This is a genomic window from Streptomyces sp. STAM6, assembly GCF_054963715.1.
Genome location: NZ_JBUEFZ010000012.1, coordinates 1 through 56957, shown reverse-complemented (window position 1 = coordinate 56957; position 56957 = coordinate 1). Strand labels below are relative to the sequence as shown.

48 protein-coding genes, 2 pseudogenes and 1 riboswitch (1 of these 51 running past the window's edge) are annotated in these 56957 nt (G+C 72.0%); of the genes and pseudogenes, 30 read left to right on the top strand and 20 right to left on the bottom strand.

The genetic code is table 11. The annotated features are described in order from the left end of the window. The 3 genes from ACY34K_RS16755 to ACY34K_RS16745 form a co-directional block, all read left to right on the top strand. Positions 1-760, top strand: the 3' portion of a protein-coding gene (locus ACY34K_RS16755) for a cytochrome P450 family protein (protein WP_462747670.1). The gene continues 425 nt to the left of window position 1, outside the view; the window shows 760 of its 1185 coding nt (coding positions 426-1185); its start codon lies beyond the left edge, outside the window; its stop codon occupies positions 758-760. 710 nt (positions 761-1470) lie between these two features. Then, positions 1471-1962 (top strand): cupin domain-containing protein, encoded by a 492-nt coding sequence (locus ACY34K_RS16750; protein WP_462747668.1) that lies wholly within the window; start codon positions 1471-1473, stop codon positions 1960-1962. Positions 1963-2077: 115 nt separating this feature from the next. After that, on the top strand, positions 2078-2512 hold the full coding sequence (locus tag ACY34K_RS16745; protein ID WP_462747666.1) for an SMI1/KNR4 family protein: 435 nt from the start codon (positions 2078-2080) through the stop codon (positions 2510-2512). A gap of 350 nt (positions 2513-2862) precedes the next feature. On the opposite strand, the gene puuE is transcribed toward ACY34K_RS16745, so the two are convergent. Next, on the bottom strand, positions 2863-3771 hold the full coding sequence (gene puuE / locus ACY34K_RS16740) for an allantoinase PuuE (protein ID WP_462747663.1): 909 nt from the start codon (positions 3769-3771) through the stop codon (positions 2863-2865). 131 nt (positions 3772-3902) lie between these two features. On the opposite strand from puuE, the gene ACY34K_RS16735 reads away from it, so the two are divergent. Beyond that, on the top strand, positions 3903-4505 hold the full coding sequence (locus tag ACY34K_RS16735) for an HD domain-containing protein (RefSeq protein ID WP_462747661.1): 603 nt from the start codon (positions 3903-3905) through the stop codon (positions 4503-4505). Positions 4506-4759: 254 nt separating this feature from the next. Beyond that, positions 4760-5758, top strand: a complete 999-nt coding sequence (locus ACY34K_RS16730; protein WP_462747659.1) for a PI-PLC domain-containing protein — start codon at positions 4760-4762, stop codon at positions 5756-5758. Positions 5759-5905: 147 nt separating this feature from the next. Here the strand turns inward: ACY34K_RS16730 and ACY34K_RS16725 are convergent, their stop codons facing one another. The 3 genes from ACY34K_RS16725 to ACY34K_RS16715 form a co-directional block, all read right to left on the bottom strand. Then, positions 5906-6079, bottom strand: a complete 174-nt coding sequence (locus tag ACY34K_RS16725) for a TetR-like C-terminal domain-containing protein (RefSeq protein WP_462747657.1) — start codon at positions 6077-6079, stop codon at positions 5906-5908. A 181-nt stretch (positions 6080-6260) separates the two neighbouring features. After that, positions 6261-7232, bottom strand: coding sequence for a helix-turn-helix transcriptional regulator (locus ACY34K_RS16720; protein WP_462747655.1), 972 nt, complete (start codon positions 7230-7232; stop codon positions 6261-6263). Between the two features lie 37 nt (positions 7233-7269). Beyond that, a complete protein-coding gene (locus ACY34K_RS16715; RefSeq protein WP_462747653.1) occupies positions 7270-7551 on the bottom strand; it encodes a hypothetical protein in 282 nt (93 codons plus the stop codon). 376 nt (positions 7552-7927) lie between these two features. Here ACY34K_RS16715 and ACY34K_RS16710 point away from each other — a divergent pair. Further along, positions 7928-8424 (top strand): annotated as a pseudogene (locus tag ACY34K_RS16710) (transposase); the annotation flags it as partial. Positions 8425-8507: 83 nt separating this feature from the next. Here ACY34K_RS16710 and ACY34K_RS16705 read toward each other — a convergent pair. From ACY34K_RS16705 to ACY34K_RS16680, 6 genes are all read right to left on the bottom strand, one after another. Beyond that, the gene (locus tag ACY34K_RS16705) at positions 8508-8861 is read right to left on the bottom strand and encodes a hypothetical protein (protein ID WP_462747651.1); all 354 of its coding nucleotides are present in this window, start codon (positions 8859-8861) and stop codon (positions 8508-8510) included. Positions 8862-9076: 215 nt separating this feature from the next. Then, positions 9077-11944 carry a helix-turn-helix transcriptional regulator gene (locus ACY34K_RS16700; RefSeq protein ID WP_462747649.1) on the bottom strand — a complete coding sequence of 956 codons (2868 nt, stop codon included), beginning with the start codon at positions 11942-11944 and terminating at the stop codon, positions 9077-9079. A gap of 94 nt (positions 11945-12038) precedes the next feature. Next, entirely contained in the window at positions 12039-12851 is an 813-nt protein-coding gene (locus tag ACY34K_RS16695) for an amidohydrolase family protein (RefSeq protein ID WP_462747647.1), read from the bottom strand. Beyond that, positions 12848-14809: a hypothetical protein gene (locus ACY34K_RS16690; protein ID WP_462747646.1), complete on the bottom strand. Its 1962-nt coding sequence runs from the start codon at positions 14807-14809 to the stop codon at positions 12848-12850. Before ACY34K_RS16690 ends, ACY34K_RS16695 begins: the two co-directional genes overlap by 4 nt. An 11-nt stretch (positions 14810-14820) precedes the next feature. Then, positions 14821-16089 (bottom strand): hypothetical protein, encoded by a 1269-nt coding sequence (locus ACY34K_RS16685; protein WP_462747644.1) that lies wholly within the window; start codon positions 16087-16089, stop codon positions 14821-14823. 2 nt (positions 16090-16091) lie between these two features. Next, positions 16092-17024, bottom strand: a complete 933-nt coding sequence (locus ACY34K_RS16680) for a hypothetical protein (RefSeq protein WP_462747642.1) — start codon at positions 17022-17024, stop codon at positions 16092-16094. 239 nt (positions 17025-17263) lie between these two features. On the opposite strand from ACY34K_RS16680, the gene ACY34K_RS16675 reads away from it, so the two are divergent. Beyond that, positions 17264-18040, top strand: a complete 777-nt coding sequence (locus ACY34K_RS16675; protein ID WP_462747640.1) for a class I SAM-dependent methyltransferase — start codon at positions 17264-17266, stop codon at positions 18038-18040. A gap of 141 nt (positions 18041-18181) precedes the next feature. After that, on the top strand, positions 18182-19084 hold the full coding sequence (locus ACY34K_RS16670; RefSeq protein WP_462747942.1) for a glycoside hydrolase family 43 protein: 903 nt from the start codon (positions 18182-18184) through the stop codon (positions 19082-19084). 87 nt (positions 19085-19171) lie between these two features. Here ACY34K_RS16670 and ACY34K_RS16665 read toward each other — a convergent pair whose 3' ends face one another. After that, positions 19172-20077 carry a helix-turn-helix domain-containing protein gene (locus ACY34K_RS16665; RefSeq protein ID WP_462747638.1) on the bottom strand — a complete coding sequence of 302 codons (906 nt, stop codon included), beginning with the start codon at positions 20075-20077 and terminating at the stop codon, positions 19172-19174. Positions 20078-20385: 308 nt separating this feature from the next. On the opposite strand from ACY34K_RS16665, the gene ACY34K_RS16660 reads away from it, so the two are divergent. Both ACY34K_RS16660 and ACY34K_RS16655 read left to right on the top strand, forming a co-directional pair. Continuing rightward, positions 20386-20673 carry a hypothetical protein gene (locus ACY34K_RS16660; RefSeq protein ID WP_462747636.1) on the top strand — a complete coding sequence of 96 codons (288 nt, stop codon included), beginning with the start codon at positions 20386-20388 and terminating at the stop codon, positions 20671-20673. A 169-nt stretch (positions 20674-20842) separates the two neighbouring features. Then, complete coding sequence (locus ACY34K_RS16655) at positions 20843-21298, top strand: phospholipase A2 (protein WP_462747633.1); 456 nt, start codon at positions 20843-20845, stop codon at positions 21296-21298. 107 nt (positions 21299-21405) lie between these two features. Here the strand turns inward: ACY34K_RS16655 and ACY34K_RS16650 are convergent, their stop codons facing one another. From ACY34K_RS16650 to ACY34K_RS16640, 3 genes and pseudogenes are all read right to left on the bottom strand, one after another. After that, entirely contained in the window at positions 21406-22224 is an 819-nt protein-coding gene (locus ACY34K_RS16650) for an ABC transporter ATP-binding protein (protein ID WP_462747631.1), read from the bottom strand. After that, positions 22221-23233, bottom strand: a pseudogene (locus ACY34K_RS16645) (FecCD family ABC transporter permease). Before ACY34K_RS16645 ends, ACY34K_RS16650 begins: the two are co-directional and overlap by 4 nt. Next, a complete protein-coding gene (locus ACY34K_RS16640) occupies positions 23230-24243 on the bottom strand; it encodes an ABC transporter substrate-binding protein (protein WP_462747940.1) in 1014 nt (337 codons plus the stop codon). Before ACY34K_RS16640 ends, ACY34K_RS16645 begins: the two are co-directional and overlap by 4 nt. A 57-nt stretch (positions 24244-24300) precedes the next feature. Further along, positions 24301-24498, bottom strand: a riboswitch (cobalamin riboswitch). A gap of 152 nt (positions 24499-24650) precedes the next feature. Here ACY34K_RS16640 and ACY34K_RS16635 point away from each other — a divergent pair. The 9 genes from ACY34K_RS16635 (at position 24651) to ACY34K_RS16595 (ending at position 34619) form a co-directional block, all read left to right on the top strand. After that, positions 24651-26213, top strand: a complete 1563-nt coding sequence (locus ACY34K_RS16635) for an ABC transporter substrate-binding protein (protein ID WP_462747629.1) — start codon at positions 24651-24653, stop codon at positions 26211-26213. A gap of 2 nt (positions 26214-26215) precedes the next feature. Beyond that, entirely contained in the window at positions 26216-27163 is a 948-nt protein-coding gene (locus tag ACY34K_RS16630; RefSeq protein WP_462747626.1) for an ABC transporter permease, read from the top strand. A gap of 5 nt (positions 27164-27168) precedes the next feature. Further along, a complete protein-coding gene (locus ACY34K_RS16625) occupies positions 27169-27978 on the top strand; it encodes an ABC transporter permease (RefSeq protein ID WP_462747623.1) in 810 nt (269 codons plus the stop codon). After that, positions 27975-29549, top strand: a complete 1575-nt coding sequence (locus tag ACY34K_RS16620; protein ID WP_462747621.1) for an ABC transporter ATP-binding protein — start codon at positions 27975-27977, stop codon at positions 29547-29549. The genes ACY34K_RS16625 and ACY34K_RS16620 overlap by 4 nt, the downstream gene beginning before the upstream one ends. 40 nt (positions 29550-29589) lie before the next feature. Continuing rightward, a complete protein-coding gene (locus ACY34K_RS16615; protein ID WP_462747619.1) occupies positions 29590-30360 on the top strand; it encodes a class I SAM-dependent methyltransferase in 771 nt (256 codons plus the stop codon). A gap of 24 nt (positions 30361-30384) precedes the next feature. After that, positions 30385-31419 (top strand): pyridoxal-phosphate dependent enzyme, encoded by a 1035-nt coding sequence (locus ACY34K_RS16610; protein WP_462747617.1) that lies wholly within the window; start codon positions 30385-30387, stop codon positions 31417-31419. 159 nt (positions 31420-31578) lie between these two features. After that, positions 31579-32358: a phytanoyl-CoA dioxygenase family protein gene (locus tag ACY34K_RS16605; protein ID WP_462747615.1), complete on the top strand. Its 780-nt coding sequence runs from the start codon at positions 31579-31581 to the stop codon at positions 32356-32358. 45 nt (positions 32359-32403) lie between these two features. Further along, positions 32404-33225: a Rossmann-like domain-containing protein gene (locus ACY34K_RS16600; protein WP_462747613.1), complete on the top strand. Its 822-nt coding sequence runs from the start codon at positions 32404-32406 to the stop codon at positions 33223-33225. Then, a complete protein-coding gene (locus ACY34K_RS16595) occupies positions 33222-34619 on the top strand; it encodes an MFS transporter (protein WP_462747611.1) in 1398 nt (465 codons plus the stop codon). The genes ACY34K_RS16600 and ACY34K_RS16595 overlap by 4 nt, the downstream gene beginning before the upstream one ends. Before the next feature lie 181 nt (positions 34620-34800). Here the strand turns inward: ACY34K_RS16595 and ACY34K_RS16590 are convergent, their stop codons facing one another. Beyond that, positions 34801-35991, bottom strand: a complete 1191-nt coding sequence (locus tag ACY34K_RS16590) for a cytochrome P450 (protein WP_462747609.1) — start codon at positions 35989-35991, stop codon at positions 34801-34803. 183 nt (positions 35992-36174) lie between these two features. Between ACY34K_RS16590 and ACY34K_RS16585 the strand changes: the two genes are divergently transcribed. Then, on the top strand, positions 36175-36849 hold the full coding sequence (locus ACY34K_RS16585) for a helix-turn-helix domain-containing protein (RefSeq protein WP_462747607.1): 675 nt from the start codon (positions 36175-36177) through the stop codon (positions 36847-36849). A gap of 286 nt (positions 36850-37135) precedes the next feature. Here the strand turns inward: ACY34K_RS16585 and ACY34K_RS16580 are convergent, their stop codons facing one another. After that, on the bottom strand, positions 37136-38311 hold the full coding sequence (locus tag ACY34K_RS16580) for an RNA polymerase sigma factor (RefSeq protein WP_462747938.1): 1176 nt from the start codon (positions 38309-38311) through the stop codon (positions 37136-37138). 8 nt (positions 38312-38319) lie between these two features. Beyond that, positions 38320-38727 carry a YciI family protein gene (locus tag ACY34K_RS16575; protein WP_462747605.1) on the bottom strand — a complete coding sequence of 136 codons (408 nt, stop codon included), beginning with the start codon at positions 38725-38727 and terminating at the stop codon, positions 38320-38322. A gap of 298 nt (positions 38728-39025) precedes the next feature. On the opposite strand from ACY34K_RS16575, the gene ACY34K_RS16570 reads away from it, so the two are divergent. From ACY34K_RS16570 to ACY34K_RS16535, 8 genes are all read left to right on the top strand, one after another. Further along, positions 39026-40054 carry a 3-oxoacyl-ACP synthase III family protein gene (locus ACY34K_RS16570; protein WP_462747603.1) on the top strand — a complete coding sequence of 343 codons (1029 nt, stop codon included), beginning with the start codon at positions 39026-39028 and terminating at the stop codon, positions 40052-40054. Next, the gene (locus tag ACY34K_RS16565; RefSeq protein ID WP_462747600.1) at positions 40051-40791 is read left to right on the top strand and encodes a glycosyltransferase family 2 protein; all 741 of its coding nucleotides are present in this window, start codon (positions 40051-40053) and stop codon (positions 40789-40791) included. The genes ACY34K_RS16570 and ACY34K_RS16565 overlap by 4 nt, the downstream gene beginning before the upstream one ends. After that, on the top strand, positions 40791-42290 hold the full coding sequence (locus ACY34K_RS16560) for a class I adenylate-forming enzyme family protein (protein ID WP_462747598.1): 1500 nt from the start codon (positions 40791-40793) through the stop codon (positions 42288-42290). Before ACY34K_RS16565 ends, ACY34K_RS16560 begins: the two co-directional genes overlap by 1 nt. After that, positions 42287-43063, top strand: coding sequence for a glycosyltransferase family 2 protein (locus ACY34K_RS16555; RefSeq protein ID WP_462747597.1), 777 nt, complete (start codon positions 42287-42289; stop codon positions 43061-43063). The genes ACY34K_RS16560 and ACY34K_RS16555 overlap by 4 nt, the downstream gene beginning before the upstream one ends. Continuing rightward, entirely contained in the window at positions 43060-44211 is a 1152-nt protein-coding gene (locus ACY34K_RS16550) for a cytochrome P450 (RefSeq protein WP_462747594.1), read from the top strand. The genes ACY34K_RS16555 and ACY34K_RS16550 overlap by 4 nt, the downstream gene beginning before the upstream one ends. Continuing rightward, positions 44208-45155, top strand: a complete 948-nt coding sequence (locus ACY34K_RS16545) for an NAD-dependent epimerase/dehydratase family protein (RefSeq protein WP_462747592.1) — start codon at positions 44208-44210, stop codon at positions 45153-45155. Before ACY34K_RS16550 ends, ACY34K_RS16545 begins: the two co-directional genes overlap by 4 nt. Positions 45156-45727: 572 nt before the next feature. Beyond that, complete coding sequence (locus tag ACY34K_RS16540; protein ID WP_462747590.1) at positions 45728-50140, top strand: HEAT repeat domain-containing protein; 4413 nt, start codon at positions 45728-45730, stop codon at positions 50138-50140. 197 nt (positions 50141-50337) lie between these two features. Further along, positions 50338-50649 carry a hypothetical protein gene (locus ACY34K_RS16535; protein ID WP_462747589.1) on the top strand — a complete coding sequence of 104 codons (312 nt, stop codon included), beginning with the start codon at positions 50338-50340 and terminating at the stop codon, positions 50647-50649. 97 nt (positions 50650-50746) lie between these two features. Here ACY34K_RS16535 and ACY34K_RS16530 read toward each other — a convergent pair whose 3' ends face one another. Both ACY34K_RS16530 and ACY34K_RS16525 read right to left on the bottom strand, forming a co-directional pair. Then, entirely contained in the window at positions 50747-51073 is a 327-nt protein-coding gene (locus ACY34K_RS16530) for a hypothetical protein (RefSeq protein WP_462747588.1), read from the bottom strand. A gap of 61 nt (positions 51074-51134) precedes the next feature. Beyond that, positions 51135-52220 carry a DUF5937 family protein gene (locus ACY34K_RS16525; RefSeq protein ID WP_462747585.1) on the bottom strand — a complete coding sequence of 362 codons (1086 nt, stop codon included), beginning with the start codon at positions 52218-52220 and terminating at the stop codon, positions 51135-51137. Between the two features lie 99 nt (positions 52221-52319). Here ACY34K_RS16525 and ACY34K_RS16520 point away from each other — a divergent pair, with 99 nt between their 5' ends. Further along, positions 52320-53504 carry an MFS transporter gene (locus tag ACY34K_RS16520; RefSeq protein WP_462747584.1) on the top strand — a complete coding sequence of 395 codons (1185 nt, stop codon included), beginning with the start codon at positions 52320-52322 and terminating at the stop codon, positions 53502-53504. A 97-nt stretch (positions 53505-53601) separates the two neighbouring features. Next, positions 53602-53865: a hypothetical protein gene (locus ACY34K_RS16515; protein WP_462747582.1), complete on the top strand. Its 264-nt coding sequence runs from the start codon at positions 53602-53604 to the stop codon at positions 53863-53865. A 285-nt stretch (positions 53866-54150) separates the two neighbouring features. Here the strand turns inward: ACY34K_RS16515 and ACY34K_RS16510 are convergent, their stop codons facing one another. Further along, positions 54151-56565 carry a UvrD-helicase domain-containing protein gene (locus ACY34K_RS16510; RefSeq protein ID WP_462747580.1) on the bottom strand — a complete coding sequence of 805 codons (2415 nt, stop codon included), beginning with the start codon at positions 56563-56565 and terminating at the stop codon, positions 54151-54153. Positions 56566-56957 lie beyond the last annotated feature (392 nt).

Sequence of the window (56957 nt, the reverse complement as noted above, 5' to 3'; positions counted from 1 at the left end):
CACCGTCATCTGCGACCTGCTGGGTGTGCCGCACGGCTCCCGCCGTGACTTCCGGGCGTGGACCGATGCGCTGGTCGCCCCGGACCCCCAGGATCCCGGTGCGACGAAGCGGGCCGTTCCCGCCATGATGGCGTACTTCCCCCAACTCATCGCCGAGAAAAGGCGCACGCCGGGCAACGACCTGCTGACTGACCTGATCGACGTGCACGACGAGGGGGACAAGCTCACCGAGGACGAGCTGACGTCGCTGGCGTTTCTCATTCTGTTCGCCGGCTACGAGAACACGGTGCAGCTCATCGGCACCGCCGTGCTGTCGCTCCTGGACCACCCGGATCAACTGGCCGCTCTCCGTGACAACCCGGACAGGATCGCAGACGCCATCGAGGAGTTCGCTCGCTACGACGGGCCGGCGCTTCTGGCGATCCGTCGCTTCCCCACCGAAGACGTGGAGATCGACGGCGTGACGATCCCGGCCGGAGAGACGGTGATGCTGTCACTGGCGTCCGCCAACCGTGACCCCGAGCGATTCCCCGACCCCCACCGTTTCGACCCGGACAGACGGGACGGAGGCCACCTGGCTCTCGGCCACGGAATCCACTACTGCGTGGGCGCCCCTCTGGCGCGGCTCGAAACACAGATCGCCGTCAGCACGCTGCTACGCCGCTTCCCTGCCCTGGAGTTGGACGTGCCTCGTGACACGCTGCGGTGGCGACCGTCGATGCGGGCCCGCGGACTGGTCGCGCTGCCCGTGCGCTTCTGACCCGACCAGGAGGTACCGTCATCGCGTTCCCGGCGCGGGGCACCGCCGTGCTCCGATCGCGCCGTCGACCAGTCGGCGCCCGACCCTGGTCCGGCCCGCCGACGTCCTGTGCCGACGGCCCGTGCCACACCCGTCGTCCCGACCGGCTCGGCCGTGCCCCGGCGATCAACCGCACCCTGAACACGGTGCTGAAGAGGCCGGGCCAGAACTCGCGCCAGACCATGGACAACAGCAGGAGGAGCAGGCCGGACAGGCACATGAGTGCTCCGACGATCCGGAAGGCGGTCGCCGTGATCCAGCGGTCGGGTGGAGCGAGGTTTCCCCGCGCCTGAGCGCGCAAGGCGACATTCCTCTCCTGCCACCGCTCAAGGGACTGTGCGACGCCCCGAAGATCGAACGCGACGACGCCGCCACCGATTGTGCCGGCCAGTCCGAGAACCAACAGCAAGACCATGCCCGCCCCCAGGATGGGGAAGCACCTCCACACCTGGCGCTTCGCCGTGTCCGGGCGTGATCAGCGAACCGGTCCAAGCGTGCGGCGGTCGGGACGAGCCGCACCCGGGTTCCCAGGTGGGCACGCGCGAAGCCAGGCACAGGTATGTCAGGGGCCGCGGCCACCCCGGCGCCCCCGGCGGAATGCGCCGGCGCGTCCTGTGGTTGATCTTGGAGAGAGGACAGAGCCTTCGGGCAGCGTCGACAAGGGGGAACCGATGTCGTATCCGGAGTATCCGGAGCAGGTCTACCACCGTGAGGAAGGCGAGGTCAGTGCTGTCTTCCGAACCGTGGACACCCCGCCCGAGCTGGGCGTGGCGGGCGGGGACGCGATCCACTACCTGGCCACCAAGGCCACCACGAAGGGAGAGTTCGGCCTCTACCGGGTGGAGATGAGCCCGAAGGCGGGCGGGCCCAAGACACACTTCCACAAGACGATCTCAGAGTCGTTCTTCATCCTCGACGGCACGGTCCGGCTGTTCAACGGTGTCGACTGGGTCGACGCGAAGAAGGGTGACTTCCTGTACGTGCCGCAGGGCGGTCTGCACGCTTTCCGCAACGACTCCGACGCCCCCGCCGAGATGCTGATGATCTTCGCTCCGGGTGCGCCGCGTGAGGAGTATTTCGAGGGGCTGTCGGCCCTCGCGGACGCGACGGACGAGGAGCGCACGGAGTTCTTCGTGCGCCACGACTCCTACTTCGTGGAGTGACGGAGCCGCCTCGCCGGCATCGACGGCGACCGCTCTCCGGCGGGTGACGGAGGGCGGTCGCCGCCGCGGGTCGCGCTGTCGGAGGCGAAACAGCGAGTTGTCTATGATGCGCCCCATGTGGAGAGAAGCGGCCGGTCAGGCCTTTCCCGGGGCCGAGTTCAGGGAACCGGTCGGCGCGGCCGAAGTCGCGGACGCGGAGCAACGTCTGGGCTGCCCCCTGCCGCCCGATCTGGTCAGCCTCCTTCGGGAGACGGACGGCATCATCGGGCGCTACGGGGTGGACACCGTCTGGCCCTTGGAGCGGATCGTCCAGGCCAACCTCCTCTTCCGGGCGGACAGCGACTTCCAGGCCCTCTACATGCCGTTCGATCCTCTGCTCTTCTTCGGGGACAACGGAGGGGGCGACCAATTCGCCTTCGTCCGGACACCTCCTCGAGCCGACATATTCGTGTGGGAACACGAGGACGACAGTCGGCGGTGGGTGGCCCGGGACCTGCGGGACTACCTCGGCCGTTGTCTCACGACCGGCGGAGACGAGTGGTACGCGTAGCCGTGGGGTCACGTCGTACGTGTACTTTCCCGAGTGCGGAGGGGCGCTCAAGAGCGCGTCGGTGACGGTGTACGTGTCGTTGGGCTCGCCGAACACCGCCGGAGGCCTCGTCTCGGGAAACGGCCGGGTGATGGCGGCCCGCATTCGTCCCTACCTCAGAGCTGCCTCACATAGCTCCGCGCGGGTGGACTCGTCGAGGACCTTGCAGCCGGCTTCGCTCTCGAGAACGCGGAATGAGACACATCCGGCACCAGGCACCCGGCCTCGTCCCTGAAGAGGGAGCGTACTCACCGTGGGCGCCGGAAGACGCGCGGCCTTGACCGACGGTGTTCGGCGACGCCGGGCAGGACTCAGCGGGGTGGCGGATGCGTGGCGAGCCAGTGTCGCGCGATCTGTTCGCGCGTGGCGACCCATGCGCCTCCGCGTTGCGCGATGTACTGGAGGAAGCGGTCGAGGGCGCGGATGCGGCCGGGCCTGCCGATGATCCGGCAGTGCAGGCCCAGGCTCATCATGCGCGGGAGGACGGCTCCTTCGGCGTGGAGTGTGTCGAAGGTGTCGATGAGATAGGTGAGCATGTCGTCCGCGGTGATGAAGCCGTGGACGATGAGGAACTTGAAGTCGTTCGCGTCGAGACTGTAGGGCAGTACGAGGTGCGGCCGGCCCGCCTCCCGGACGTAGAACGGCAGGTCGTCGGAGTAGTCGTCGGAGTCGTAGAGGAACCCACCCTCCTCGACGACCAGGCGACGCGTGTGGGGGCTGGTCCGGCCGGTGTACCAGCCGACGGGCCGGCGCCCGACGAGCCGCTCGATCGTCGCGACGGAGCGCGTGATGCCGGCGCGCTCGGTGCTTTCGGGTACATGGCGGTGGTCGATCCAGCGCCAGCCGTGTCCTGCCACCTCCCAGCCGGCGTCCCCCATCGCCCGCGCCGCGTCCGGGTTCCGCTCGAGCGCCTGCCCGACGGCGTGGACGGTGAGGGGCACACCGTGCGCCGTGATCGTGCGATGGATGCGCCAGAAACCGGCGCGCGAGCCGTAGGCGAACATCGACTCGACGTTCAGTTCGCGCCCGCCCACCACGGGCGGTGCGCCGACAATCTCGTGGAGGTAGCCCTCGGAGGCGGGGTCGCCTTCGAGGACGCTCTGCTCGCCGCCTTCCTCGTAGTTGAGAACGAGGCTGACGGCGACGCGGGCGCCGCCGGGCCAGGCGGCGTGCGGCGGCTCGGCGCCGTAGCCGGCGAGGTCCCGCTGATGCTCGGACACGGGCGGCACCCTACCGCCGATCGCTCGCCGCGTCGGAGAGGCGAGGCCACTCCGCGCCGGCCGGCCCCGGACCTGCCGCAGGGTTGGACCCGGCCTGCTCAGCAGCGCCTGCCTCCGGTAGCGTCGCCGGGATGACCGCGACGCCTTCGGATCTCCTGTCCCGTGCCCTCAGTACCCCCGGCGAGCCGTCCCTGCCGCTGCTTCCACCGGTGGTGGCGGAACTGCTGCTTTCCCTGGGTGCCCCGCCCCGTTTGGCGGCGCACCTGCGCCTGGTTCACGAGGTCGCGGTGGAACTGGTCGACTGGGTGGGGGACCGTTGTCCGGATCCGGCGGTCGACCGTGAGGCCGTGCTCCTCGGTGCGGCGACTCATGACGTGGGCAAGAACTTGTATCCCGAGGAGCTCACCGGGCGCGGCTCGGCGCATGAGAATGCCGGCCACGACCTGCTCGTCAGCCATGGCTTCGAGCCGGCAGTCGCCCGCTTTGCCGCGACCCACGCGAGCTGGGACTGCCCTGCCGTGACGATCGAGGACCTCCTTGTCAGCACCGCCGACAAGGTGTGGAAGGACAAGCGTGTTCCCGGTCTCGAGGACAGGCTCGTGCGGTCCCTGGCCGGGGCGACAGGGCGGGAACCATGGGAGGAGTACCTCGCCCTCGATGACGTGCTCGGCCGCCTCGGCGCGGACGCCGGCCGTCGCCTGGCGTTCCAGTCGGCGTTCCCGGTCCACCAGTAAACCGGTCGGCGAGTGTGTCGGTATGAGTCCCTGACCGTCCCCGGCACGGCAGGGACGCCAACGCGGCAGGGACGCCAGCGCGGCAGGGACGCCAGCGCGGCACGGCCGGCGAGCGCTGGGGTGGCTCGCTCCGTCGGATACCGGCCTTGCGCGTCCGAGGGGGAGCGTGTCGACGGGCCGCGCGCTACCCTCCCTCCATGACTGGCATGGGCATGCTAAGTACCTCCTTGCGGCGAGTCGGCCGACATGCGTTCGTGTGCCTCGTCCTCCTGGCGCTCCTGGGCACGGTAACCGCCGCGACGGCCTCGCCCCCGGTCGGGAACACCGCGGCCGGCTCCGAGGGCCCGCGCTCGGCCGATGCCGCCGCGGCCCGCTGGGGCGACCGCCGCCTCGACGAGGTCGCCTTCCTGACCACCCACAACGCCTTCACCAACTACGAGGACGCCCGGTGGACTTCGGTGAACCAGGCCGAGTCGGTGCGTGCACAGCTCGCGGCCGGCGTCCGTGGCCTGAGCCTGGACACCCACTGGTACGAGCGCAGCAACTGGCTGTGCGTCATCAGCTTCGGCAGCGACTGTTACCCCAGTGACGTCTACCTGTGCCACGGCGGCTGCAAGACCTTCGCCGGTGCCACATACGCCCTGCCGCGCCAGTCTTTCCACGGCACGATGCAGACCGTGGTGGACTTCCTCGCGGCCCACCCGCAAGAGGTCGTGACGGTCTTCCTCGAGGACTACGTCAGCGCCGAGCAGTTGCGGCATTCCCTCGCCAGGGTCAGAGGGCTGTCCGGGCTGCTGTTCCGTCCCGACGAGTGGGGCGTACGGCAGCACGGGTGGCCGAAGGTCGCCGATCTCGCACTCGCCGGGAAGCGTCTGCTGATCTTCTCCGACCGGCCGGACCGTGAGCATCTGGGCGTCATGTACGACAGGTCCTGGACGGTGAGCAACTACTGGAGCCTCGGGGACCTGGGCAACGACCTGGCGTGCGTCAGTCGCTGGTCCGACGTCCCCCTGGATCGCCAGGAGCCCGGATTCAGGCGCCTGTTCACGATGAGCCATCACCGCAATGTGCCCACTGTCCTCACGGCGGCCCTGGACAACGGCGCCAAGCTGAGGAGCCGCGTCGCCGACAAGTGCCGGCCCGCAGCCGGGGGCCGCAACCCCAACTTCGTCTCCGTCGACTTCCACCGGGTGTCGGACGGCAGCGGCCACACCCCGGCTTCGATCGTCGCGGAGCTCAACGCGGGCTCATGAGATCCGCCCCGGGATGTCGCCGTCCCCGCAGGCCGGCCGGCCCCAGGGGGCGTGCCTGGCCGATGCCCACCGCTTGGGGGCATCCTCCGACGGAGCAGTGCCCTCCGCCGTGACCGCCAGTGGCGGCTCCGGGCGTGCCCGGGCGCGTCACTGGCCGGTCTGGCCGAGCGCCGCTCCCACGAGCCGGCGCGCGTGGGTGGTGTCGAGCCCTTGTAGGCGGAACAGGATGCGGTACATCAAGGCCGCGACGACGTGGTCCACGACCGTTTCGACGCCGGGTGTCTTCTCCCCGCGCTCGGCCGCGCGGGTGAGGATGCGCACATCAACGGGCGTCGATGTCCTGCCACGTGATGCCGGTTCGGACGCGGAACCGTATGCCGTCGGTCAGCTGACGCCGACTCCGGGCCGGCGGCCGTCCAGGCTCCACTGGCCTTGTCGTTCGACCCCAGGTGTGGTCACCGACGCGTGTAACAGTCCCCAGCCTCGACGCATCCCGGTGAACTCACGTAGCACATTTGAGTCCTTCGTCGATGCGGGTGCGCAGGGAGCGCAGCGCCTGCCTGAGCTCTGCCGGTTCGATGTCTGTGACGTCAGCGTCGAAAGTCAGGAGCAGTCCTGCCAGCCCTGCCCATGACCACGCACCGAGCGTGAGTCGGCAGCTGGAGTCGGTGTCGTGCTCGACCGTCGAGCCGCCGGGGGCGAACCGGGCGACGATGGGCGCAGGTAGAGCGACGCGTGCAGACCCGCAACATGGCCATTCCGCCAGGGTGTCGCCTCGGTCGTGCGTGCTCATGACGAATGCGACCGGATCGCCGTGCGGGACGTCGCGGCGGTCGAAGGTTCTCCCCGTGGGCATGCGTGGTTCGAGGCGGTCGACGCGCATCGCGCGCCATCGGTCCGCGTCCGGTTCGAACGCGACGAGGTACCACCGCGCCGCCCACACGACGAGGTCGTGCGGTTCCAGCGTGAGCATCGCCGGTTCGTCCTCGCCGGTGTGGTTCACGCAAACGACGTGCTGTCGGTTGATCGCGCCGCCGATGACGCGGATGATCTCGACATCGATGGGTGCTGCGGGGAATTCCCAGTAGTTGCGCGCTGCGGAGACGCTGAACGACTCGGTGCGGATGCGGCTGCGGGCGGGCATCGCTTGCTGCAACGTGGCGAGGGCGCGTGCCGCGTTCTCACGGATGCCGGAGAGGATCGTTGGGACGGTCTGGAGCGCGACGGCCGCGGCGACTGCTTGGTCCTCGTCGAAGACGACCGGCGGCAAGCGGGTGGCGCGGCCGAGCCGGTAGCCTCCGCCCACCCCGCGCACGGCCTCGATCTCGTAACCAAGCCCTCTGAGCGTGTCGATGTCGCGTCGCACGGTCCGAAGGGAGACTCCGAGCCTTTCGGCGAGCTCCTCGGCGGTCAGGGTGGCGCCGATACCGAGGATCGACAGCAGCCGGAGCGTCCGCGCGGAGGTCACAGCCATGATCCCCCCCCCCGGGAAAGCGGTCATTCGATGGCAACTATAACTGTGAGCCTGGCCGGCATGACCACTTCACAGGGGCGCGGCGGGCGGCGTCCTCTCCACCGTCAACCAGATCGTCGGATCCATCGGCATCGCCGTTCTCGGAACGATCTTCTTCGCCGCCGTCACCGGATCGACGACCGATGTACCAGGACCGGCCGACTACGGTCACGCGCTCAGCATCGTCCTCGTCGTCACCGCGGTGCTCTACCTCGTGGCGGGACTCGTGATGCTCGCGCTCCCGAAGGCCGAGGCCGAGCACGTCGACCAGTAAACGCATGCGGGAGGGAAGCACACCGCCTGTCCGGTGAGCTCGGCCTGCAAGCCGGTCAACTCCAGCTCGTGCGCCGATGTGTCCCACACTGGACCCCGTGGCGCTTCCGCTGCGGCACGTGCGGCCACGTTCAGTCCCCGACCGACCTCATCAGCGCCGGTCGAGGCGCGTCTCCGGAGCTTGGCCACAACCCCACCGGCACTTACCCCGGCGCCCCTGCCGCCGGGGTAGGTGCCGCGGCCAGGACCGCGCGGCGTGCTCGGAGCCGAGACCCAGCGTGCCGGAACCGTGAAACGCCCGGAGAGCGGCCGGGGCATACTCGCGCAGGTGGGAGCGGAGTCCGTTGACCATCCGAGTCTTGTCCCAGACCGAGTAGTTCTTGGGACGGATCGGCCGGACCCCGTTCGTCCGGGTTCGCGGCCGGGCTCCGGACGGGTGCGATGGCGGGTATGACCTGCTACGAGCCGGCGAGCGGTTCCGGCTGATCTACGCCATCCGTGAGTACCGAGGGCGCAAGGGCGAGCGGAGGGCTTCGGCTGGCGGGACTTCCGCGACCTCTTGATGCGTGCCCGCCTCCCATTCGGCGGACCGATCGTGCTGGTCTGGGAGAACGTCCGCATCCACCCGACCGCCGGGATGCGGGAGTTCATCGCCGCGAATGCCGCCTGGCTCCCCTTGTTCCAGCTGACCACCTGCGCGCCCGACCTGAACCCGCAGCAGGGCATCTGCTCGCTGGTCAAGCGCGACATCGGCAACCGCGCCGCAGCCGACCTGGGCCAGATCACCGGGGCCGTGAAGCGCAGGCTCAAGCAGATCCAGTACCGCCCGGATTTCGTCGACGGCTGCCTCGCGGGCACCGGCCTCATCACGGACGACTGAGCGGCGCTGCGCTGCCGATTCGTCAGTCGCCGTAGTACCGGTCGTAGGAAGCGGAGCGCTCCTCCACTGAGAAGCCCTCGAATTCACCGTCCGCCTCCAGCTCGCGCAGTCGATCCAGCGCCGCCTGCAGCAGAAGGTGCACGGCTGGCCGAGAGGTGGGCCTTCGTCGCGTCGAGCCCGTGCCCAAGCAGGAATTCGATGTCGATCGAGCACGCTGCGTCGAAGCTGGCTTGCTTCGCACTCCAGATCAGGAGCACGTCGTCGAGGTCGCCGCTGTTGAACAGCTGGAAGCAGCAGAGCCTCATCAGCTCAGTGTCGCCTTCGCCCTGGGCGCGTCGCTCACGCGCCGTGTGCTCTATGAGGAGTGCACGGATCTCGTCGAGGTCCGCGTCGACGGGGCGAAGCCCGTAGCGGCGCCAGCATTCCTCGACATCCATCGCTGGTCTCCTTGATCGTCCGGCCCGGCCCGTGGCCCATCGGCCCCACCCATCGCCGTTCGGTCGGACGACGGCCCCCCCTGCCGGTCATAGTATGCACACCGAAGGCCGACCCATATGGGTCGGCGGCCACCGGTCTTCGACCAGGACGCGAACCGGCCCGGCGGTGGGCTCGGGGGAGGGCCACGGGGAACGCGGGCGGGCTCTCGACAGGGTTATACCGTCCTCGGCGTCGCGGCGGCGCCCGCCTTCAGGGCGGCAGGAGCGGGGCCGGCGACGGGGGAGAGGGCGGCCAGTCGGTCCATCAGGCCCATGCGGGAGGAGATTCCCAGCTTCGCGTAGATATTGCTGAGGTGGTACTCGACCGTCTTGATACTGAGGATGAGCTCGTTGGCGATCTGGCGATTCGTGTAGCCGGTGGTGGCCAGCCGGGCGACGGTGAATTCCTGGGCCGTGAGCGGGACGTTCTGTGGCCGGGCGCCGACCGGCCGGCCGCAGGCGGCGAGCTCCCGCTCGCACTGCAGGAGGAACGGCGCGCTGCCGAGAGCGGCGAAGGTGCCGTGGGCGGCGCGAAGGTGTCCGGCCGCGCGTGCGCGGTGTCCGGCGCGGCGCAGGAAGACGCCGAAGTCCAGGTCCACCCGTGCGCGTTCGAACGGATCGCGTACGCGTGACAGAGCAGCCAGGGCGGCGGTGAAAGCCCGTTCCGCCGCGTCCGGCTCCCGTCGCGCCGCCATGAGGTTGCCCCGGGCGCGTCTCGCGGCGGCCTGGACACTGGGGCGTCTTTGGTCGCCGGTGGCTTGTTCCAGCGGGACCAGGGCCTGATGGGCCTCGTCGTATTCGCCGAGTGTGGTGAGCGCGTCGGCCAGCATGTGCCGCCACGGGTGGACGACCGCATGGCCGTGGGGCCGGCGCTTGAGCAGCGGGGACAGCGCGGCCACCGCGCCCTGCGGCGCACCGCCCGCGACGGCGAGGCAGGCGCGGGCCCGGGCGAGGTGCACATGGAGCGAAGGATCGTCGCTGTGGTTCCCGGACGCACTGCGCAGGTGCTCGGCGGCCTCGCTCAGTTCGCCGCGCAAGGCGCGGATCGTGCAGGCGCGGGCATGGCAGAGGGGCGCGAGCCAGTGCTGTCCGGTGTCGGCGGCGAGGGACGCGGCCGCTTCGAGGTGGTCGAGCGCCGCGTCCCAGTGACCCAGCCGGAATTCGGCCCAGCCGAGGAACAGGCCCGCGAGGATCCGCAGGGGCGCCGGCCCACCGGAGCAGAGACGGCTGGCGGTCCGCAGGTCGAGGTGGGCGGCGTCGACGTCGTCGGTCCACAGGTGCAGGACCCCACGGCCCAGAAGGAGGTCGGTGTGACGGCGATCGACGAGTGACGCCTCCGGGAGCCAGGCCACCTGGGCTTTGGCTTCCTGTACCGCGCCCTGGGCGCCCATGGCCGTCAGGTGCGCGAAGCGCAGCATCCCGGGGTCGAACGGTGCGGCGGGCAGGTCCTGGGCGCGGCGCGCCCAGCTTACGGCGGCGTCGGCTTGCCCGATGGCGAGGTGCGCGCAGGTGAGCTGTTCGGCGATGCGGCGGGCGAGCTGCGGTTGCGTGTGGGTGTCGCACTGCCGCCACGCGTGCTCCAGGAGGACACGGGCATCGCCGGTGTCCCCGCTCACAAGAGAGAGGTGGCCTCGTGTGGAGCGGTGACGCGCGGATTCGGGGTCGCCGGGGAGCGTGGCGGCGAGGGCGGCGGCCTCGTCGGTGCGGCCGTCGAGGATGAGGACGTCGACCGCGTCGGCGCCCACGCGTTCGCGCTCCGCGGGAGTTGCGCAGAGCCGGGCGGAGTGGCGGATGAGGGAGGTGGCGTTGGACCAGTGGCCCCCGTCGGCCTCACGGCGGGCCTGCACGGCGAGATCCCGGGCGAGGGCATCGTCGACGTCGTCGGCGGCGCGCAGTCTGTGGTGCAGGCCGGCGAAGGCGTCGCCGACGAGTCGGGAGGCCGCGGCGTGCAGGGCGGTGCGGCGGGCGAGCCCCAGCGAGTGGTAGACCGCCGCCCGGACAAGGGGGTGCGGGAAGGCGACGGACGGTGGTCCCGCGGTGGGCTGCTCGCACAGCAGGCCGTGTGCCACGGCTTGCTCGATGGCGGACAGCGGCGCGGCGACGCGGGCCAGACGGGCGGCCAGCGGGACGGGACAGGACATGCCGAGCACGCTTGCCGCTTCGACGAGCGCACGGGTGGGAGGGGCGCACCGCCCCAGGTCGGCGAGGACGAGCAGGGCGTACGGGCGCGGGGCGGGCAGGGAGGCGTCGGGCGCGGCCAGGTCCTCGGCGGACACCTGACGCAACAGGGCACAGGCATGCAGCGGGTTGCCCCCGGTGTGTTCGCGCAGGCGCCGAATGGCACGGCGGGGCAGACGTTCGGGCACGACGGCGTCGCTGAGCTCGCCGAGTTCACTGTCGGTCAGTCCCCGCAGGGTCATGAGCCCGGTGCCGCCGTCGGCGACGAGCCGACGCAGACCGTCGGGCAATCGGTGGTCGGTCGCTTCGCGGGTGGCCAGCACCGTGAGCACCCGCTCGCCGCGCAGGCGTCTGAGGGCGAAGGTGAGGGCTTGCAGGGAGGGCGTGTCCGCCCAGTGGGCGTCGTCGATGACGACGGCAACGGGCTCCGCGGCCCTGCCGTACCGGACGAGGACGTCGAGCAGGAACGCTCCCGCCGCGAACGGATCGCGGAAGAACTGCGCCCCGCCCTTTCCGCGCACCGCCTCCCCGGCCGGCAGAGCCACCGAACCCACGGGGTGCCCGGGATCGGCCGGGGTCATGGCGTGCGGTGTCCGGGCGAGGAGTTGGGCCAGTACCCCGAACGGCAAGGCCGACTCGGTCTCGTCACCGCCGGCGGCCAGGAGCCGCACCGGGGCCGCCTCCCGCACGAACTGCCGGATCAGCGCTGTCTTGCCGATGCCGGCCGGGCCGTCGACCACGATCAGGTGGGCGGCGCCGCTGTCGGCCCGGCGCAGGCCGTCCCGAAGGCGGGCGAGTTCGTTTCCGCGACCGCGGAAGAGGGTTTCGGTGGTGGGCGGGGGCACGTCTCGTGGGGCTGCTGGCATCGCGACCCTTTCCCCGGCGGGGCGTGGGCGCGCCATGGTCGGATCGCCATGGCGCCGTGGTGCACGTCCACGATGACGATGCGGTGAGGGCGTTTCAATCCGTACGGGAATTTTGTCCACTGGTCGCCGTCGTGGTTCGGACCGGATGCGTCCCGCGTGCGGTCTCGCGGCGTGCCCCGCGGTCGAGGAGACGCAGCAGGTTCCCCCCGGTGATCAGCGCCTCGGCGGCCGGCGGCAGCCCCAGGGCGCGGACCTTCGCCAATTCGAGGCCGGGGTGCAGGAAGGGTCCGTCCGACCCGAAGAGCAGCTTGCCGGGCCCTGCTCGCCGTACCGCCTGGATCAGCAGGTCGAACCGGCGCACCCCGGAGGTGTCGGCGTGGATGTTGGGATGACGCTCCAGATGGTCGATCAGGGCGAGCTGGGCGCCCCAGTCGTCGGCGAAGCTGCCGAGGTGGGGGATGACGAAGTCGACGTCCGCGTACTCGGTGCCGAGCAGTTCCACGGGCGCGATGTCGCCCATGGGGTCGTAGAGGACGGGCAGCCGGTGCCGGCGGGCCGCCTCGCACACCTCCCGCGTGATGGGCGCGTCCCGACGGTGGACCTTGATGCCCCGGAAGTCCCAGCGCTGGACGGCCTGGGTCACCATGGCGTGCACGCGTCCGGCGTCCCGTCGTGGATGGACCATCGCGAACGGTACGAAGCGGCCCGGCCGGGCGGCCGCGATCCGCGCCAACTGGTGGTTGGCCACCGTGTAGTCGTCGTGGAAGACGGGAAGCAGCACGGTGCGGCGGACCCCGGCGGCCCGGGCCCGCCGCAGATAGCCGCCGAGCGGCGCCGAGTCCCACGGGCCGCCGAGGGCGGATCCCGTCCCCGCGTGGCAGTGACAGTCGATGATCAACGCAGTCACCCGCCGAGTCGGGGGTCCCCGGGCGGCAGTTGCGCGGGACGGGGCCCGGGCCGGCGCAGTGCCGGGTACTGCGGACCGTACCGGGGAGCGCCCTCACGCGGCGGCAACGGGCGCGCCGTCCGCCGGCCGACGGCATACGGGCCGGCCCCGGTCCCCGGCCCCCCGAGGTATGCCGCACCGCCGGCACCCTGTCGCCCGCCGGGCCGTTCGAGCAGCCGCCGGTAGAGCAGGATCGCCGGCGGCGTCGACTCCACGCGGGCGTCGCTCATTCGCTCGACGCTGAGATCGACACCGGTGACGGCCCGGTAGGAGTGCAGATAACCCTGGATCTCGGTGCGCCAGTACCGGGCCCAGTTGGCCGCCTGGTTCCGGTTGTGCACGTCGGTCCAGTTGCCGAAGCGCACCCCCAGCAGAATCTGCTCCCCGAAGCGCCCCAGATCGCGGAAGTGGATGACGGTGTCCGGCGACCAGCCCTGCAGCCGCTTCATGGTGTCCACCCGCTCCATCCACGGCTCCGGGTAGGCGACCATCGTGCGGCCCGGCAGGAACTCCCGCATCTCGGGGCGGGCCAGCAGCCACTGCTGCATGAGCATTTCCTGACGGGCCGTCCACGGCAGGTCGCCGTACTGATTGTGCTGTCCCTCGGTGAGCAGCAGGTGGACGTCCTTCAACGCGTTGAGCACCGGGAAACCGTCGGCGACGACCGTGGTGTCGTCGTCCTCCTTGTAGAAGACCGAGGTCAGGTTGAGCAGGGTGTGGAACGCTTCGAGGAACCGCGGCCGGCTGTCGGCCGGGCGCAGCGCGGGTACGGCGGAGGCGAGCGCCGTGACACCGTAGTGGTGGTCGTACTCGTAGGCCCGGCGCAGTGCCGTGAGCCGGTGCTGTTCGTCCTGGATGTAGCCCCACAGCAGGGGGTTGATCGCCCGGAGGGGGTCGATCTCCATGTGCGCCAGCGGATCCTGGGCACCGGGTCCGTGGATGTTCTGGAAGCGGCGGGCGACGGCGTCGATGGACTGGACGAGCATGCCTTCCTCGTGCCAGTAGCTCCAGATCAGCTCCAGGAGGAAGGGGAAGGTGAGCTTGTCGCGCAGGATGCCGTAGCACTGCCGGCCGAACCCCTCGCCGACGTCGATGGCCTGCTCGCCCAGCTTGAGCCGAATGACACCGAGGTACGGCAGCAGGGCGGGGTCCGCGGTGGGATCCCCGCCCGGATCCGGGTTCGGGTCGGCCGAGATGTAGCGGCTCCACCGGCTCTCGATGGCCCGCCGGAACGCCTCGCCGCCCGCCTCCTGACTTCCGTACCGCTCCCGCTCGTTCTCCAGGTCGAGATCGGTGAAGAGCCGGCGCAGGTCCCGCGAGGAGATGTGGACACCGCAGTTGGCCAGCAGGAAGACCTCGGTGGCGACCTTCAGGAGCCGGTAGCCGTCGACACCGGGGAAAGGCAGGGCCCGGGGACCGGGGACGCTCCTGGGCCAGGGGATCACCGATGATTCGCGGCCGGAGCACAACATGCCGTCGATCCACCGGGCGTAGGCGTTGAAGGAGATCCGCTCGGTGCTCTGCCGGATGATCGTCCACAGCGCCTGGTCGTCGGTGGGCTCGGTGTGCGAACGGCCCATGTGGACCTGCACGCTGTCACGCGCGCCGAAGGGGCGGGCGGTGACGACGACCACGTCCGTGCCGCCGTCCCGCACGGGTTCTCCCCCCTCGCCCGGGTCGAGGAACGCGCCGCGCACCGTATAGGCGGCCGGTTGCTGGTCCTCGGGCACATCCCAGTACGCCTGGGTGGGGTCGGACTGGCTTACGGTGTGCAGCCGGCCCACACCGTCGACGCTCCATTCGACCGGCGCGTCCTGCTCCACCCCCGGGTCCCCCGCGTGGGGGGAACTCCGGGCGATGGTCAACTGGACCCGCCCGCCCTGCGGGATCCGTTCGGGATGGGCATGGACGATGGCCATGACTGACCTCCTCAACTCAATGGGGTGAGCGTGCTGGACACTGCCCAGCCGGTGATCAGCGAGCCGAGGAGCCCGCTCTCCGTCTCGGGGCTGATGCGGGAGGCGGCCCTCGCCTGGCCGAGCACCGCGAAGACCAGCGTGGGGGGCGCGTCCCGCATGAGGGCGGGCCGCCGCGACCACCCGCGGTGGAGGGCGAGCAGCGACTCGGGGGTGCGGGACGACAACGGCAGCGCCTGCCCCAGCGTCGCGCCGCGGAGGGCGGGCGGGCGGTGGTCGCGCAGCAGCAGGGCAAGGGTCGGCATGGTGGCCTCCAGCGCGGCGATCAGGCGGCGCAGCGGCGCCGGGGCGCGCTCGGGGGGATAGCAGGAGGACCACAGGGCCGCCAGCCGGGCCCATTGCGGATGCGGGTACAGGCCGTTGCCCAGGGCGCAGGAGAGCCGGACCCGGATGTAGGGGAAGGGATGAGGGTCCCCGGGGACGGGCGTGAGCACGAAAGCGCGGGGGAGGCTCACCACGGCCATGAGGCCGAGCGTGCCGGCGATGCCGAGCTTCCCCACGCACCACAGGTCGGCGGCGATCTCCGAGATCCACCGCCCCCAGCAGGCGAAGGCCGCTCGGTCCGCCGGGCCGCGGCTGCGCCGCTCGATGTCGTGGAGCCGCTCGCGCAGGGGCCGCACCAGGTCGAGCAGCGCGGCCACTTGGTGGCCCGCCTCGTGGACGAGCGAGGCACCGATGCCGTACCCGACCATGCGTTCGCGGGGGATGCGGATGAGGGCGACGGGAGTGCGGCCATTGCCGGGGATCCGGGTGTTGGCCCGGCGGATCGCGCCGCCGGGCCCCCGGTCGAGATAGCAGACCACGGGCGGCACCGCCACGGCCGTTCCGGGCACGCGCAGCGCGTCGGCCGCCGCCACGTCCAGTCCGGAGAGCCATACGCCGACACTGTTCTCGCTGCGCTGGGTGAGCGCGTCGTGGAACACGTCGAGCTGGGCGAGTACGTCGTTGAAGCGCCACCGCACAGCGACGTAACGGCGCTGCATCTCCTCGGCCGGAGCGGCCCGTCCCGGGCCGGCCAGCCAGGCCAGGAAGTCCCCGGCCCGGCCGCGCAGTTCGGCGCGCCCCCGCGCCAGGTAGGCCTCGATCGCGGTCTGCGCGGCGGGCGCCGGCGCGGCGGCGAGCACCATCGTCTCGTGCAGCACGAACGGCTTGACCCGGTCGAGGCGGGTGAGGAGCGCCCGTGTCTCACCTTCGAGCAGCGCGGCCACCGACCGGGCCGACACGGTCAGATCCCCAGCAGTACGATTTTGTGGCCCTGACGCACCCACCGCCCGGACCTGGCCCGCGACGTCGGCACGGGGCCTGCGGGGACCGCCCTCGGGACACCGCCCGGCGAGCCTCCCTGGAGCACCCCCGGAACACCGCCCTGGGCCGACCCGGGCCCGCAGCAGCGGTGCGCGCCACCGCCTGCGGCAGGTGCCCGCAGCAGGCCGCCGCCCGGCACGGGAGCGGGCCAACTCCACGGCGCGGGCTGGGCGAAGGACCGGAACCGGCGGGCCACGCCCGGGGCGTACCGCCTGGCGGCCGACAGCACCGCGTCACCGGCGAGGGTCTGCGGCGGCCCCTGCCGGCGGTCGAGCGCCGCGTTGCCCGCCGCCGTCGCGGCCAGCCGGACGACCCGCCGGGCGACCTCGAACTCGTACTCCTCCTGGTCCGCGCCCTCGGCCTCGACCTCGAACAACCTGCCCGCCATGGTGCCGAGCCGGGTCCCGATGGTCGTGCCGATGCCGGGCGCGACCATGGATCCCAGGGCTCCGCCGACGGCGGGCAGCGCGGCCCGCGCCACGTTCTTCAGAATGCCGCCGAGGCTACGGCCGACCGGCGAGCGCAGGAATCCGCGTACGCCGCGCGACACGTTCCGGACGAGCCTGCCGAGGAACTGTTCGAGCTCGGCTTCGCTGCCGATCTCCAGGAGTTCGGCGGCCAGTTGCTCCTCCTCGGCCTCGGACAGGGGGCTCTCCATCGAGAGGGGCACGACCTCCTGGAGGGCATGCGCCTCGCCCGTCCCGAACTCCTCCCAGGCCGCCTCGTGCTCGGCCTCGGCCCCGAACTCCGCCTCGCCCTCCGCGAACTCGTGCAGGCCTTCGGCTCCGAACTCGGGATCCCCCTCGTAGGTTTCACTCGCTCCGAAAGGGGCGAGACCGTACTGCTGCTGCATGCCCATCAACTCCTCGCGTCCGGCGAGCCCCTGGGACACCGAACATGCAGGGACTGTGCCTCGAAGCTAGGCCGCGCGGTGCCGCGGCGTCGTCCAAGGCGGACCCGGTGCTTTCCCTAGGCCCCGGGTCACCCGGGGCACCCCCGGGGTGCCCGGAGCACCCTGGCGGTGTGGCGGATCCGCGCCACTCGCTCGGACTGGCCCTGTCGCGGACCGGGGGCCTGCGGAATAGTCGGTGCATGACGTACGACATCCCCGCCGGTGAACGCGCTCTGGCCTTCGGCCGGGCCGCGCGCGCGTACGCCGCGTATCGGCCGCGCTACCCCGAGGCCGTTTTCGCGACCCTGGAGGAGTTCAGCGGACAGCGGCTGGCCGGCGCCCGGGTGGCCGACGTGGGCACCGGGACCGGCATCGCCGCCCGGGACCTGCACGAACGCGGGGCCCACGTCGTGGGCGTGGAACCCGGCGCCGGGATGACGGCGCCGTTCCGGCGCGAGCACCCCGGGATTCCGGTCGTGCGCGGGGACGGCAACTGGCTGCCCCTGGCCGACGGCACGTTCGACCTCATCACGTACGCCCAGGCCTGGCACTGGACCGATCCCGCACGGGCCGTCCCGTCCGCGCTGCGCGCCCTGCGCCCCGGGGGCGCGCTCGCACTGTGGTGGAACGATCCGGACCCGTCCGTACCCTGGGTGGCCGAGCAGGCGGCCAGGATCGAGGAGCGACTGGGGCCCGGCTGCTACATCTCCGACGTGGCGACACCGGCCGGACTCACCTGGGCGACCCGTACGCTGCGCTGGTCACGCCGCGTCCCCGTCGACTTCCACCTCGCCAAGCTCGCCACCCACTCGGCCTTCATCGTCCTCGGAGAGCCCGCGGCCTCGTCCTTCCTCGCGGCGGAGCGGAAACACCTCACCCGCCACTTCCCCGGCGGTGAGGTGGACGAGCCGTACGTGGTGTCCGTGGCCGTGGCAGTGAGCCCCCCTCGGCCGCGAACCCGAACGGGGGCAACCTGAGGGCGGCCGCGTCGTTTGTCCGTGTGACCGGTCAGCGTCTGCTGTCCGCCCGACGCTGCTCCGAAAGGCAAGGTCATGTTGTACGGCATCCTGCGTCGTTGTCTGCGCCCTGTCGCTGTGCTCGCCTCGCTCGCGATGGTCATGGTCTTGCCCGCGGCAGCCGCTGCGGGGGGAGCCGAGCCCGTACTGGACGTGGACTTCCCGGACCCGGACGTGGTGAAAGTGCGCGGTGTGTATCACGCCTACGCCACGAGCGGGAACGGCAGGAACGTACAGCGGGCGACCTCACGGGACTTGGCGCACTGGTCGGCGGGGACCGATGACGCCCTGCCAGTGCTGGGGGAGTGGGTGGACCCGGACGAGCCGCGGGTGTGGGCCCCCGAGGTGTTCGCCCACGGCCGCGGTTTCACCCTGTACTACACGGCGCGCGAGCGAGCCAGTGGACGCCAGTGCATCGGCGTCGCCCTGTCCGACAGCGCGCAGGGGCCGTTCCGGCCGGTCGGCGAGAAGCCGCTGATCTGTCCCCTTGAGCAGGGCGGTGCGATCGACGCGGCCAGCTACACCGAAGGCAGGCGCAGGTATGTCGTCTGGAAGAACGACGGCAACTGCTGTGGCATCCGGACATGGCTCCAGATGCAGGCTGTTTCCTGGGACGGCACACATCTGGAGAGTGAGCCGGTGAAGCTGATGACCCAGGACCGTGACTGGGAGGGCGACCTGGTCGAGGCTCCGACGCTGATCCGGCGAGGCCGCTCGTATGTGCTGCTGTATTCGGCCGGGGCGTACCGCACGGACGAGTACAGCACGGGATATGCGGTGGCGGAGCGTCTCACCGGACCCTATGTCAAGGCAGACGCGCCACTGCTGACCAAGGACACCTTCGCCGGGGCGGTGCGCGGCCCGGGAGGGCAGGATGTGGTGGCCGGTGCCGGCGGCCGTGACCGGATCGTCTTCCACGGCTGGAGCGCTGACCGGTCCCGGCGGGTGATGTACGCGGCCGAGCTGACGTTCGAGGACGGGCGCCTGACCGTCGGAAACGGGTAGGCGGCCCGGTGATCAGACCGGTCGGGCAATTGACCGCCGCGACCCGAACTGACGTTCCGAGCGGCCTTTCCACTCCGCAAAGGCCGCTCAGCCCCACTTCTGCCGGTTCGTCGGCCGGCATTCCGCGGCGCGCAGTCCTCCGGCGCTGTCCTCCAGGCAGGCACCCGTCGCCGCACCGGAGAGTGCCACCGATTCATCGGCCCAGGCTTTGACCGTCCATGTTCCCGACGACGAGGTGCCACACGTTCCGGTGTGCACATCCTTGGCGCGGCTGTTCAGGCACTCTCCCGTCGCGTGGTTCCTGAGTTGATAGGTGCCGCGGGGCAGGGCACGGACCGTCCACCTCTGGTAGCTCAGTCCGTTGCAGGGGTAGACGCGCAGTCCGTGGTCGAGGCTGTCGTCCAGGCAATGACCCGTCGCCCGGTTGATGAAGGGCCGAACGGCATCCGACCTGCCGGGCTTGTCGCCGAACGCCGCCACCGGCCCGGCCGCGTGCCGACTCTGCCCCGATTCCGGCACCGACGTCGGCGCCGCGATGTGCCACGTGACGACCGAGCCGAGCACGCCGCCCGCCAGCACGCCGACCGTCGCGTACACCCAGCGGCTCCGTACCCGCACCCGTAGGGACTGGGCCCAGGCCGCAATGCGGCGTCTCGGGACAGGTTCCGGCATCGGAGCGGACGGCGGTGTATCAGTGGCGTCCGGCCCAGCGACGTAGGCCGGCGTGTCAACGGAGGCCGGCTGGCACTGGTTGGCGGCCTCCCACAGCGTCCGGTACGCGTCCGGGTCCGCTCCCAGCGCCCGGCACAGATCTCTGACGGTGGCCCATGGCGGGACCGTGCTGCCGCGCAGGTAGCGCGACAGCGACGAGTCACTGATCAGCACTTCGGACTCCAGCGACCGCAAGGTCCGCCCGGAGCGCTGCTGAAGGGTCCGCAGCGCGTCGCCCAACTGCCGTGCCGGAGCGGCCCGACCCCCTTGCCCTTCGGCCACCGACGTGCCCCCTCCTGTGTTGCCGATGGTGCTTCACCGGGGCGTCCCCCGTCCCGGGACGAACACGTCCCGGCAGGTCAGAACCTTAGGGATCCCCACATCCATGAAGCAACCGGGACGAGCTTGCACGGCTGTGCCGGACCACCACAAACTCCAGTCATCCACCCCGAAGCCCCTGTCCGCGGCGCCTCGACGCACGGCTCGGGCACGGGTTCGGCAGTCGGTGACCGCGTGCCGTCAGACGCGCCGACCGACCTACGCGGACCGGCCCACCAAGGCGAGCCGGCCGCCCGACACCAAGGAGCACCATGCGCAAGGGACTCAAGAACGCCGCCGCAGTCCTCGCCGCAACCGCCGGAGTCGTCGTGCTGACGGTCACCCCCGCGCACGCCGACCCCGACTGGCCCTTCCCGAACAGCTGTGAACGGCAGAACTACCGCACGTACGTGACCTGGGACGGAGAGGGCGGAATGGCCCGCTTCACCTACGACCACACCGACGGCCAGACCAAGAACTTCTACCGCAGCACCTGGGAGAACAGCGGTCTGGCCATCGGCAACGGATGGGCCAGCTGCATCAACGTCAACCAGGCCTAGCCCGCCCGGCCCCACGCCGCACAGGCACGCGGGCAGGCGCCGGGCGACTCGCCGCCGGCATCGGCCCGACCACCGGCAGGGCGCCCCGACGTCCCCCGGCCCCCCGCGTCACCCGCGACCACCCATCCCCGAACAGGCCGCACTCGGCCTTCATCCGAAAGGATTACGCGTGAACCTTCGCACTGCCCTGCGCACCGCTCTTGCAGGAGCCTGCTCCCTCGCTTCCCTCTACGCCGGCACCAGCGCCTCAGCGGCACCCGCCGGCGACAAGGAAGTGGCGTACACCATCATGAGCCTGAGCTACCACGACTTCTCCCGCCACTCGCCGATCGCTCCGTTCGACTGGAGCAACGACGGCTGCTCAGGCCCCCAGCACATCCAGGACTTCTTCACCGAGGCCTGCAACCAGCACGACTTCGGCTACCGCAACTACGGCGCCCAGCACATGGGCCTCCACCTCAGCCCCGTTCGCGAGACGAAGGACTGGATCGACCGGCGTTTCCTGGAAGAGATGCGGCGGACATGTATCGACCAGCACGGCGGGATGGAGTGGTGCATGGTCAACGCGCAAGCCGCCTACGAAGCGGTGAGCCGCTTCGGTGACCAGTACTTCTGGGCCGTCTGAGGCCCGTCCGCACACCGAGCACAGCGCCCCGACCCTGGGGGCGCTGTTGTTCGCGAGCCCGTTCCGCCCGTACGCCGCCGCCCGCGGTCTTGCGGGCGGGGCGAGCCTCAGTCACTCGTCGGCCGCCCGGCCGAGCGCCCGGGAGGGATGACGGCGCCTTCTCGGGGGCCCAGCACCCGTATGTGCGGGCGGCCGTCCCCGTCCGGGTCGGTGACCGCGACGCGGACGCCGTACACGTCCGCGATCAGGGCCTCGGTGAGGACGTCCCGGGGCGCACCGGCGGAGACGACCCGGCCTCGGCGCAGGACGAGGAGGTGGTCGCAGTACATCGCGGCGAGATTGAGGTCGTGCAGGGCGACGACGCTCGTGACGTCCAGCTCCCGTACGAGACGCAGCAGGTCGTGCTGGTGCTGGATGTCGAGGTGGTTGGTCGGTTCGTCCAGCAGGAGTTCGCGCGGTTCCTGCGCGAGGGCCCTGGCGATCTGGACGCGTTGGCGTTCGCCTCCGGAGAGGGTGCGCCAGCGTCGGTCCGCCGCGTCGGTGAGACCCGTGCGCTCCAGGGCGTCGCGCACCGCTCGCTCGTCCGCCGGCCCCGGAGGTGTCCAGGCCCGCCGGTGAGGGGTGCGACCGAGGCGTACGACGTCGGCGACGGTCAGCTCGACGAGGGTGTCGGCCTGTTGTTCGACGACGGCCATGCGGCGGGCGATGTCCCTGCGGCGCAGCCGGTCCAGGGGTTCGCCGTCCAGGGTGACGACTCCGGAGTCGGGGGCGAGCACTCCGCTCAGTACGCGCAGCAGCGTGGATTTCCCGGACCCGTTGGGGCCGAGCAGTCCGGTCATGCGGCCGGGCGGCGGTGTGATGCTGACGCCGTCGAGGACGAGCCGCCCGTCGACGGCGCGGCGGACGCGGTCGGCGCTGAGGGTCATCGGCCTGCCTTTCCGGTCCGGTGCAGGATGAGCACGAAGGCGGGGACGCCCACGAGGGAGGTCATGACACCGACGGGGACTTCCTGGGGGTCGATGACGGTGCGGGCGAGCGTGTCGATCCACACGAGGAACACCGCACCGCCCAGCGCGGCGGCGGGCAGCAGTCGCCCGTGCCCAGGACCGGTGAGAGCCCGGGCGGCGTGCGGCAGCACCAGGCCGACGAAGCCGATGGCACCCGCCGAGCTGACGAGAGCGGCCGTGAGCAGCGCGGTGACACACAGCAGCACCAACCGCGTCCGGGCGACGTTCACGCCCATGGTTGCCGCCGCGTCCTGCCCGAAGGCGAACGCGTCCAGGGACCTGGCGTGGCCGAGGCAGACGGCCAGTGCGACGGTCAGCGCGGCGAGACACAGCCACACGTCGGTCCAGCCGGCACCGCTGAGCGAGCCGAGAAGCCAGAACAGCACACCTCGCGTCGTCTCGGCATCGGCGGACGTGACCACGACGAAGGAGGTGAGCGCGGAGAACAGCTGCATCGCCGCCACGCCGGACAGCACCACCCGGTCGGTGGTGCCGCCCAGCGTGTGGCTCAGCAGGAGCATCGCGGCGAACGAGCACACCGCGCCCACGAAGGCACCCCCCGGGACGGACAGAGATCCGCCGCCGAAGCCGAGGACGGCGACCAGGACGGCACCGGTCGAGGCCCCGGAGGAGACGCCGAGCACGAACGGGTCGGCGAGCGGGTTGCGCAGCAGCGACTGCATGACCGCGCCGCACACGCGAGGCCGGCGCCGCACACCGCGGCCAGCAGGGTGCGTGGCAGGCGCAGGTTCCACACGATTCCGTCGCGGATCGGGGTGAGGCCGGATTCGGCTCCGCCGAGGTGGGCGACGACGACGGACCAGACATCGCCGACCCCTAGGTCCGCCGGGCCGATCGTGATGGCCAGCGCGACGGAGGCGGCGAGCGCGGTCAGCCCCGCCGTCGTGCGCAGCAGGGCCGCGGTCACTTCGCCAGGCCGAACTCGCGGAGCGCGGCGGCGACCTGCTCGATGCCCTCCACCGTCCGGATGGTCGGGTTCATGGCCTGGCCGCTGAGGAGGACGTACCGCTTGTGCTTGACGGCCTCCATGTGCGCGGTGACCGGGTTCGACTCCAGGAAGGCGATCTTCTTCGCGGCGCTCTCGGCGGTCTGCGACTTGCGGGTGAGGTCACCGATGACCAGGACGTCGGGGTTGCGCTCGGCGACGGTCTCCCAGTTGATCTGCGGCCATTCCTCGGTGGTGTCGTCGAAGACGTTCTTCGCGCCGATCTCCTCGGTGATGATCCCGGGAGCCCCGCAGCAGCCCGCCATGTACGGGGATTCCGCGTTGGCGAACCAGTACAGCAGGGTGACGTCCGAGGCCTTCAGACCCGTGGTCGCCTTCGTCACGCGGGCCTTGAGGCGCGCCGTCAGTACCTCGCCGCGATCCTCGACGTCGAAGACGCGCGCCAGGTCACGCACCTCTCCGTAGACGGTGTCCATCGTCAGCGGCTTCGTCCGCACGCCGTCGCCCTTGCCGCTGTTGTCCTTGCCCACACAGTCGGCCGGGGAGAGGTAGGTGGGGACGCCCATCTTCTCGAACTGCTCGCGCGTGGCCACACCGCCCTTGCCGAGCGTGGAGGCGAACGAGGCGGCGACGAAGTCGGGCTCGGAATCGAGGACCTTCTCGAAGGCCGGGTTGTTCTCGGCCAGCCGGGGCACATCCGCGTTGGCCTTCTCCAGGCCCTTCATCACCGGGTCGGTCCAGGTGGCGGTGCCGGCCATCCGGTCGGCGAGCCCCAGGGACAGCAGGATCTCGGTGGTGCCCTGGTTCAGGGACACGGCCCGCCGCGGGCCCTGTCCCCTGATCTCCACCTTCCGGCCGCAGTTGTCGAGCGCCCTCGTCGCTTCGCCCGGCTTGGACGAGGTGCCGGCGGACGTCCCGCATCCGGCCAGGAGGAGGGTGCCGCAGCACAGGAGCACGGCGAAGGAGGGCATGGGAAGGGTGCGGGGCACAGTGTCGTCCTCGGCGTCGAGGGCCCATGCGCGGGGCCCGTACGTACGGATGCGCCAGCAGGTCTTCGGACTCGGGATCACCCGGACGAGGCGCCTTCCCGGGCCGGACGATCCGGCCCAGTGGCTTCGGTTGCCACGCCCGTCACCCTCACCGCTGCGCGTCAGTTCCGGATTCGCACCGGATTCCCTGACTCACGTACACACGCACGGAGTTCGACTGGCCCGCGCAAACTACCACAGGCGGTGGTCGACCGAGGACGCCCGGTGGCCGCCTCAATCTGCATTGACAATCATTTTCATTTAAGTGATGCTGTCGGGGCCCCTCGCCGCCCCGCCCCGTCCTGCGGCCCCGGCGCGGGGCCCACTTCACGTCATCCCCGGGGAGCAGCATGTCGACATTCCGTAACCGCCGAGAATTCCTCGCCCTTGCCGGCGCGGCAGGCACTGCCGGAGCCCTGGTTCTCTCCGGCTGCGGGGCAAGCGCCGGCCCGGACGGCGCTTCGGCCGACGACAGGGCGAAGCCCAGGCGCGGCGGGCGGTTCCGGGCACTGTTCACCGGCGGCGGCGAACAGGAGACGATCGACCCGCACGCCGAAGCGCTGGCCATCGACATGGCGCGCACCAAGGCACTGTTCGACCGGCTCGTGGAGCTGGACGCCAACATGGCGCCGGTGCCGCGACTCGCGCGGAAATGGGAGTCCAACGCCGACGCCACGGTGTGGCGGTTCACCCTGCGGGACGCCACGTTCCACGACGGCAAGAAGCTCACCCCCGACGACGTGCTCTTCAGCTTCGCCCGCATCCTCGACACCAAGGCGACCACCCACTTCGCACGGGGTCTGCTCTCCGTCATCGATCTGAAGCAGAGCCGCGGCACCGGCAAGAACACCGTCGAGCTCCGGCTGAACCGACCGAGCGCCGAACTCCCCGCCCTCCTCGGCACGCTGGGCACGTCCATCGTCAGCTCCCGCTACTCGGACCCCGCCGAGCCGGTCGGCACCGGGGCGTTCCGGCTGAAGTCCTTCCGGGCCGGCAAGTCCTTCGTCGCCGAGCGCTTCGACGACCACTGGGGCGGTGGGCCGTACGTCGACGAGCTGAGGATCCTGTCGGCCGACGCGGACGCGCGCGGCAACGCGCTGCGCGCGGGGGAAGCGGAGTACGGCCACGAGATGACGCCGACCTTCGCCCGGACCGCGCAGGCCGACAAGTCGGTCCGGATCGTCGCCGCCAAGGGCAGCACCGCCCACGCGATCGTCATGAAGTGCGACCAGGAGCCCTTCACCGATCCCGACGTGACGCTCGCCCTCAAGCTGCTCGCCGACCGCGAGAAGCTCGTCGAGGTCGTGCTGGCGGGCCAGGGCGTGGTCGGCAACGACATGTTCGGCAAGGGCTACCAGTACTACCCGCAGGACATACCGCAGCGGACACGTGACGTCGCCGAGGCCCGCGCGCTGCTGAAGAAGGCGGGCGTGCTCAACAAGCCACTGTCCATCTACACCTCCTCCGTCGCCAACGGCTTCGTCGAGGCGGCGACCCTCTTCGCCGAGCAGGCCGCCGACGCCGGACTCCGCATCAAGATCACGACCGGTTCTTCCGAGACCTACTTCAAGGACCAGCTCACCAAGGGCGTGATGGGCAGCCACCGCTCGGGCGCCATGACCGTCCCCACCTACATCAACGACCGCCTGCTGACGAAGTCCGCCTTCAACGCGTCCGGCTGGCGTCGCAAGGACTTCGACAGCACCTTCACCAAGGCCCAGTCCACGACCGACGAAGCCGAACGCACCCGCCTGTACGGGCAGCTCCAGCGCACCGTCCACGACGAGGGCGGGCTGCTGATCTGGGGCCACCCGGACTGGCTGAACGCCGTCTCGGCCCGGGTGCGCGGCGTCGAGGAGGCCCCGCCCAACAGCATGGACTCCGCCCGGTTCGACAAGGTGTGGCTGGCCTGAGCATGCGCGGGTACGCCTTGCAGCGGCTCGCCGTCGGAGCCGTACAACTGGCCCTGCTCACGGTGCTGGTGTTCGCGTTGACGTCACTGCTTCCCGGTGACGCGGCAGACGTCCGCAACAATGAGGACGCCACACCGGAACAGGTCGCGGCGCTGCGCGAGCAGCTCCAGCTCGACCGGCCGGCCCCGGAACGCTTCACCGACTGGGCACACGGAGTACTCACCGGCGACCTGGGCACCTCCCTGGTCAGCGGCGGCCCGGTCCTGGATGTCCTGGCCGAGTCGGCCGGCACCACCCTGGTGCTGGCGGCGGTGACCCTCGCGGTCGTCGTGCCACTCGCGGTGCTGCTCGGCATCGTGTCCGGGCTGCGTGAGGGCGGGCGACTGGACCGGGCGGTCACGTCGGTGACCCTCGCGCTCAGCGCCGTACCCGACTTCCTGCTGGCGCTGCTGCTCGTGGCGGGCCTCTCGCTGAAGCTCGGCTGGCTGCCCGCCACCTGGGTCGGCGTGGACGCCGCCGACCTGCTCGGCCGGCCCGCGCTGCTCGTGCTGCCGGTCGTCGTGGTGGCCGCCCGCATGATCTGCCTGCTGTCCCGGCAGATCCGGGCCGGCATGGTCACCGTCCTCAAAGCCGGTTACGTCACCCAGGCCCGGCGTCTCGGCGTGCCCCGCCGCACCCTCCTGCTGCGCCACGTCCTGCCCAACGCGGCCGTTCCGGGAGTCCAGGAACTGGCCCGGGTGGGCGACAACCTGGTCGGCGGCGTCCTCATCGTCGAGGCCGTCTTCGCGATACCCGGCGTGGCGACCGCGCTCGTCCGGGCCGTTGAGGCGCGCGACGTTCCCACCGTGCAGGGCCTCGCCCTGGTGGTGGCCGCGGCCGCGCTGCTGTTCAGCCTGGCGGCGGACCTGGTGTGCCACCGCCTCGTACCCCGAACGGAGGTCCTCCGGTGAAGGCCGTGACCAGGCCCGCGGTGCCCGTCGGCGGACTGCTGCTGGCCGTACCGCTGGGCATCGCCCTCATCGGCCCGGTCGTCGCCGACCCGGCGGCTCCCGGGGCATACGCGCCGTACGCCCCCGGCGGAGCCGGCCTCCCGCTCGGCACCGACGGGCTGGGGCGTGACGTACTCGCCCTGCTGCTGCACGGGGGGCGCAGCGCGCTCGGCATGGCGATCGGCGCCGTCGCCGTCGCCTACCTGATCGGCGGACTCGTCGGACTCCTGGCGGCCACCGCCCGTCGCCGCTGGGCCGACGAACTGCTCATCCGCCCCCTCGACGTGCTGCTTCCGCTGCCCACCCTCCTGGTGATCAGCGTCGTGGCGGTGGGCTGGCGCGGTTCGCCGGTCGCCATCACCCTGTCGGTGGCGGCCGTCAACGTCCCCCCGGTCGCCAGACTCGTGCGGGCCGCGGCCCTCGACGCCGCCAGCAGCCCCGTCACGGAAGCCCTGCGGGTACAGGGCGAGTCCCGGCCGCGCGTCCAACTCGACCACGTGGCCCGCTCGGTGCTCTCCCCGGTCGCCGCCGACATCGGCACCCGCGTCACGCTCGCCGTCTTCCTCGTCGGCTCGGCCAACTTCCTCGGACTGGGCCTCAGCCCGACCGCGCCGGACTGGGCGGTGAGCATCTCCCGCAGCAGCGAAGGCCTGCTTCTCCAGCCGTGGGCGGTGCTGGCGCCCGCCGCGATGCTCGTCATGTTCACCGTGGGACTCAACCTGCTCGCCGACCGCCTGCTGGCCCACTCCCGCCGTACACAGGAAGCCGTTCGATGACCCCGAAGACACCGCTCGTCACCGTGCGCGGACTCACCGCACGGGCGGGGGACACCACGCTGCTCGACGAGGTCGGCTTCGACCTGTACCAGGGACGGGTCACCGCACTCGTCGGCCCGTCCGGCAGCGGCAAGACCACGGCCGCCCTCGCCCTTCTCGGCGAGGCCGGTTCAGGGATACGCGTTCGCGGACGGGTGACGGCCGGCGGCACCACGGTCGTGGACGAGAACGGCACGACGGAGGCGGCGGCGGGGCTGCGCGGCCGTGTCATCGCCTACATGCCCCAGCACCCGGGCGACGCCCTCAATCCCGCCCGCCGCACCGGCTCCGTCCTGGCCGAACTCGCCATGCTCCACCACACGCGCGGCAAGGACCCCGTCGGCGAGGCGCTGAACGCCGCCCAGCTGCCCCCCGGCCGGGACACCGAGCAGCGTTTCCCCCACCAGTTCTCGGGCGGTCAGCGCCAGCGCGTCGCGCTCGCGCAGACACTGGTGTGCCGTCCCGACGTGCTCGTCCTCGACGAGCCGAGCACCGGGCTCGACACGGTGACAAGGATGCGTCTGGCCGGGGAGCTGGCCGCGCTGACCCGCACCGGCCTGGCGATCCTGCTCCTCAGCCACGACCACGACCTGCTACGGGCGCTCGCCGACCACGTGGTCGTCCTGGACCGTGGGCGCGTGACCGCGTCGGGCGGTCCCGCCGCCACCCTGCCCGCGCGGCGCCCGGTCACCACCCCGCGCCACACGCCACGCGACCCGGACCGGACACCGGTCCTCCAGGTACGCGGCCTCTCCGCCCATCTGCACACCCGCCGCAGGCAACCCGTCCTGCACGGCGTCGACGTCCAGCTGCCCGCCGGCGCCTGCGTCGGCGTGGCGGGCCTGTCCGGCAGCGGCAAGACGACGCTGGCCCGCTGCGTCGCCGGACTGCACGAGCGCCACACCGGCCAGGTACTCCTGGACGGCGACCCGCTCCCCGTCCTGCGCCGACGCACCACGGAGCAGAAGAGAAGGGTCCAGTACGTCTGGCAGGAAGTGCGGTCCTCCTTCGACGAGCGGCGCCCCGTCGCCGAACAGGTCGCCCGCACCGCCGTACGGCTCCTCGGACTCGCACCCGGCACGGCGACGCAAGCGGCACTGCGCCTGCTGGGCCGCCTCGGACTGGCCGAGGAGACCGTCCGGCGCCCGCCCGCGGGACTGTCGGGAGGGGAACTGCAGCGCGCCGCGCTCGCCCGCGCCGTGATCGCCGAGCCGGACGTGCTGATCTGCGACGAGATCACCACCGCCCTGGACGCCGACGCGACCGCCGCGGTCCTCACCGAACTGGCCGCCCTGCGCGAGCGCAACGGGACGGCACTGCTCTGGGTCAGCCACGACCTGGAACTCCTCGCCGCTGTCGCGCACCACATCGTCGTCGTCGACGACGGACACGTCGTCGAGACGGGCACGCCCCAACAGGTGCTGCGCACCCCCCGGGCCGCGCTCACCCGGCAGCTCGTACGCGCCATGGACCTCGGCACGGCCCCGCGCGACGCCGATCCGGCCGCGGCCCCGTCCGTCTCCGGCGCCTGAACGGCTCACGACCCACCATCCCCCCGAACACGGAGGACACATGACAGACCGGACCGCAGCAGGCGCCCCGGCCGCGCGGGCCGCCGCCCGGGCACTGCTCGAAGCACTGCCCGACACCCTGCCCCGGGACGAGATCCTCGCCATCAACAACTCCACGTCCGACATCCACACACACCGCGGCTACACCTACAACGGCTGGACCTTCGACCTGCCGCCCGGCGTCTTCAGGCCCGGCGACACCAGCCGTATCGTCCACGACCGGCTCCAGGACGGCACGATCGCGGTCAAGGGCCTTTCGTACGCGGCCATAGGCGCCGGCCTCGGCGTCGAGGCCGTGATCGCCGGCACCCTCGGCGCCCGGGAGGTCTACGCGGCCGACGTCCACCCGGACAGCGTCGCCACGGCCGCCGCCCACTACGAACGCATCGTGGGAAACCGGGCGGACACCGTCTTCCGCCCATTGGTGTCCAACCTCTTCGAGGAGTTCCCCTCCGGCGCCGGGCTCGACGTCATCACCTTCAACCCACCCGCCGTCGCCGTGCGCACCAGCGACGATCCGACGGTCGTGCGGAACGTCTGCGTGGGCGCCGACATCGTCGTCCGCTTCCTCGACCAGATCGTCGACCGGGACCTGCTCGCGCCGGACGGCGAGATCCACCTGATCGTGTCCAACACCGCGGAGCTCAAGCGGATCGTCACACACGCCGTCGACGCCGGATTCCACCCCGAGATCGTGCACCGCCAGACCTGGGAGGGCGACAACTGCCAGGCGTACCTCTTCAGGATGCGCCGCCACCCCCACGCCGCCTGACCGCGCGAACCGAAAAGGAAGACAATGCACGAGCACATAGCCGAAGCGGTCAAGGAACCGGACGTGGTCACCGTGCCGCCCGGGGCCGTTTGTCTGCGCTTCGAGACGATGAAGCTGTACTCGGCACTCGGAGCCGTACGCCACCTGCTGGAAACGGGACAGGTGAAGCCCGGGGACACACTCGTCGACAGCTCCAGCGGGATCTACGCCCACGCACTGGCCCTCGCCTGCCACCGTCACGGCCTCCACTGCCACATCGTCGGCTCCACAACGGTCGACCGGACACTCCGCGTCCAGCTGGAGATCCTGGGCGCCACGCTCGAACAGGTCCGGCCCTCCAAGAACCTCCGCCTCGACCAGAACCTGCGCGTGGAACGCATCGGCGAACTCCTCCGCGAGAACCCCCACTACCACTGGATGCGGCAGTACCACGACGACATCCACTACCTCGGCTACCGCGACGTCGCCGACCTCATCCGCAAGGAGGTCCCGGAGGGACGCCTGTCACTCGTGGGAGGCGTCGGCACCGGAGCGTCCACCGGAGCCATCGCCACCTACCTGCGCGAATCCGGCCGGGACGTGACCCTCGTAGGCGTCCAGCCCTTCGGCAGCGTCACCTTCGGCGCCGAGCACGTCTCCGACCCCGACATGATCATCGCCGGCATCGGGAGCTCCATCCCCTTCCAGAACGTCCGCCACGACCTGTACGACCGCATCCACTGGGTGAACTTCGACTACGCCATGTCCGGCGCCGTCGCACTCCTGCGGGCCAGCGGCATCTTCGCCGGCCTGTCCGCAGGCGCGGCCTACCTCGCCACGCTGTGGGAGCGGGAACGCGACGACACACGGACCTACGTCTTCCTCGCCGCCGACACCGGGCACCGGTACGTCGACAGCGCCTACGCCCAACACCCCAGGGCCGTCGGCCCGGGCTCCATGCGACCCCACGAGGTGACCGCGCGTGACGAGCTGCGCCACCCCTGGTCCGCGATGGACTGGCCGCCCCGCGACAGCCCACTGCTGCGCGGCGAACCGCTTCTGGTCGCCGAGACGGCCTAGGGGTGTTGCGAAAGTCCCGTCCGGCCGGGCTCGTGGGCCCTGGCACGCACGCTCGCGGCGTTGCCGGTCGCCCCTGCCCCCGTGCCCCCCTCTCGGGGCGACCCGAGCCCGCACACCCCCTTGCCCTCACGCGTACCCGACCGGAAAGGTGCCTCGGCCGTGTCCCTCAGCGAGCTGCGCTCACGCGGATTCCTCCTGCTGCCCCAGCTCCTCGGCCGCTCCGAGACGGCGTCCCTGAGCCGGGCCGCGGAGTCCGCTCTGGCGCGGGTGACCGAACAGGCCCTCTCCGGGCATTCCGAAGTGGCTGTGTGGCCGGACGGGCACCGGCTCGAAACCGTGGACGGCGCGGTCGTCCACTGGGAGCCGGACGCCCGTCCGCCCGCCGTGCGCAGCCTCGCGCCGGTCACCCACCTCGATCAGGCGCTGGACGCCCTGTGGACGGACGAACGCATCACCCACCCCCTGCGGAAGCTGCTGAACACGGAACGGCTCGGCCCCTTCACCTCCAAGCTCAACTTCAAGCGCGCCGGTGTCGGTTCCGAGTTCCGCTGGCACCAGGACTATCCGTACTGGTACTGCTGCGCGGGTTCCGACGCTCGGGACATCGCCACCGCGATGATCTTCCTCGACGATGTGACTGCGGACAACGGCGCCCTGATGATCGTGCCGGGCAGCCATCTGGCCGGACCCGCACCCCGCGACCGGGCCGAGCCCACCGGGCTCCTGGTCGACACGGCACGTACCGACACCAGCGGCGCCGTGACGATCGAAGCCCCGGCCGGGTCGGTACTCATGTTCCCCGGCCTGATCGTCCACCGATCGGGCCCCAACCGGACCTCCCGTGACCGCCGGTCGCTTCTGCTCTGCTTCCAGCCCGCCGGACGGCCACCGCGCACGCGGCTTCCCCACCGCGCGGAGCGGCTCGCCGACCTCCCCTGACCATCCCCCTCCGTATCCGAACACCCCCAGACGAAAGAGCTCGACATGCCTCCTTCCCAGCCGCAGTCCGTGGCCGACCTCCAGCAGGAGGTCCTCGACGGCGCCTACGGGCCGAAGCCCCACGACCTGGCCGTCACCAGCGCCTTCTGGCTCCACCACACCACCCGGCTGGCCGGCAGCCAGGTCACCTACCGCAACCACTACCTGCTGCTCAGGTCCGGCGACGCATTCGGTGCCTCGTCCTTCGAAACCGGCGAGCTCACCCCCGACTTCTGCGCGGACGCCTCCGGCCACACCCTCGACACCCTGATCCGGCACGAGTCGGCACCCGTACGCATCGCCGCCCTCGACGCCTACCTCGGACGCGTCCGGCCCCACCGCGGCGCCCCCGACGCCGAAAGCGTCACCCTGCCCACCGGCACGCCGGAGGAACGGGCACAGGCAAGGGACGCCGCCGTCGCCGGACTGCTCGACATCGACACCGGGGCGAAGGTCGCCCTCATCGGCGTCGTCAACCCTCTCGTCGCCGCGATACGCGACCAGGGCGGCACCCCGCTGCCCTGCGACTTCAACCTGCGCACCACCAACTGGGGCGACCCCGTCACCGACGACATGACGCAGGTGCTCGCCGAGGCCGACGCCGTGATCGCCACCGGCATGACCCTCAGCAACGGAAGCTTCGACCGGATCCTGGAACACTGCCGCGAGCAGGGCCTCCCGCTGGTCGTGTACGCCCAGACCGGCAGCGCCGTCGCGCGTGCCTTCCTGGGCGCCGGCGTGACCGCGCTCTCCGCCGAGCCGTTCCCCTTCTCCCAGTTCAGCGCCGACGAGACCGCGCTCTACCGGTACCGGGCGGCTGACGCATGAGCAGCGAGACCAAGGACCCGGTGGCGCCCGTCACGACCCCGGCGGCGCCCGCCACGACCCCGACCGTGCCCGTCGATGACCCGGCGGCGCCCGCCACGGACCCGGCAGCCACCGACCCGGCCGAGGCGACGGCGGCCGCCGGCCCCCACGGGGCCGCATCGGCCGCGGCCGCCGGAGCCGTCCCGAGCGACTGGAGGATGACCCGCGTGCTGTGGCCGCTCATGCTGGCCTCGGCCGTCGGTCTCGTTCCCTTCACCATCTACAGCACCTTCCTGGTCCCCATCGCCGGTGCCGCCGACGGCGGCGTCGCCGCCCTCGGCCAGTTGCGTGGCCTCGGAGGGCTCGCGGCCCTCGCCGTGGGCACCGCCCTCGCCCCACTGATCGACCGGGTACGCAAGGAATGGGCGGCCGCGGGCGGACTCGCCCTACTGGCCGTCTCGGCGGCCCTCGGCGCGAGCGGCGACTTCCTGCTGCTGGCGGCGTTCTGCCTCCTGGTCGGTGCCGGTACCGCCGTGCTCAACCCGGCGCTCACCGCCGCCGCGGCCGACCGCTTCACCGGCGACGCCGCCGCCGGCCGTGCGGCGACCCTCATCACCGCCACCCAGTCCCTCACGGCTCTTCTCGCCGCGCCGCTGGTCGCGCTGCCCGCCGTGCTGTGGGGCTGGCAGGGCGACCTGTGGGCGATCGCCGTCCTCGCCGCGGTCCTGGCCGCGTACTTCCTCCTGACAGGCCGTCGTCCGCACGGTGCGGGGAACGAGGGTGAGGATGCCGGGGAAGAGGCGCGACGGCCCGGCTACCTGGCGTCGTTCAAACTGCTCGGGGCCCTGCCCGGTGTGGTTCCGCTCCTCTTCGTCGCCATGCTGCGCACGGCGGCGTTCATGGGCTACCTCGCCTACCTGGCGGCCTTCTACGACGAGCGCTTCGGCCTGGATCCCGGCCCCTTCGCCCTCGTCTGGACCCTGAGCGGCGCCTCCTTCTTCCTCGGCAACCTCTTCGCCGGGCGCGTGCTGAGCGCCGAGCGGCCCGGGGTGCCCGCCGAGCGGCTGATGACCCTCGCCCTTCTGGTGGCACTCGCGGCCCTGGTGGGCGTGTTCTTCACCCACTCCCTCCTCCTGGCGCTTCCCTTGACCGCCCTCGTCGGTGGCGGCCATGCGACGGTCGCCGCCTGCGTCACCACGCTGCTGGTCCGTCGCTGCGGCTCGCTGCGCGGGACCGCGCTGAGCGTCAACGCGGCGGGGATGAGCCTGGGTGTGTTCGTCGGGGCCGGGCTCGGCGGCCTGGGGCTCGCAGCCGGTGGCTATCCGGGAACGGCCGCGGCGCTGGGCGGACTGACGCTGGTGGCGGTGGTGTTCGCCCGGGCCGCTGCCAAGTCCACGGCGCCGTCCGCGACATGAGAGACCCGGCAGGCGCCGTGCCGGCAGGGCGGCGCCTGCCGGTGTGACAGCACTGCCGGCAGGTGGCGCCCTGCCGGTGGGGCAGCACCCGAGTGCCGGCGTCGTGCGCGACGAGGTGGGAGAGGTCCTACCGGCACCGCCACGATCCCGGCCACCGGCATCACCGCACCGGCCGTCGTCCTCACACGTCCCAGGCGACCGGGAGGTTCTTCACCCCGTAGATGTCCGCGGTCTCCGGGCGCAGGCCGACCTCTTCGGCCGGCACCGCCAGGCGCAGGGTGGGGAAGCGGTTGAGCAGTGCGGGCAACGCGACCCGCATCTCGACACGGGCCAGTTGCTGACCCAGGCACTGGTGGATGCCGTGACCGAAGGCAAGGTGCCCGCCGTTCCGCCGCCGGAGGTCGAGCACGTGGGGGTCGTCGAAGCGATCGGGGTCGCGGTTGGCGGTGTGGTACGACAGGACGACCGTGGTACCCGCCTCGATGGTCCGGCCGCCCACCTCGACGTCCTCGAGTGCCGTCCGATGGAACGTCTTGGCGACGCTCAGATACCGCAGGAGTTCCTCAACGGCCCCGTCCGCGAGGGCGGGATCGGCGCGGAGTGCGGCCAGTTGCGCCGGGTGCCGCAGCAGCGCGAAGGTTCCCAGGGACAGCATGTTGGCGGTGGTGTCGAAGCCGGCCGCCAGCAGAATCAGGCTGATCCCCTTCAACTCCTCATCGGTCAGATCGCTGTCGGTGAGTTCACTGAGCACGTCGTCGGTGGGGTTCGCGCGCTTGGCGGCCACGAGCCGCGCGAGGTACTCCTGGGTCGCGGTGTAGGCCGCGATCAGCTCCTCGTCGCTCACCTCTCCGCCCATGAACGCGTCGATCTGCTCCTGGAAGGAGGCCCGGTCCTCGTACGGCACGCCCAGGATCTCGCAGATCAGGATGGTGGGGATGGGCTTGGCGAACGCGGTCACCAGGTCCGTCGGCGGCCCGGCCTCCTCCATGGCGTTCAGGCACTCGGTGGTGATCTGCTCGACGCGCTCGGCGAGCAGCCGCATCCGCCGTACGGTGAACTTGCCCGCCAGCGGCTTGCGGTAGCGGCGGTGCTCCGGGTCGTCCATGAGGAGGAACTCGCCGGGTGGGGCGGGCGGAAGCTCGAAGTCGATCACGTTCATCAGCTCTTTGCGGGAGCTGAACCGCGAGTCGGCCAGGACCGATCGCACGAGGTCGTACCCGGTGATCAGCCAGCCGGGTTTTCCGCCCGGATGGGTGCAGCGGCTGATGGGGCCGTGCCGGCGGGCGTCGAGCAGCTCTGCCGGCGGGTCGAAGGGACAGCCGGGCCGACGCTCCGTCGGCAGCGTCGCAACGGTGTGGAGTGATTCGCTCATGACCATTCCTCATCTCGCGATATGACGTGTTTGGCGCAACTCGAAAGCTACGTTGCATTCAGAACTCCGTCAATCGAATGATGCGTATCGTCGCAGGTGAGAGGGTTTAAATTGATGCAATGACGCTGCCGTCGAATGCAATGCGACGTTGCAATGAATGGCGTCGAAGGCAATACTGACGCCATGCCAGGAGGACGACTGAGCCAGCAGGAACGCCGGCGCATCGCGACCGGACTCGCCGACGGGCTCTCCTACGCCGAAATCGCCAGGCGGCTCGACCGGCCGACCTCGACGATCAGCCGGGAGATCGCACGCAACGGCGGCCCCGGCGGCTATCGGCCCGAGCGGGCGCACCGGGCGACGGTCCAGCGGGCGAGGCGTGGCGCACCGGCACCCCCGCTCGCGGCCGGAGTGCCGAGCGGCGGGAGGGGGGAACAGCTCGTCGAGCTGGCGGTCAGGTCGGGGATGCCGAGGATGACAGCGCGCGTGCACGTCGAAATGTTGCTGGCCGAGGACGGCAGGCGTACCGCGGCCGAGTTGGCCGCCCGGCTGAAGGTGAGCCCTGCATCCGTCTCCGTGGCCGTGAACTCCCTGCTCGAGCATGGGTACGTCCGGCGCGAACGCGATCCGCAGCGGCGTCGTGACGTCTACGTGGTCGACGACGAGGCCTGGTACCACTCGATCGTGGTCAGCTCACGGCTGACGCTCGACGCGGCGCAGGCCGCGATGGCGGCCGCGGAGTCCTTCGGGCCCGACAGCCCCGTGAGGCAACGCCTGATCAGGGGCGGGACGTTCCTGGAGCGAGTCATCGTCGACATGAGGGAGTCGGCCGACCGCTGGCGCACGCTCCTGGGGTGACGCGTCTCGGACCTCCTCCCGCGAAGGTGACGAGGCCACCGGGCGACGTCCCGCGACGAAGAACCGCAGAGGCGTGTCCCCCGGGACATCGCAAGGCGTACCGCCGCGGCTCGTTGATCGTCGACCGTGGGGGAGGTGGCCTGGTCTGCCGGCCCGCTGCGGCTGAAGGGGCACATGAGAAGTGCACCTCCGCGCAGGAGCGGCCGCGTGACTCCAAGCGGCCGTCGACGTGCTCCCGGACCTCGACACCGAGCGGATTCACTCCCTTGGGATGTCGCCGTGCCCGTCAGCGTTGCCGGTGGGCGTTGAGCCGGGCGGCCTGCCGCGTCAGGTGGTCGCGCTCGGCGACAGTGGATGCCTTTTGAGCCGCCTCCGCGTACAGCCGTGCCGCCGTTGCCGGATCGCCGTCGCGCTCATGGAGATAAGCCGCCACCGCGGCGTGGCGGGGTATGGGGCATCCCCTGCTCGAAGAGCTCGGGGAGGAGTCGTCCAGCTCCGCGAGTGCCGCCAGCCCGGCGCGCGGTCCGTGCGCCTCACCGACGGCGACCGCGCGGTTGAGCCGGACGACCGGGCTGTCGGTCAGGCGCGCGAGCTCGTCGTACCACTCGACGATCTGCACCCAGTCGGTTTCCCCGGCGGTGGGAGCGTCGGCGTGGAGGGCGGCGATGGCGGCCTGCGCCTGGAACTCGCCCAGCCGGTCCCGGGCGAGGGCGGCCTGGAGGATCTCGACGCCCTCGGCGATCGACCCGGTGTCCCACCGGGCGCGGTCCTGCTCGGCGAGCGGTACCAGGCTGCCGTCGGGCGCGGTGCGAGCGGCACGCCGGGCGTGGTGGAGCAGCATGAGGGCGAGCAGCCCCGCCACCTCGGGGTGATCGATCGTGGCCGCGAGCTGCCGGGTGAGCCTGATGGCCTCGGCGGCGAGGTCGACGTCACCCGAGTACCCCTCGTTGAAGACCAGGTAGAGGACGCGCAGCACGGTGGAGACATCGCCGGGCTGGTCGAACCGCACGCCGGAGAGGGTGCGCTTGGCGCGGCTGATGCGCTGTGCCATGGTCGCCTCGGGCACCAGGTAGGCCCGGGCGATCTGGCGGGTGGTCAGCCCGCCGACGGCGCGCAGTGTGAGGGCGACCGCGGACGACGGCGTCAGGGACGGGTGGGCGCACAGGAAGTAGAGCTGGAGCGTGTCGTCCACCGCGGGTGCGGGCCCGGGCACCGGCTCTTCGTCGACGAGGTCCTCACGCCGGCGGCGGGCGGCGTCCGCCCGCGTCGCGTCGAGGAACTTCCGCCAGGCGACGGTGACCAGCCAGCCTTTCGGGTCCCGCGGCGGGTCGCCCGGCCAGACGCGGACCGCCTCGACGAGCGCGTCCTGCACGGCGTCCTCGGCCGCCGCGAAGTCGGCTCCGCGGCGGACGAGGATGCCGAGCACGCTCGGCGTGAGGCTTCTGAGCAGGGCCCCGTTCATCGACGAGGTCACTCCGTGATGGTGGGCGGCACGCCGTAGAACGGGCGCAGCTCGAGCCACTCGTGGATGGGCCTCCCGCCCGCTCCGGGGGCGGCCGACAGCTCGCCGGCCAGCTCGACGGCACGGTCGTAGCTGTCGACGTCGATCACCATCCAGCCCGCGATGAGGTCCTTGGTCTCGGCGAACGGGCCGTCGGTGACCGGCGGGCGCCCCTCGCCGTCGTACCGGACCCACGTCCCTTCCGGAGCGAGCGCCTGGCCGTCGACGAACTCCCCGGTCTTCTCGAGCCGGGCCGCGAAGTCGTTCATGTACTGCATGTGAGCCGAGATCTCCTCCGGCGTCCACTGGTCCATGGGCACGTCGTTGACCGGAGCCGGGGCGCCGCGGTAGTGCTTGAGCAGCAAGTACTTGGCCATCGTGGTTCTCCTCGGTGCTGGTGCGACCCATTGTGGTCGCGTTCACTGCGGGGACGGAGCCGGAAACGGGTTCTCGACATGGCTGCCGGATTTTTTTCTGGTCATTGTGGTGGCCCGGCAGAGGTTCTCCGTCGCGGCACCAGCGCCAGGACCGCCGCCACTGTGAGGGTCCGCTCCCGAGGACGTACGGCCCGAGACCCGAGCCACCTGCCGCGACATGCGGGTACGACGATCACCTACGCCACTTGAGTACGCGTGCTCATGCAAGCCGCCTCGACCCGCTCATAGCGTCCTCCCCATGCACATAGACCATGCCGCTCGCGGCCCGGCGCTCCGAGTGGGTATCACCGCGGTGGCCGCCTGCCTGCCGGAGTCGAGGGTGACCTCCCAGCAGCTGCGGGAGCGGATCACCGCGGCCTCCGGGCTTCGGCTGCCCGCGCAGATCATCGAACGGGTCACCGGAATCGCCTCGCGCCGCGCGGTGGCGGAGGACGAGTACGCCTCGACGCTCGCGGTGCGGGCGGCCCGTACGGCGCTGGCCCGGGCCGGGCTCGCCCCCTACGACGTGGACCTGCTGGTCTTCGCATCGGCCACCCGGGACGTGGTCGAACCGGCGACCGCGCACATCGTGCAGGCCGAGCTCGGGTCCCGGGCCCACGCGCTGGACGTGACGAACGCGTGCAACAGCTTCGTCAACGGCATCGACACCGCACGGGCGATGATCCTCGCCGGCCGTGCCCGCCGTGCTCTGGTCGTCACCGGGGAGACCCCGAGCCGGGCGGTGCGGCACGCACCCTCCGGCCCCGAGCAGCTGCGGGACGGCTTCGCCGGCTACACCTTCGGCGACGCAGGAGCCGCGGTCGTCCTGGAGGCGGTGGACCGGGGCGGCATCCTGGACGTGGATACCGAGACCCACTCCGAGCACTGGTCGGTCGGAGGCATCTTCGGCGGAGGGTCACGGCACCCCCGTGGGGACGAGCACACCTACTTCCACGGTGACGGCAGCGAGCTGCGCGATGTGTTCGAGAAGGTCGGCACGTCGGTGCTCGACCGGATGCGGCAACGCACCGGACTGACATGGAACGACTTCCGGCACATCCTGGTGCACCAGGTGACTGTTCCCTACCTGGAGCGGTTCGTGGAACTCACCGGCGTCCCCCGGGACCGGCTCGTCGTCACCGTCCCCGAACTCGGCAACATGGCCAGCGCCACGCTCGGGGTACAACTCGACCTCGTCCACGAGCGGCTCCGTCCCGGTGACCGGGTGCTGTTCGTCGGCCTGGGCGGCGGCGTGAGCATCATGACGATGGTCTGGGAGAAGGCATGAACTCCCTGTGGGTGGTGGTGCCCGCTCACCAGGAGGCCGCGCGCATCGGCGCCACGCTGGACGCGCTCGCGGCTCAGCGGGACCGTGACTTCACCCTCGTCGTCGTGGACAACGTCTCGACCGACGGTACCGCGGCCCTCGCGCACGACTTCGCCCGACGGGCGCCCTTCGCGGTGCATGTCCTCAGCGAGCCGGAGAAGGGCGTCGGCTGTGCGGTGGACACCGGCTTCCGCTACGCGATCGACCACGGCGCCACGCTGCTGGCCCGCACCGACGCCGACTGCCTGCCGCGCCCCGGCTGGACGGCCGGCGCACGCGACGCCCTGAAGAGCGGCGCGGGCCTGGTGTGCGGGCGAATCGACGCACGCCGAGACGAGCACGGACCGCTCGGGCGGGCCGCCTTCCGCGCGCTGGTCGGCCTCGCCGCGTTCTTCGGCCGGATACGCCCCGCCCACCGCCGCCGCCACGGCTATCTCGCCCCCTACCGGATGCACGCCGGCAACAACATGGCCGTCACCGCCGCGCTGTACGAGGCCGTCGGCGGAATGCCGCGCCGCCCTTCCCCCACCGACCGGCTCTTCCTGAACCGGGTGCGCCGCCACACCACCGCCATCGTCCACGCCCGCGACATGGTCGTGGAGAACTCCACCCGCCGACTGCGCGCCTACGGGCTCGTCGGCACCGCCCGCTGGTACCTCGACAAGGGACCGGGCCGCCACGGGGAGGACCCGCGCTGATGCTCGAAACCCTCGCCCACACCCTGCGGCGCCACCCCGACCGGCCCGCCGTCCTCGGCACCACCCGCACCGGGGCCGTACGCACCAAGGCCACCTGCGGGGACCTGGCCGACCTCGCCGACCGCTACGCCGCCGCTCTGCACGCACGAGGCATCGGAAGGGAACCCGGCAGCACCGTCGGCATCGCCGTACGGCCCGGGCCCCGGGCCCTCGCGGTGATGCTCGCCGTGCACCGGCTCGGCGCGCGGGCCGCGGTGCTCGACCCCGGCGCCGGACCGGACGTGCTGCGCGCCCGGCTCGCCCTCGCCCGCCCCGACCTCGTTCTCGCCGACGCCGCCGCCCAGGCGGTCGCCGGGTGGGCACGGCCGCTCGCACGCCGCGCCCGCCTCGCCCTGCCGGACCTCGCGGAGCTCGGCCCGCTCCTCACGGTGGGGCCCCGGCTGCCCCGCTGCGCCCCCGCCCTGGGCGCAGGCGTCCGGACCGCAGTGCTGCCGCGCCCGGTGGAGGAGGACGGCGACGCGGTCATCGTGTTCACCTCGGGCACCACGTCCATGCCCCGCGCGGTCGTGCACTCCCGCTCCTCGCTCGCCGCCGGCATGGCGACGGTGGCCGACCTGGTCCGGCCCGAGGCCGGGAGGCCCGTCCTGGGCGGCACCTTCTTCGTCCTCGTACCGTCCCTCGCGAGTGGCGCGCCGGTCGCCCTGCCCGCCCGCTCCGCGCGGGTGCTGTCCCGCCAGTTGCGGCGGCTCGCCCCGCAGGCCACCTATCTGACGCCGCCGCAGCTGCGGCGGCTGCTGGCCGAGGGCGGCCGGTTCACCGGACGCGTATGGACGGGATCGGCACCCGCCGACGCCGAACTGCTCACCCGCGTCAGGCAGGCGGGCGCCGACGAGGCGTGGGGCGTCTACGCGCTGACCGAGCTGTTCCCCGCCGCGGCCGTCGAACAGGCCGACAAAGCCGCCTTCACCGGCGACGGGGACCTGGTCGGCGCCCCCCTTCCCGGGGTGGTCGCCAAGACGGACGCGGCCGGTGCGCTTCTGCTGTCCGGACCCGCGGCACGGGACCGCTACCTCGGTGAGGAGCCGGACCCCTGGGTCGCCACCGGCGACCGGGCACGCCTCGACGGCGGCCGGATCGTGCTGGAGGGCCGTCTCAAGGACATGGTGCTGCGGCACGCGGAGAACATCTACCCCGGGCTGTACGAGCCCGCCCTGCACATACCCGGCGTCGAGTTGGCGCTGCTCGTGGGCGTACCGGCCGGCGACGGCGACGAGCGTCTGGTCGCCGTCGTACAGCCGAGCCCGGGGGCGGACCGCGACACGCTCCGTGCGGCCCTCGACGCGCCGCTGGAGCGGATGGGTTCGGCCCGGCCGGACGCGGTGCTGCTCGCCGACATCCCGCTGTCCGGCCGCTCCCTGAAGCCCGACCGTGCCGCCACCGCCCGCCTCGCCACCGTCCGCGTCGACGGACGGGGCCTCGTCGAAAGGAGCCGAGGGTGACCGCGCCCCGCGGCGAGCCGACGCTGTGGGCGGTGGTGCCCGCCTACAACGAAGAGGCCGGGATAGGGGCCACCCTCGCGGCGCTCGCCTCGCAGACCGACACCGCTTTCGCCCTGGTCGTCGTGGACAATGCCTCCACCGACGCGACGCCGGCCATCGTGCGCCGCTTCGCCGCCACCGCGTCCTTCCCCGTACACCTCGTCCGCGAGGAGGAACCGGGCGCAGGTGCCGCCGCCGACACCGGCTTCCGGTACGCCGCCGAGCACGGCGCGGAACTCCTCGTGCGCACGGACGCCGACTGCCTGCCCGCGGCCGACTGGATCGCCGCCGCCAGGAGAGAGTTCGCACGCGGGACGGAGATGGCCTGCGGCCGAAGCCTTCCGCGCCGGGACGAGAACCCCTCACTCGCCGAGCGGTACCTGCTCCCGGCAGCCGTCAGAGTGACCGCGCTCTACGGCCGCTACCGCGCGGAGCATCGCCACCCGCGCTACCGCGCCCCCTACGTGCTGTGCCACGGCCACAACCTCGCCGTCACCACCGCCCTGTACCTGCGCTGCGGGGGCACACCGCGCACCCCACTGGAAGGACCGCCCGAGGACGTCGCCCTCCTCAACCGCGCCCGCGAGCACAGCGACCGGATCGCCCGGGCCGAGCGGATGGTGGTGCACACCAGCCTGCGGCGTCTGCGGGCCTGGGGTGCCCGACGGACCCTGCTGTGGTGCTGGGACCGCCGCTACCGTCCCGCCGACACCAAGGAGGTCCACGTCCGGTGACCACGATCCCCGCCCCCACCGCGTCCGCCCTCCGAGCGGCCCGCCGCCGCGACCGGCGCGTGTACACCCGCTCCCACCCTCTGCTGTTCACGCTCCTCGCCGCCACGCGCGGCCGCCCGGTGGCCCGTGTCGGCGGCGCGGTACTGGTCCACGGCGCCGAGCCGTACCGGCAGGCCCTCACCCGTATCCCGCTGGACCGCACCGCTGCCGGTACCACCGGCGGCGCCGCTCGCGAACTGTCCGCCGGGAACACACTCTTCGACCAGGAAGGGGCAGGTCACCGCGCCACCCGGCGCGCGGTCGCCGACGATCTCGGCGCCGCCGGAGTGGAGCGGCTGCGCCCGGTGTGGCGCCGCGTCCTGACCCGCCGCCTCGCCCCGCTCGGCGCGGGTCGTATCGTCGACCTCGTACCCCTGGCCCGCGAACTGGCGGGAGCCACCGTCTGCGCGCTCCTGGACACCACCGGAGACCCGGAAGGCATCGCCGAGGCAGCCGCGCGGGCTGCGGCCACCGCCGTACGCGACCACCTGCCCGGACCCCGGCCGCCGGGCACCGCACGAGCGGCGGCCGCGGCCACGGCGCGTCTGGAGGCGCTGCTCGCCCCGGCGGGCGAGCCAGGCCGGGCAGAGGAAGCGGCCCTGCGGGCCATGCTCGCGGTCGCCGCCGTCAACACCACCGTCGCGGCCCTCCCGCGCGCCGCCGCCTGGTGCGCCGACGCACGGATCTGGGACCAGGCGGCCGACGACACACTGCGACCGGCCCTGGTGGGTGAACTGCTGCGGGTGACCGCCCCCTCCCCGCTGCTGCCACGCGTGGCAGCGGCCGACGCCGACCTGGGCGGATGCCCGGTACGGGCCGGGGACCGCCTGATCCTGGTGGCACGGCACGCCGCGCGGTCCCACAGCGACCCGCCCGACGCCCGTCACCCGGCTCCGCCCGCCGTGGCCCAGCTCGTCTTCGGCACCGGCACCCACGCCTGTCCCGGCGCACGCCTGGCCCGCGCCCAACTCGACGACACCCTCGCCGCGCTCGCCCCCCACCGCCCCACCGTGCTGCGCGCCCGCGTCGACCGGAGCGCGGCCCTGCCGGGCTGGCGGTCCCTCACCGTGCGGGCGGCCGACGGCAACGAACCCGCGGAGAACCGATGACCACGATCGCCGTCACCGGGGCGAGCGGCTTCTGCGGCTCGCACGTCGCCACCACGGCCGCCACCCGCGGCGCCGACGTCCTGTGCGTCGGAAGGCGCCCCGGCCCCGTCGGCCGGCACATCCCCTGGGACGCCACACGCGAGCTACCCGACCTGTCCGGCGCCGACCTCGTCGTCCACTGCGCGGCAGCGGTCGGCGACCCGGTGCCCGGTTCACCCGCCGAAGCCGCCATGCACGCCGTGAACGTCGACGGCACCGCACGGCTCCTCCGAGCGGCCGCCGGCCGCCCGCTGGTGTGGGTCAGCAGCGCCAGTGTCTACGCGCCCGGTCCCGGCCGTACCCGCATCACCGAGGACCATCCGGTGCGCGGGCACCTGAACGCGTACGGCCGCACCAAAGCCGCCGGGGAGGCCCTGGCGCTCGCGGCCGGCGCCGTGGTGCTGCGACCACGGGCGGTCTACGGGCCCGGGGACCCGCACCTGGTGCCCCGGCTGCTGTCCCGCGTTCGCCGCGGACTGCTCATGCTGCCGGGGCCCAGTGTCCGCCTCAGCCTGACAGCCGTCGAAAACCTCACCGACGCCTGCCTCACGGCCGACGGCTGGCCGCCGGGCGCGTACAACATCACCGACCCGACGCCGTACGAACGGGACGAGGCGATCCGGACCGTCCTCGAAACCCACGGCGTACGAGCGCGCATCGGCCACATCCCGCTGCCCGTCGCCCACACCGCGGCGGGTGCCGCCCAGAAGCTGGCCCGTCTGCGCCCCCACAGGGAGCCGCTGCTCACCCGCTACGCAGTCGACCAGCTGGCGCACTCCGTCGTCCTCGACACCGCCAGAGCCCAAGCCCAAGGGTGGACGGCTCGCAGGACGATCAGCGATTACACCGCCACGATGTCGCAGCCCGCCCTGCGGGCGGCGGCTCAGCCGGGCCGAACACTCTGAGCACTACAACGACGGACCAGCAACAGTGGTTGGCCCCCGGATCGGTGCCTCCGGGGCGCAGGGCGGGCGCGCGGGGAAGTGTGACACTGCACCCTTTCCCCCGCGTAAAGCCCGTTGGGGGCCTGTGACGCGGATGGCCGGGACGGACGCGCCACCGCCGTGGAGCGCGCAGGTGGCCCGGGGCCTGCGGGCACTGGCCGTGGTTGCCCCGGGCCGCTCCAGGACTCAGGTTCCCGCGGCGCATCCCGGTCACCTCGACGCCGGACGCCGTGGACGTCGCGCCCCGTCCCACCACCGGTGGTGGCAGCGGCGCTCCGGGACTTCTGGTGGCGGGCGTTGACCGGCTCGGGATACTCGGCCCGCACACGAGCGAGCCGGTGAGTGAGGGCCCTCGTGACCCGAATCCCGATGGTGTCCCCCGGTCATCCGGGGAGGCGTGTCAGGGCAGCACGCTGTGGCAGTGTGCCGTGCGGCCGTATCCGGGTCTCAGGAGCATCGCCCCCACGGCTCGCGCCTCGGGCCCGGATTGCAACGCTGGTCGTCGGCACGACTTTGATGACTACGATCCGGGGGTGATCACTCCTCCAGGCAGCCCCGCGCACACACCCTCCGTGCCGGCCCGTGCCCTTCCCAAGGCCCCCGGCGTGCCCCTGACGCCCGAAGAGGCGCTCGCGTGGGTCGACGCCGCCGGCGGGCCGGTGCCGCAGTGGCGAGAATGGCCCGAGGACGTGCTGGTCGCACCCGTCCGCGTGGCACTGCTGCGGGCGGACATCACCAGAGACGCACAGGTGTTGCGGCGCGAGGACCGCGGAGAGCTGCTGTACCAGGCCGTCCGGGGCACGGAGGCCGCGGCGGTGCCGCACCCGGCGCCGCTCGTCGAGGAGCTGGCGGGCAGCGGTGACGCGGTGCTGGAGGGGGAAGCGCTGCGTCTGGCGCGGGACGGACTCCACGCGCGGATGCTGGAACCCGCTTTCGTCCGAGCCGTCCTGACCGGCCTGCTGAACTCCCGCACGGACGACGTGGTGATCAGCGCGCTTGCCGAACTCACCCAGCCCTGGGCGGCCCTGGAGCCGCTGCCGGCCGAGCGGCTCACGGGGCTGCTCGCGCCCGTGACCGCCGACGCCGCGCTCGCGGCCGCCGCCCGCCACGGGCACGGAGAGCTGCTGCGGCAGGCCGCCGAAAACCGGGAAGCACAGCCCCGGGTACGACGGCGGGCCCTGGAGCTGCTGGGCGAGACGGCGCGGCGGGACGACGTCCCCGCCGTCCTCGCGCTCGCGGCGGAGGATCCGCTGCTGCTCGGCGGGCCGGCGGTGGACTGCCTGCGCGCCATGCATCGGCGCGGGCACTTCGTCACCGACCCGGATGTCCCGGCTGTACTCCGCCTGGCACTGGCCGACCACGCGATCCCGGCCCCGACGGTGGCGACCATCCTGTTCACCAGCCGTCACGAGCTGCTGCGCCTGCTGATCGACGCCACGCCGGAAGACCCCACCTGGCCGCGCCGGCTCGACCTCCTGGTGGCGCTGGACGGGCAGGGCACGGCGGGACTGCCGGTGGCCGCGGAGATCGCCCGCGTGCTGCCGCTCGCGCCCGCGCCCGGCCCCTTCCTGCGCGCGCTGCGCGCCCTGTCGGCCGCCGAGGCCGAGGAAGCCGTACTCGCCGTGCTTCCCCGGGCTCCTGCCCTCGTGCTCGACGCGCTGGAGGCCGTCGGCGGCGAGCGAACCGTGCGCGCACTCGCCACGGGCCTCGGCCTGGACGCACCCGAACCGGGCGCCACAGCACCCGAATTGAGGGCGGTACGCCACCGGGCCCTCGAACTCCTCTGGCTGCTCACCACCGATCCGGACCTGCGACGGCGCGTCCTCGAACGGCTCGATCCCGCTCAGCTGCCCGCCCGTGTGGCCACGGACCTCGGAAGCCCGGACGAGCGGGAACTGTCGGTACTGGCTTCGCACCTGGATCCGGACAACCCGGTCGCCGCGCTGTGCCGCCTGGCGGCGCACGGAGGGCCGGGCACCCTGCCCGTACTGGCCGACCTGACGCTGCGGGTCGTCGGCGACCTCGCCTCGGCCTGGGAACCGGGCGGCACGGCCGGTCCCGTGCCGGAGAGCGAGCCGGCGGTGCCGACCGAGGCCGTGGACGCGCTCTGCGGCCTGGGGCGACGGCTCTACCTACGGGGCCGCATCCGCCCGGTGTGCCTGCTCGACGCCGACGACGCGGAGGCGGCCGGCCACGCGCTCGTCGCGGACCTGGCCCTCGGACTGCTGGAGCGGCCCGGACTCACCGCCGGCGAACAGGCGGTCCTGCTGAAGCTCCTGCTCGACCTGCCGCGCACGTCGCACGGGCGGGTCCGGTCCCGGGTCCACCGGCTGCTGCGCCACCCGGACCGGCACGTGCGCAAGCACGTCATCGCCCTGCTCGCCCGGGACACGACCGGAGACGGCGTCCAGGCCCTGTCAGCGGCCCTGATCGCCCTCACCGGCCCGGCGGGGGACCCCCAAACGGTGCGGCAAACGCTGACCGCCCTCGGCGAGGCCGGTGCGCGCTGGGCGTCCGGCGTGATCGCCGACTGCCTGGACCACCCGAACATGAACGTCCGCAAGACGGCGGCCCGGGCCCTGATCACGGCCGGTACCGCCCAGGCCGTGCCGCCCCTCCTGCACCGTCTCGGCCGCGACGACAACCCCGGTCTGCGCACCCTCGTCGTCAAGGCGCTGCGTGCCGTGCTGGGCGATGCCTACGCGGCGACGGTGACCGCCGCGGCGGCCCAGGAGGCCGATGGCCGCGTCAGCGCCCGCCTGCTGTCCGGCCTCGCCGACAGCCCCGCCCCCGACCGGGCCGACGAGGACCTGCGACGGCTGGCGGAGGAGGGCTGGGACCCGGCCCTCGCACTGCGCGTCGCCGAACGCGTCGCCGAACGCGGGACGAGCGGAACGGCCGGGACGGGCGGGACGGGCGGAAGGCGCGGGTGGGAAGAGGCGGGCCGCCCCGCCGTGGGCCGGGAAGGACTGCGCCCGTATCTCGTCGACTGGCTCGACCTCGCGGCCACGTCGGCGCAGGCGCGTCGCACCGTGCTGCGGGCGCTGCCCGGCATCTGTCCCGGCCCCTGGGAGAAGCACGAACGCGTCGCGTTCGCCCGCGGTGTGACGGTGCTGCTGGACGGCCTCGCGGAGGCCGAAGGCGACGGGCGGGACCGGCTGATCGAGGTCCTCGAAGCGGTCGCGCCCCACCTGCGGCCGACAGCCGCGACCGGTGTCGTCGCCGCCGTCCGGGCGATTCCGCCGCGGCCTGCCGGACACCGCTCCACCCTGCCCTTGCTGCGTCTGTGCGCCGCGGTCGTCGTCCGCGCCGACCTCGACCGGGAACTGGCCGCCGCCGACCTCGCTCCCGGCCCCCATACAGCGCGGGCGCGACTGCTGCGCGAGACATTCGGGTTCGGCGTCGGGGACGACGGGGCGTCGCGGAACACAGCTCGGTGCCCCCAGCACGCGGCCGCACGAAGTGCCCAGCCGCACAGCGCGGCCCGAGGTGCCGACATCGCCGGAGGGGCGCGGCAGCCCTGTCCACACGACGGCCACTGGCGGGCCGAACTCGCCTCCGCCGCGAGAAGCGCGGAGACGCTCACCGCGTTCACACACCGGATGCCCGCGCCCGACTCACGGGCCGTGCTCGCCGCGCTGATCGAGATCCAGGCCGACGCGTCACCGGACGTCAGGACCGCGGCCGTCGACCGGATGACGGAGCTTCAGCCACTCGGCGTCCCGGCATGGACCCTCGCGGAGGCGACGCGCGCCGGCGCCGTCGAGCCCGCGGACCGGGTCGTACGCCTCGGCGACCTGGACCAGCCCCGCTCGGCGGCACAGCGGGAGCGACTGCTGGACATGCTGGCCTCGGACGTCCCGGGCCGCCGGGACTCGGCCGCGCACACGCTCCTGACCTGGCCCGAACCAGACGCCCGCGCGGTGGTCCTCGACGCGTACCTCCGCGGACGGGCGGACGTGCCGGCCGGCTCCGAGCCCGTCGGCGCCCTCCGCCGCGCGCTGACCGAGTCCGACCCCGGGACCCTCCTCGGTGACGGTGTACGGGCGGACCGGTTCGCAGGCCTCGCCGCGGGGCTCGCGCCGCGGGATCTGGAGGTGCTGCTGCCCGCACTGCTGCATGTGTGGGAGCAAGGTCCGGCGGCCGCCCGCCCCGACGCCGCCCGAGCCCTGCGACGGCTGCCTCCCGACGTCCTCGCCACCCACCTGGAGCCCCGGATCGCCTCCGGGGCGACGGTCCTGCTCGACCTGCTCGCCGGCCGCCCGCTGCTGCGCACACCGATCCTGGCGCGAGTGAGCGAAAGCCGCCCGGAAACCCGCCTCGTCCTCGTCGACGGTCCATTGCGCGGCCGCGACGCCGCCGAGGAAGACGCCGCAGCGCTGCGCGCCCTGCGCGAACGCACCACACCGCCACCCCGGCGCCCGCCCTCCCGCCAGGAGCTGACCCTCCTCATCCGGTCCGGCGACACCGGGCGGATCCGCCGGGCGCTGACCCACCTGACCGAGCACGCCACGGCGATACCGCAACCGGAGCTCGCCGAACTCCTCCGAGACCTGCTGACGCATCCCCACACCGGCATCAGGCTGCACGCGCACCGCTCCTCCCGCGCACTGCTCGACCGCGAAACCCACCTGCGGCTCACCGAGGTGCTGCTCGACGACCAGCAGCCGGACGTGGTACGCACCGCGATCCGTGTGCTCGCGCACGCCCGCTGGCGCCCCGCGATCCCGGCGCTCGCATCGCTGCTCGACCACGCGCACAGCGCCGTCCGGCAGACGGCCGAAGCCGGTCTCGTCCACGTCGGTCCGGCCGCTGTCCCCGCGCTGCGACGCGCAGTCTCCCGCGCCCGCCCGGACCGGCGCGCCCGATACACCGATCTCCTCACCCGCGTGGCGCGACGGGAGTCGCCGGGCTCAATCGCGGGTGAGCGGGTTACCCACCGCTGACGCGCGCCGCCGCAGGACCGGTCGGGCCGGGGGCGCCTCCCCGCACGACCGGCCCGGGTACAGCATGGGTTGACCGTCGTACGGCGAGGGTTGACGCGCGATGCACAACCACCGACGGATGTGCTGCCCATGTGAACTGCCTAGGGTTCTTGCCTGCCGGGTGACTTCCGGCATTCACCCACAGACAGGGGGAACCCATGAAGCGCAAGCTCGCCTGCGTGCTGGCCGGTGCCGCTCTGACGGTGTCCGGGTTGGCCGGCACGACGGGAGCGGCGTCCGCCGCTCCCGTGGAGGCCGCGGCATTCAAGTGCAAGCTGGTCTGGCACGACGACAACACCGCCGGTGTGAAGTGCACGGGCGGTGGCACGTTCATCGCCGCGGCGAAGTGCAAGAACGGCAAGGTCGCACAGGGCGCGGCAGCGGCCGCCGGCACCACCTCCTACGCCTATTGCACCTCGTACAACTCCTCTCTCAAGAAGCCCGTGGAGGCGTGGGGGATCAACGTCTGACCGAACCGCCGCACCGTCCGTCCAGGTGTGACGAGCAGCGGGACAGGGTTGGCGCGACCTGCCCTGTCCCGCACCCGGTGTGTCAGCCGGGCAGACTTCACGGCAGCTCAACCCGGCGCTGCATAGGTGGCCGATCGAGTATTTCGACGTACATGATCCGGTCATCCACGACGTCCAGACACAGCATGCCTCGCGAGGGCAACAGCGCCACGCACCGGTGGCCGGCACCATACGGCTCACCCTGCGGATGAGCTGCGGTCTGGAAACTCTGGCAGAAGTCATCGCCGCAGCGACACTCGGCGACCAGGCGTAGATCCCACGCGCGGGTGGCCAGCTCACGCTCTCCTTCGTGCTCGAGGAGAGCGATCAGCTCCGTGACGAGATCCGGAAAGACATCGCGGACGAGGGGATGGGTCTGCTCCATGAGCGGAGGGTAGCCGGAGCCCCCCGACCGGGTCGCTCGTGTTCGGACAGACCGAAGCCGCTCAGCGCAGTACGGCCGCCAGCAGGTCGGACCCCAGCGCTGTCAGATCGGGCAGGTTGAGGGTGTAGCGCACATAGCGCCCGTGCCGCCGGGCCGAGAGCAGGCCCGCGCGGCGCAGGACGGCGAGGTGGCGGGAAACCTCCGGCGGTGACAGTTCCCAGGCGTGGGCCAGTTCACGAGTGGTGTGCGGGCCGCGGGCAAGAGTACGCAGCAGCCGCAGCCTCACCGGATGCGCGAGTGCCTCCAGCCGCAGTGTGACCGTTTCCAGCGACACCGGCCCCGACGGACTCGGCTCGGCGACGGGGTACTGCACCACCGGCTGCCACCCGGGTGCGTAGACCACGGCCAGGTGCGGGCGGCCGAAGACACTGGGGATGAAGGTGACCCCGCCGCTGTGGGCAGCGGTCGCCTTGTCCTGCAGCTTGTCCACAAAGATGCGGTCGCCGTCGGGTGCCAGGGTGACCGCGCCGGAGACCGCCGCGAGTGCCGCCCCGATGCCCTGGTGCTTCAGCAGGTCGTTCTTCTGGCGCAGGTCGGTGGCGAGTTGCGCCGTGACACTCGTCCAGGCGGCGTCGAAGAAGGCCTCTGCGCACTGCTCGAGGGTGCGACGCACCCGCCCCCGCACCGCGGCCGGGTCCGCGAGCAGCCGCTCCGCGAAGGCCTCCTGCCGTGGACCACGCGCCTGGGCCAGGTCCAGGGCCCGCTCACGCGCAGTCGCGTCGGCGAGCGGCGACGGCGCGGCAAGGTGGATGCGGTTGCTGCCGCACGTCATGACGAGCGCCGCGGTCACATAGGTCTCGTCGTCGATCCGGTCCACGTCGTCCAGCTCCTCGGTCAGGGTGGGCCGGGGTCGGGCGGGGAGCAGGAAGTCGGCTTGTGAGGAACGCCAGAGGAACTCAGCCTCCCGCAACCGCTCGGCGAACTCCGGCTCCAGCCCGGCCCGGACATCCCCGGCCCAGTCGGCGAGCCGCGGATGATGCCCGGGTTCGGCCAGCACGTGCAGCATCGCGGTCAGCTCGGCCAAGGGGGACGCGGCGAACCGGAGCCGCCCGGGCGGCAGACCGCTGATGTCGATCCTCAACGTCATCCCTCCATCATCCCCGCCCGGGTGTCCGGCGACGGCGCCGATTGACGGTGTCCGTCAACCGGTGTGCCCCGCTCGGCGCGTGAACTCACCGTTGACGCCATGGCAACCACCACCAAGATCGGTCCCCGTGCCCTCGTCCGCGCCTCCGGAGGCCCCCGCTATGCCGTAGCCCTGGCCGTGGACGCACTCGGCACCGGCCTGCTGAGGCCCTTTCTGCTGCTCTACGGGGTGACGGTTCTGCGGCTGTCCGCGCCGGTCACCGGCATCGCCATGACGGTCGGAGTCGTCGCCGGCCTGGTGTGCATGCCCGCGGTGGGCCGATGGCTGGACCGGGGCGCACGCAGCACCGTTGTGGCGGCGTCGATGCTCGTGCGGGTACTGGGCGTGGCGCTGTTGCTCGCCACCCCCGCGGGGCACGTCTGGATGTTCGCGACTGCGGCGCTCCTCCTCGGAATAGGCAACCAGGCGTGGCCGGCCGCCCACGCGGCCCTCGTGGCCACCGTTGCCCACGGCCGGGAACGCGACGCCGCTCTCGCGGGAGGCCGCGCCCTGCGCAACGCCGGCCTGGGCGTGGGCGCGCTCCTCGCCACCGTATGCCTCGCGGGCGGCACCACCGCGTTGCAGGCGCTGGCAGCCGTCACCGGAATCGCCTACCTCGCCGCTGCCGCCTTGGCGTGGTCGGTCCACCTGTACGCGTGTCCGGCCGCCACCCGGGCCGAGGTCAGCACCGACGGGCCCGCACCCCGGATGCGTGCGTTGCTGGCTGCCAACGTGGTGTACGTCTTCTGCCTCAACGTCCCCGAAATCGCGCTGCCTCTGATCCTGGTGACACAGTTGCACGCGTCCCCGGTCTGGTCGTCGGCCATCTTCGTGGCCAACACGGTGCTGGTGGTCACCCTGCAGGTGCCGGTCACCGTACTCATGTCCCGCTTCTCCCGGCGGACCGTGCTGGCTCTCGCGGGCGTGGTACTCGCCGTCTCGTACGTCGGCTTCCTCGCGGCCACCTCACTGGGACACGGCTGGGGCGCCCCCGCCGTCGCCGCCGTCTCCGTGATCTGCACGCTCGGCGAGATCATCTATGCCGGCAGTGCGACGGCGCTCGTCACCGCCCTCGCCCCGGCCCATGCCCTTGGGCGCACCCTCGCCCGCTTCGAGCTCTCCACGGGCTTCGGCCTCGCCGTCTCCCCGGCGGTGATCACCACACTCGCTCCCCACGGCCCGGTCGCCCTCTGGGGCAGCCTCGCCGTTGCGACGCTTCTCTCCGCCTCCGCCGTCGCCCATTGAGCGTCGGTCACGCGGCCATCCCCTCGCATGCCCCTGACCGCTGAGGCCGTGACGGAGGCGCTGCCTTCTGGGTGGATTTGAGGCGAGCTGGTTACGTATGTTGATCTATGTCGTTCACCAAGACATGACCAACACATGTCGTGCACTCGCCGCTGCCTTGGCTCTCGCCGGGGCCGCCCTCTTGGCCACCGCCGGTACCGCTCATGCCGACGACCCCGACACCGCGGTCGGACAGTCGCGGGGCAATGTCGGGCGACCCGTTGCCGATCAGGGTCGGGACAGCTTCCTCAGGGAGCCCGAGGTGCTCGCCCGGCTCACCCCTGTCACCCGCATCCTCGGCCTCAATGGCGGCACCGGCTGAGCCAGGTCTCCGATCACACCCGTTGACTCCCGCGGCCAGGACATGCCCCGGCCGAAGCAGACACATCCGCAGCAGACACATCCGCTGCGGTCGGGGCAGGTCGGCGTGGCACGGCGCACAGGGCCAGAGGGTGCCGCTCGTACCTCGGGGCGCCGGCAGCCGAAAGCAGTGCCCCCCCTGTTGGCATGCACGACCGGCGAGGACCACGACCGGGACTCCGCCGAGTACGCGTAGGCGTTCCGCTCCGACCGCCCACGCCGACCGGATCATCGTCAGGCGTCGCGGTCACTCCTTCTCGGACGACATCACGCGCTTTGCCTGACGAAGATGATCGCGCAGCGAGGCGCGCAGCCGGGGAAGCGGCACCCCGGCACCCAGACCAGTGAGGAATTCCGGGACGGTCCATGTGATCAGGGCGCCCTGGCGGGAGAGGTAGAGGCCGACCCGGTCGATCCCGTACGCGTCGTCGTAGTCGAGCAGCAGGTATCCGGCGAGCTGCTGTACCGCGGAGCGGTGGATCGTATGGGGCCGGACGGTGGCCTTGCAGTCGATGAGCAGCCCGCCGACGATGAAGTCGGCGTCCGCTCCACCCAGGTCGCCACTACCGGCGAACACCGGCCCGCACACCCGCTGCTCGCTCGGCAGGTGCCGGAACGGTGCGAAAGGCCGCTCGGCGAGATCCATCTGCTCGGCGATGTCCTCCAAGACGTAGGACGGCACCGCGGCGGTCAACTGGTCCAGGGTGGTGTGCGCATCGGCCAGGGCGAGCAGGTTCCGGCGCCGGGAGAAGACTCCATTGCGGCAGAGGGACTCATAGAACCCGGCCACGTGACACAGCCGGGTCAGCTCCTCTTCGCTCAGCCGGGCAGCACCGTCCAGGTGTGCCTGAAGACAGGCAAGCAGCTGAGTGCCGGCCGTGTGCAAGGCCTGACGCACTTCGGGCGCCGGAGCGCCGTTGACCGGGTGACGACTGCCGACAAGCCGGACGCCCGTCGCGACCGCGTCTCCAGGGCCGTGGCCGAGGCTGAGCCGGAGGCGGTAGTCGATGGTGTGCCCGAGGGCCGCGTAGTCAGGGCGACGCTCGTCCATGGGCTGCACCGCAGGCGGCAGTCCACGAGACCGCTGCAGGTACGAGCCGACCACCCGCTCCGTGCGCGGCAGATGCCGGTTCAGGAACACGGACATGGGCGAGCGCGGGTACTGCAACTGGCCTGTCAGTGGCAGCGCAGCCAGCGGCACACCCTCCGCGGTACTGGTGACAGAGGCGCGCGGGGCCTGCCGGATCTGGGCCTCGGCCCACTGGATCCCCGTTGTGTCCAGCACCTCGCGGGCCCGCGTCACCGCCACGTATATCAGGCGGGCCTCCGCCGGATGGACGCCGCGTGACAGGCCCGCCTCCGTCTCCGGCGTGAAGCCGTTGCCTATCCGCACCCGGCGCCACTCGCGGCCCTTGGCCTTGTGAACGGTCGACACGACCACCCGGGCCTGACCCTCGTCGACCATCCGGTTGACGGCCGCGATGATCCGCTGCGGCCCGTACGTATCGACCAGTTCCACGATCGCCTTCAGTTCCGCGGCAGCGGAGTCCTGCTCGGCGTACTCCTGCACCTCACCCCAGGAAGAGAACAGGAACAGCTCGTGGTGCGCGGTCCGCCGGCCCGCCTGCAGATCGATCGCCGCCTCAGCGATCTTCAACAGCGGCTTTCCCCCGCCCGCCAGCGCGACCGGCACACCCTCCTCGAGGAAGCGCAGCACTTCGGCGAGTGCGTCCGCGTTGCCCCGGCACAACACCGCGTCGGGAACCTCCAGCCGCCCCAGCCCCGAGGCCCCGGCGGCATGCCCGGTCAGCCGCATCGTGGACGAAGCGGCCCGTAACCACCGATTCGCAACCTCCGCGATGGCCGGCCCGAACCTGAACGACTGTGTCAACTCGAGCTGGTGCCCCGGAAATCCGCTCATGATGTCCTTGGCATGCCGCCACTCATAGATCTGTTGTGCCGGATCCCCGACACAGACCCGCTGCGCGTCCTGCGCCAGAAAGATCTCTTCCAGGACCGGATTGGTGTCCTGCGCTTCGTCCAGCAGCACGAAGTCCGCCGGCAGCCTCGGCCGTGTCAGCGCCCACATCTTGAGGTAGTGATCGTGCTGGAACGGCAGCTGTCCCTCCGGCGAACAGATGTCCTCCCACGCCCACCGCGCCTTCTTCAGGAGTACCTGCGCCACATACTGCGCGCCCTGGTCATCCAGCCCGTTCACCGGCCCCAGATGCCGGGCCGCCACCTGCTCATCGGTGCTGTAGCAGAAGCGCCGGACCATTTCCATCACGAGTCGCGCCTGCGTCGTCGCCCTCAGGCGCCTCTTTCCCACCGCCACGTCGCGAGTCAGTCCCAGCAACTGTGCCGTACGCTTCAACGGCATGTGACGAGAGGCGTCCAGACGACCCTGAAACCGGTGACCTACCGCCCGATGCGCCAGCGAATGCGACGTCCGGCATTCCACGTTGCGCCCGAACCTGCCCCCGGCCTCCTCCGCGATCGGCTTGTTGAACGCCACGTACAGACCCCGCCGACGGGTCGTCGAGCCCATCAGCACCAGCGTCGACGTCTTGCCCGTACCGGCTCCGGCCACCAATGCCAGGTCCCGACCCGCGGCGAACGCCTCCCGGGCCGCCTCCTGCTCAGCGGTCGCCCTCAACACCACGTCACACTCCTTTCCGCCCGGCAGCGTCCACTGACACTCTGTCACCTCACCGGGCGGTACGCGTGCGATTGAGGAGAAGGTGGCCCGAGTAACGCGACAGCCCCGGCCGCCTTCCCGGATATCCGACGCGACTCCTGAGCGGCGCCGGATACGGTCGCGGCGACTCCGAGGCCGGGGGAGCTTCCCTGCCCTGCCGTAGCGTCTCGTGGCGGTGGGCTCGGGACCGCCGAGGGCGCCGCCCCTTTCGGCGGTCTTGTGAACCCGGTCGGGTCCGGGTCGGTGAGCGGATGTGCGATCGCCGTCCCGGAGTTGGGCGTCTCGTTGTTCGAGGTGTCACACGTTGCGTTGATTTGTGGACGACACGGCGGCGACCGGGCGTGCTGGCTGTGGGT

Excerpts from the sequence above, each read along its gene's own strand:
- ACY34K_RS16750 (WP_462747668.1), top strand. The coding sequence starts at position 1,471 with ATGTCGTATCCGGAGTATCCGGAGCAGGTCTACCACCGTGAGGAAGGC.
- ACY34K_RS16595 (WP_462747611.1), top strand. The coding sequence starts at position 33,222 with ATGAGCAGCGAGACCAAGGACCCGGTGGCGCCCGTCACGACCCCGGCG.
- ACY34K_RS16565 (WP_462747600.1), top strand. The coding sequence starts at position 40,051 with ATGAACTCCCTGTGGGTGGTGGTGCCCGCTCACCAGGAGGCCGCGCGC.
- ACY34K_RS16535 (WP_462747589.1), top strand. The coding sequence starts at position 50,338 with ATGAAGCGCAAGCTCGCCTGCGTGCTGGCCGGTGCCGCTCTGACGGTG.
- ACY34K_RS16525 (WP_462747585.1), bottom strand. The coding sequence starts at position 52,220 with ATGACGTTGAGGATCGACATCAGCGGTCTGCCGCCCGGGCGGCTCCGG.
- ACY34K_RS16530 (WP_462747588.1), bottom strand. The coding sequence starts at position 51,073 with ATGGAGCAGACCCATCCCCTCGTCCGCGATGTCTTTCCGGATCTCGTC.
- ACY34K_RS16515 (WP_462747582.1), top strand. The coding sequence starts at position 53,602 with ATGTTGATCTATGTCGTTCACCAAGACATGACCAACACATGTCGTGCA.
- ACY34K_RS16660 (WP_462747636.1), top strand. The coding sequence starts at position 20,386 with ATGCGCAAGGGACTCAAGAACGCCGCCGCAGTCCTCGCCGCAACCGCC.
- ACY34K_RS16745 (WP_462747666.1), top strand. The coding sequence starts at position 2,078 with ATGTGGAGAGAAGCGGCCGGTCAGGCCTTTCCCGGGGCCGAGTTCAGG.
- ACY34K_RS16640 (WP_462747940.1), bottom strand. The coding sequence starts at position 24,243 with ATGCCCTCCTTCGCCGTGCTCCTGTGCTGCGGCACCCTCCTCCTGGCC.
- ACY34K_RS16690 (WP_462747646.1), bottom strand. The coding sequence starts at position 14,809 with ATGGCCATCGTCCATGCCCATCCCGAACGGATCCCGCAGGGCGGGCGG.
- ACY34K_RS16735 (WP_462747661.1), top strand. The coding sequence starts at position 3,903 with ATGACCGCGACGCCTTCGGATCTCCTGTCCCGTGCCCTCAGTACCCCC.
- ACY34K_RS16680 (WP_462747642.1), bottom strand. The coding sequence starts at position 17,024 with ATGCAGCAGCAGTACGGTCTCGCCCCTTTCGGAGCGAGTGAAACCTAC.
- ACY34K_RS16675 (WP_462747640.1), top strand. The coding sequence starts at position 17,264 with ATGACGTACGACATCCCCGCCGGTGAACGCGCTCTGGCCTTCGGCCGG.
- ACY34K_RS16670 (WP_462747942.1), top strand. The coding sequence starts at position 18,182 with ATGGTCTTGCCCGCGGCAGCCGCTGCGGGGGGAGCCGAGCCCGTACTG.
- ACY34K_RS16720 (WP_462747655.1), bottom strand. The coding sequence starts at position 7,232 with ATGGCTGTGACCTCCGCGCGGACGCTCCGGCTGCTGTCGATCCTCGGT.
- ACY34K_RS16705 (WP_462747651.1), bottom strand. The coding sequence starts at position 8,861 with ATGGATGTCGAGGAATGCTGGCGCCGCTACGGGCTTCGCCCCGTCGAC.
- ACY34K_RS16590 (WP_462747609.1), bottom strand. The coding sequence starts at position 35,991 with ATGAGCGAATCACTCCACACCGTTGCGACGCTGCCGACGGAGCGTCGG.
- ACY34K_RS16520 (WP_462747584.1), top strand. The coding sequence starts at position 52,320 with ATGGCAACCACCACCAAGATCGGTCCCCGTGCCCTCGTCCGCGCCTCC.
- ACY34K_RS16610 (WP_462747617.1), top strand. The coding sequence starts at position 30,385 with ATGCACGAGCACATAGCCGAAGCGGTCAAGGAACCGGACGTGGTCACC.
- ACY34K_RS16560 (WP_462747598.1), top strand. The coding sequence starts at position 40,791 with ATGCTCGAAACCCTCGCCCACACCCTGCGGCGCCACCCCGACCGGCCC.
- ACY34K_RS16580 (WP_462747938.1), bottom strand. The coding sequence starts at position 38,311 with ATGAACGGGGCCCTGCTCAGAAGCCTCACGCCGAGCGTGCTCGGCATC.
- ACY34K_RS16620 (WP_462747621.1), top strand. The coding sequence starts at position 27,975 with ATGACCCCGAAGACACCGCTCGTCACCGTGCGCGGACTCACCGCACGG.
- ACY34K_RS16715 (WP_462747653.1), bottom strand. The coding sequence starts at position 7,551 with ATGCGTTTACTGGTCGACGTGCTCGGCCTCGGCCTTCGGGAGCGCGAG.
- ACY34K_RS16635 (WP_462747629.1), top strand. The coding sequence starts at position 24,651 with ATGTCGACATTCCGTAACCGCCGAGAATTCCTCGCCCTTGCCGGCGCG.
- ACY34K_RS16650 (WP_462747631.1), bottom strand. The coding sequence starts at position 22,224 with ATGACCCTCAGCGCCGACCGCGTCCGCCGCGCCGTCGACGGGCGGCTC.
- ACY34K_RS16615 (WP_462747619.1), top strand. The coding sequence starts at position 29,590 with ATGACAGACCGGACCGCAGCAGGCGCCCCGGCCGCGCGGGCCGCCGCC.
- ACY34K_RS16585 (WP_462747607.1), top strand. The coding sequence starts at position 36,175 with ATGCCAGGAGGACGACTGAGCCAGCAGGAACGCCGGCGCATCGCGACC.
- ACY34K_RS16700 (WP_462747649.1), bottom strand. The coding sequence starts at position 11,944 with ATGCCAGCAGCCCCACGAGACGTGCCCCCGCCCACCACCGAAACCCTC.
- ACY34K_RS16575 (WP_462747605.1), bottom strand. The coding sequence starts at position 38,727 with ATGGCCAAGTACTTGCTGCTCAAGCACTACCGCGGCGCCCCGGCTCCG.
- ACY34K_RS16600 (WP_462747613.1), top strand. The coding sequence starts at position 32,404 with ATGCCTCCTTCCCAGCCGCAGTCCGTGGCCGACCTCCAGCAGGAGGTC.
- ACY34K_RS16570 (WP_462747603.1), top strand. The coding sequence starts at position 39,026 with ATGCACATAGACCATGCCGCTCGCGGCCCGGCGCTCCGAGTGGGTATC.
- ACY34K_RS16545 (WP_462747592.1), top strand. The coding sequence starts at position 44,208 with ATGACCACGATCGCCGTCACCGGGGCGAGCGGCTTCTGCGGCTCGCAC.
- ACY34K_RS16630 (WP_462747626.1), top strand. The coding sequence starts at position 26,216 with ATGCGCGGGTACGCCTTGCAGCGGCTCGCCGTCGGAGCCGTACAACTG.